The organism is Micromonospora sp. NPDC048842 (assembly GCF_040649935.1).
GTDB lineage: Bacteria > Actinomycetota > Actinomycetes > Mycobacteriales > Micromonosporaceae > Micromonospora > Micromonospora hortensis.
Genome location: NZ_JBEZGK010000003.1, coordinates 344604 through 400776 on the forward strand (window position 1 = coordinate 344604; position 56173 = coordinate 400776).

52 protein-coding genes and 1 pseudogene (2 of these 53 only partly in view) are annotated in these 56173 nt (G+C 71.0%); 22 read left to right on the forward strand and 31 right to left on the reverse strand.

Annotation, left to right across the window (positions count from 1 at the left end; translation table 11 throughout):
* A protein-coding gene (locus AB0C19_RS06380) for a BTAD domain-containing putative transcriptional regulator (protein WP_357180335.1) crosses the window boundary here: on the reverse strand, nucleotides 1–1350 show its 5' portion. The gene continues 1692 nt to the left of window position 1, outside the view; the window shows 1350 of its 3042 coding nt (coding positions 1–1350); it begins with the start codon at nucleotides 1348–1350; the stop codon falls past the left edge of the window.
* 306 nt (nucleotides 1351–1656) lie between these two features.
* On the opposite strand from AB0C19_RS06380, the gene AB0C19_RS06385 reads away from it, so the two are divergent.
* From AB0C19_RS06385 to AB0C19_RS06395, 3 genes are all read left to right on the forward strand, one after another.
* Nucleotides 1657–3531 (forward strand): adenylyl cyclase, encoded by a 1875-nt coding sequence (locus tag AB0C19_RS06385; protein WP_357180338.1) that lies wholly within the window; start codon nucleotides 1657–1659, stop codon nucleotides 3529–3531.
* Between the two features lie 370 nt (nucleotides 3532–3901).
* On the forward strand, nucleotides 3902–4048 hold the full coding sequence (locus tag AB0C19_RS06390; RefSeq protein ID WP_181548476.1) for a hypothetical protein: 147 nt from the start codon (nucleotides 3902–3904) through the stop codon (nucleotides 4046–4048).
* A complete protein-coding gene (locus tag AB0C19_RS06395) occupies nucleotides 4048–5304 on the forward strand; it encodes a putative sulfate exporter family transporter (protein ID WP_357180342.1) in 1257 nt (418 codons plus the stop codon). The genes AB0C19_RS06390 and AB0C19_RS06395 overlap by 1 nt, the downstream gene beginning before the upstream one ends.
* A gap of 65 nt (nucleotides 5305–5369) precedes the next feature.
* Here AB0C19_RS06395 and AB0C19_RS06400 read toward each other — a convergent pair whose 3' ends face one another.
* The 6 genes from AB0C19_RS06400 to AB0C19_RS06425 all read right to left on the reverse strand — a co-directional run bounded on the left by AB0C19_RS06400 (nucleotide 5370) and on the right by AB0C19_RS06425 (nucleotide 11239).
* Nucleotides 5370–6839, reverse strand: a complete 1470-nt coding sequence (locus tag AB0C19_RS06400; protein ID WP_357180345.1) for an acyltransferase — start codon at nucleotides 6837–6839, stop codon at nucleotides 5370–5372.
* A gap of 128 nt (nucleotides 6840–6967) precedes the next feature.
* Nucleotides 6968–8128 (reverse strand): UDP-N-acetylglucosamine 2-epimerase (non-hydrolyzing), encoded by a 1161-nt coding sequence (gene wecB / locus AB0C19_RS06405; RefSeq protein WP_357180348.1) that lies wholly within the window; start codon nucleotides 8126–8128, stop codon nucleotides 6968–6970.
* A 6-nt stretch (nucleotides 8129–8134) separates the two neighbouring features.
* Entirely contained in the window at nucleotides 8135–8998 is an 864-nt protein-coding gene (locus AB0C19_RS06410) for a choice-of-anchor P family protein (protein ID WP_357180350.1), read from the reverse strand.
* Nucleotides 8999–9004: 6 nt separating this feature from the next.
* Nucleotides 9005–10561, reverse strand: a complete 1557-nt coding sequence (locus tag AB0C19_RS06415) for a glycosyltransferase (RefSeq protein WP_357180353.1) — start codon at nucleotides 10559–10561, stop codon at nucleotides 9005–9007.
* Nucleotides 10551–11093: a hypothetical protein gene (locus AB0C19_RS06420; protein ID WP_238682446.1), complete on the reverse strand. Its 543-nt coding sequence runs from the start codon at nucleotides 11091–11093 to the stop codon at nucleotides 10551–10553. The genes AB0C19_RS06415 and AB0C19_RS06420 overlap by 11 nt, the downstream gene beginning before the upstream one ends.
* A complete protein-coding gene (locus AB0C19_RS06425; RefSeq protein ID WP_088989215.1) occupies nucleotides 11090–11239 on the reverse strand; it encodes a peptidase in 150 nt (49 codons plus the stop codon). The genes AB0C19_RS06420 and AB0C19_RS06425 overlap by 4 nt, the downstream gene beginning before the upstream one ends.
* Nucleotides 11240–11484: 245 nt before the next feature.
* Here AB0C19_RS06425 and AB0C19_RS06430 point away from each other — a divergent pair, with 245 nt between their 5' ends.
* On the forward strand, nucleotides 11485–12474 hold the full coding sequence (locus AB0C19_RS06430) for an LCP family protein (protein WP_357180357.1): 990 nt from the start codon (nucleotides 11485–11487) through the stop codon (nucleotides 12472–12474).
* Between the two features lie 69 nt (nucleotides 12475–12543).
* On the opposite strand, the gene AB0C19_RS06435 is transcribed toward AB0C19_RS06430, so the two are convergent.
* From AB0C19_RS06435 to AB0C19_RS06485, 11 genes are all read right to left on the reverse strand, one after another.
* On the reverse strand, nucleotides 12544–13407 hold the full coding sequence (locus AB0C19_RS06435) for a TylF/MycF/NovP-related O-methyltransferase (RefSeq protein ID WP_357180360.1): 864 nt from the start codon (nucleotides 13405–13407) through the stop codon (nucleotides 12544–12546).
* A gap of 86 nt (nucleotides 13408–13493) precedes the next feature.
* Nucleotides 13494–15518: a hypothetical protein gene (locus AB0C19_RS06440; RefSeq protein WP_357180363.1), complete on the reverse strand. Its 2025-nt coding sequence runs from the start codon at nucleotides 15516–15518 to the stop codon at nucleotides 13494–13496.
* Nucleotides 15518–16717, reverse strand: a complete 1200-nt coding sequence (locus AB0C19_RS06445) for a glycosyltransferase (RefSeq protein ID WP_357180366.1) — start codon at nucleotides 16715–16717, stop codon at nucleotides 15518–15520. The genes AB0C19_RS06440 and AB0C19_RS06445 overlap by 1 nt, the downstream gene beginning before the upstream one ends.
* Nucleotides 16717–17664 (reverse strand): glycosyltransferase family 2 protein, encoded by a 948-nt coding sequence (locus AB0C19_RS06450; protein ID WP_357180370.1) that lies wholly within the window; start codon nucleotides 17662–17664, stop codon nucleotides 16717–16719. Before AB0C19_RS06450 ends, AB0C19_RS06445 begins: the two co-directional genes overlap by 1 nt.
* Nucleotides 17661–18977, reverse strand: a complete 1317-nt coding sequence (locus tag AB0C19_RS06455; RefSeq protein WP_357180372.1) for an O-antigen ligase family protein — start codon at nucleotides 18975–18977, stop codon at nucleotides 17661–17663. Before AB0C19_RS06455 ends, AB0C19_RS06450 begins: the two co-directional genes overlap by 4 nt.
* On the reverse strand, nucleotides 18974–20137 hold the full coding sequence (locus AB0C19_RS06460) for a glycosyltransferase (RefSeq protein ID WP_357180375.1): 1164 nt from the start codon (nucleotides 20135–20137) through the stop codon (nucleotides 18974–18976). Before AB0C19_RS06460 ends, AB0C19_RS06455 begins: the two co-directional genes overlap by 4 nt.
* Nucleotides 20130–21437, reverse strand: a complete 1308-nt coding sequence (locus AB0C19_RS06465; RefSeq protein WP_357180378.1) for a glycosyltransferase family 2 protein — start codon at nucleotides 21435–21437, stop codon at nucleotides 20130–20132. The genes AB0C19_RS06460 and AB0C19_RS06465 overlap by 8 nt, the downstream gene beginning before the upstream one ends.
* Complete coding sequence (locus AB0C19_RS06470) at nucleotides 21437–22288, reverse strand: class I SAM-dependent methyltransferase (protein ID WP_357180381.1); 852 nt, start codon at nucleotides 22286–22288, stop codon at nucleotides 21437–21439. Before AB0C19_RS06470 ends, AB0C19_RS06465 begins: the two co-directional genes overlap by 1 nt.
* The gene (locus tag AB0C19_RS06475) at nucleotides 22288–23136 is read right to left on the reverse strand and encodes a class I SAM-dependent methyltransferase (protein ID WP_357180384.1); all 849 of its coding nucleotides are present in this window, start codon (nucleotides 23134–23136) and stop codon (nucleotides 22288–22290) included. The genes AB0C19_RS06470 and AB0C19_RS06475 overlap by 1 nt, the downstream gene beginning before the upstream one ends.
* Nucleotides 23133–24698, reverse strand: a complete 1566-nt coding sequence (locus AB0C19_RS06480) for an oligosaccharide flippase family protein (RefSeq protein WP_357180387.1) — start codon at nucleotides 24696–24698, stop codon at nucleotides 23133–23135. Before AB0C19_RS06480 ends, AB0C19_RS06475 begins: the two co-directional genes overlap by 4 nt.
* Nucleotides 24691–25728 carry a sugar transferase gene (locus AB0C19_RS06485; protein ID WP_357180390.1) on the reverse strand — a complete coding sequence of 346 codons (1038 nt, stop codon included), beginning with the start codon at nucleotides 25726–25728 and terminating at the stop codon, nucleotides 24691–24693. Before AB0C19_RS06485 ends, AB0C19_RS06480 begins: the two co-directional genes overlap by 8 nt.
* 292 nt (nucleotides 25729–26020) lie before the next feature.
* Here AB0C19_RS06485 and AB0C19_RS06490 point away from each other — a divergent pair, with 292 nt between their 5' ends.
* Both AB0C19_RS06490 and AB0C19_RS06495 read left to right on the forward strand, forming a co-directional pair.
* Nucleotides 26021–27073 carry a GDP-mannose 4,6-dehydratase gene (locus AB0C19_RS06490; protein ID WP_357180392.1) on the forward strand — a complete coding sequence of 351 codons (1053 nt, stop codon included), beginning with the start codon at nucleotides 26021–26023 and terminating at the stop codon, nucleotides 27071–27073.
* 124 nt (nucleotides 27074–27197) lie between these two features.
* The gene (locus tag AB0C19_RS06495) at nucleotides 27198–29585 is read left to right on the forward strand and encodes a discoidin domain-containing protein (RefSeq protein ID WP_357180395.1); all 2388 of its coding nucleotides are present in this window, start codon (nucleotides 27198–27200) and stop codon (nucleotides 29583–29585) included.
* Nucleotides 29586–29713: 128 nt separating this feature from the next.
* Here the strand turns inward: AB0C19_RS06495 and AB0C19_RS06500 are convergent, their stop codons facing one another.
* Nucleotides 29714–30154: a hypothetical protein gene (locus tag AB0C19_RS06500; RefSeq protein ID WP_357180398.1), complete on the reverse strand. Its 441-nt coding sequence runs from the start codon at nucleotides 30152–30154 to the stop codon at nucleotides 29714–29716.
* A 491-nt stretch (nucleotides 30155–30645) separates the two neighbouring features.
* On the opposite strand from AB0C19_RS06500, the gene AB0C19_RS06505 reads away from it, so the two are divergent.
* On the forward strand, nucleotides 30646–31842 hold the full coding sequence (locus AB0C19_RS06505; RefSeq protein WP_357180402.1) for an epoxide hydrolase family protein: 1197 nt from the start codon (nucleotides 30646–30648) through the stop codon (nucleotides 31840–31842).
* 5 nt (nucleotides 31843–31847) lie between these two features.
* Here the strand turns inward: AB0C19_RS06505 and AB0C19_RS06510 are convergent, their stop codons facing one another.
* Nucleotides 31848–32714 (reverse strand): metallophosphoesterase, encoded by an 867-nt coding sequence (locus tag AB0C19_RS06510; protein ID WP_357180404.1) that lies wholly within the window; start codon nucleotides 32712–32714, stop codon nucleotides 31848–31850.
* 140 nt (nucleotides 32715–32854) lie between these two features.
* Between AB0C19_RS06510 and AB0C19_RS06515 the strand changes: the two genes are divergently transcribed.
* Nucleotides 32855–33706 (forward strand): alpha/beta hydrolase, encoded by an 852-nt coding sequence (locus AB0C19_RS06515; RefSeq protein WP_357180406.1) that lies wholly within the window; start codon nucleotides 32855–32857, stop codon nucleotides 33704–33706.
* Between the two features lie 89 nt (nucleotides 33707–33795).
* Here AB0C19_RS06515 and AB0C19_RS06520 read toward each other — a convergent pair whose 3' ends face one another.
* Genes AB0C19_RS06520 through AB0C19_RS06545 form a run of 6 tightly spaced genes read right to left on the reverse strand, consistent with a single transcriptional unit; the run spans nucleotide 33796 to nucleotide 39413 of the window.
* Nucleotides 33796–34812 carry a methyltransferase gene (locus AB0C19_RS06520; protein ID WP_357180409.1) on the reverse strand — a complete coding sequence of 339 codons (1017 nt, stop codon included), beginning with the start codon at nucleotides 34810–34812 and terminating at the stop codon, nucleotides 33796–33798.
* A gap of 42 nt (nucleotides 34813–34854) precedes the next feature.
* The gene (locus AB0C19_RS06525; protein ID WP_357180413.1) at nucleotides 34855–35484 is read right to left on the reverse strand and encodes a hypothetical protein; all 630 of its coding nucleotides are present in this window, start codon (nucleotides 35482–35484) and stop codon (nucleotides 34855–34857) included.
* Complete coding sequence (locus AB0C19_RS06530; RefSeq protein ID WP_357180416.1) at nucleotides 35481–36887, reverse strand: selenium-binding family protein; 1407 nt, start codon at nucleotides 36885–36887, stop codon at nucleotides 35481–35483. The genes AB0C19_RS06525 and AB0C19_RS06530 overlap by 4 nt, the downstream gene beginning before the upstream one ends.
* Nucleotides 36888–36901: 14 nt before the next feature.
* A complete protein-coding gene (locus AB0C19_RS06535) occupies nucleotides 36902–37633 on the reverse strand; it encodes an ABC transporter ATP-binding protein (RefSeq protein WP_357180419.1) in 732 nt (243 codons plus the stop codon).
* On the reverse strand, nucleotides 37606–38439 hold the full coding sequence (locus tag AB0C19_RS06540) for an ABC transporter permease (protein ID WP_357180422.1): 834 nt from the start codon (nucleotides 38437–38439) through the stop codon (nucleotides 37606–37608). Before AB0C19_RS06540 ends, AB0C19_RS06535 begins: the two co-directional genes overlap by 28 nt.
* Nucleotides 38436–39413 (reverse strand): aliphatic sulfonate ABC transporter substrate-binding protein, encoded by a 978-nt coding sequence (locus AB0C19_RS06545; RefSeq protein ID WP_357180425.1) that lies wholly within the window; start codon nucleotides 39411–39413, stop codon nucleotides 38436–38438. The genes AB0C19_RS06540 and AB0C19_RS06545 overlap by 4 nt, the downstream gene beginning before the upstream one ends.
* A gap of 179 nt (nucleotides 39414–39592) precedes the next feature.
* On the opposite strand from AB0C19_RS06545, the pseudogene AB0C19_RS06550 reads away from it, so the two are divergent.
* A pseudogene (locus tag AB0C19_RS06550) lies at nucleotides 39593–40292 on the forward strand (LLM class flavin-dependent oxidoreductase).
* 14 nt (nucleotides 40293–40306) lie between these two features.
* Here AB0C19_RS06550 and AB0C19_RS06555 read toward each other — a convergent pair.
* The 3 genes from AB0C19_RS06555 to AB0C19_RS06565 all read right to left on the reverse strand — a co-directional run bounded on the left by AB0C19_RS06555 (nucleotide 40307) and on the right by AB0C19_RS06565 (nucleotide 42206).
* Complete coding sequence (locus tag AB0C19_RS06555; protein WP_357180427.1) at nucleotides 40307–40651, reverse strand: hypothetical protein; 345 nt, start codon at nucleotides 40649–40651, stop codon at nucleotides 40307–40309.
* Nucleotides 40652–41053: 402 nt separating this feature from the next.
* Complete coding sequence (locus AB0C19_RS06560; RefSeq protein ID WP_357180429.1) at nucleotides 41054–41716, reverse strand: GAD-like domain-containing protein; 663 nt, start codon at nucleotides 41714–41716, stop codon at nucleotides 41054–41056.
* Nucleotides 41717–41810: 94 nt separating this feature from the next.
* Nucleotides 41811–42206: a hypothetical protein gene (locus tag AB0C19_RS06565; protein ID WP_357180432.1), complete on the reverse strand. Its 396-nt coding sequence runs from the start codon at nucleotides 42204–42206 to the stop codon at nucleotides 41811–41813.
* 322 nt (nucleotides 42207–42528) lie between these two features.
* Between AB0C19_RS06565 and AB0C19_RS06570 the strand changes: the two genes are divergently transcribed.
* From AB0C19_RS06570 to AB0C19_RS06595, 6 genes are read left to right on the forward strand one after another with little or no spacing between them, the layout of a single operon-like run.
* The gene (locus AB0C19_RS06570) at nucleotides 42529–42831 is read left to right on the forward strand and encodes an urease subunit gamma (protein WP_357180434.1); all 303 of its coding nucleotides are present in this window, start codon (nucleotides 42529–42531) and stop codon (nucleotides 42829–42831) included.
* Nucleotides 42828–43175, forward strand: coding sequence for an urease subunit beta (locus AB0C19_RS06575; protein WP_308193602.1), 348 nt, complete (start codon nucleotides 42828–42830; stop codon nucleotides 43173–43175). Before AB0C19_RS06570 ends, AB0C19_RS06575 begins: the two co-directional genes overlap by 4 nt.
* Nucleotides 43172–44875, forward strand: coding sequence for an urease subunit alpha (locus AB0C19_RS06580; RefSeq protein WP_357180438.1), 1704 nt, complete (start codon nucleotides 43172–43174; stop codon nucleotides 44873–44875). Before AB0C19_RS06575 ends, AB0C19_RS06580 begins: the two co-directional genes overlap by 4 nt.
* Nucleotides 44875–45582: an urease accessory UreF family protein gene (locus tag AB0C19_RS06585; protein WP_357180442.1), complete on the forward strand. Its 708-nt coding sequence runs from the start codon at nucleotides 44875–44877 to the stop codon at nucleotides 45580–45582. Before AB0C19_RS06580 ends, AB0C19_RS06585 begins: the two co-directional genes overlap by 1 nt.
* Complete coding sequence (gene ureG / locus AB0C19_RS06590; RefSeq protein ID WP_357180445.1) at nucleotides 45572–46372, forward strand: urease accessory protein UreG; 801 nt, start codon at nucleotides 45572–45574, stop codon at nucleotides 46370–46372. The genes AB0C19_RS06585 and ureG overlap by 11 nt, the downstream gene beginning before the upstream one ends.
* Complete coding sequence (locus AB0C19_RS06595) at nucleotides 46372–47088, forward strand: urease accessory protein UreD (RefSeq protein ID WP_357180448.1); 717 nt, start codon at nucleotides 46372–46374, stop codon at nucleotides 47086–47088. The genes ureG and AB0C19_RS06595 overlap by 1 nt, the downstream gene beginning before the upstream one ends.
* Nucleotides 47089–47502: 414 nt before the next feature.
* On the opposite strand, the gene AB0C19_RS06600 is transcribed toward AB0C19_RS06595, so the two are convergent.
* A complete protein-coding gene (locus AB0C19_RS06600; protein WP_357180451.1) occupies nucleotides 47503–48006 on the reverse strand; it encodes a MarR family winged helix-turn-helix transcriptional regulator in 504 nt (167 codons plus the stop codon).
* 96 nt (nucleotides 48007–48102) lie between these two features.
* Here AB0C19_RS06600 and AB0C19_RS06605 point away from each other — a divergent pair, with 96 nt between their 5' ends.
* The 6 genes from AB0C19_RS06605 to urtE all read left to right on the forward strand — a co-directional run bounded on the left by AB0C19_RS06605 (nucleotide 48103) and on the right by urtE (nucleotide 54461).
* Nucleotides 48103–49185 carry a substrate-binding domain-containing protein gene (locus AB0C19_RS06605; protein WP_357180455.1) on the forward strand — a complete coding sequence of 361 codons (1083 nt, stop codon included), beginning with the start codon at nucleotides 48103–48105 and terminating at the stop codon, nucleotides 49183–49185.
* 419 nt (nucleotides 49186–49604) lie between these two features.
* The gene (gene urtA, locus AB0C19_RS06610) at nucleotides 49605–50849 is read left to right on the forward strand and encodes an urea ABC transporter substrate-binding protein (RefSeq protein WP_357180457.1); all 1245 of its coding nucleotides are present in this window, start codon (nucleotides 49605–49607) and stop codon (nucleotides 50847–50849) included.
* 75 nt (nucleotides 50850–50924) lie between these two features.
* Entirely contained in the window at nucleotides 50925–51812 is an 888-nt protein-coding gene (gene urtB / locus AB0C19_RS06615; protein ID WP_112605839.1) for an urea ABC transporter permease subunit UrtB, read from the forward strand.
* Nucleotides 51809–52996, forward strand: coding sequence for an urea ABC transporter permease subunit UrtC (urtC, locus tag AB0C19_RS06620; protein WP_357180460.1), 1188 nt, complete (start codon nucleotides 51809–51811; stop codon nucleotides 52994–52996). Before urtB ends, urtC begins: the two co-directional genes overlap by 4 nt.
* Nucleotides 52993–53769 (forward strand): urea ABC transporter ATP-binding protein UrtD, encoded by a 777-nt coding sequence (urtD, locus tag AB0C19_RS06625; protein WP_357180463.1) that lies wholly within the window; start codon nucleotides 52993–52995, stop codon nucleotides 53767–53769. Before urtC ends, urtD begins: the two co-directional genes overlap by 4 nt.
* Nucleotides 53769–54461 (forward strand): urea ABC transporter ATP-binding subunit UrtE, encoded by a 693-nt coding sequence (gene urtE / locus AB0C19_RS06630; protein WP_357180466.1) that lies wholly within the window; start codon nucleotides 53769–53771, stop codon nucleotides 54459–54461. Before urtD ends, urtE begins: the two co-directional genes overlap by 1 nt.
* 16 nt (nucleotides 54462–54477) lie before the next feature.
* On the opposite strand, the gene AB0C19_RS06635 is transcribed toward urtE, so the two are convergent.
* Nucleotides 54478–55512: a LacI family DNA-binding transcriptional regulator gene (locus AB0C19_RS06635; RefSeq protein WP_357180470.1), complete on the reverse strand. Its 1035-nt coding sequence runs from the start codon at nucleotides 55510–55512 to the stop codon at nucleotides 54478–54480.
* 133 nt (nucleotides 55513–55645) lie between these two features.
* On the opposite strand from AB0C19_RS06635, the gene AB0C19_RS06640 reads away from it, so the two are divergent.
* Nucleotides 55646–56173: the 5' portion of a LamG-like jellyroll fold domain-containing protein gene (locus AB0C19_RS06640; RefSeq protein WP_357180473.1), read on the forward strand. It continues 420 nt past the right edge of the window; 528 of the gene's 948 nt are visible here — the first part of the coding sequence; the start codon lies at nucleotides 55646–55648; its stop codon lies beyond the right edge, outside the window.

Genomic DNA, 56173 nt, shown 5'->3' on the forward strand with positions numbered 1-56173 from the left:
GGCCACCGCCGTCGCAGTCTGCCCGTCGAGGCGGAAACCGCGCTGCTGCGCGGCGGCGCGGGCGACGAACAACCGGGCCGCCGCCGAGCGCCGGACCGCGTCCAGGTCACCGTCGTCCGGCACCGGCAGTGGGGGTACCTCCCAGAGCAGCTCACCGGTCAACCCGAGTGGCTCTCTGCTGGTGGCCAGCACGCTCACCCCTGACACGTCGCGCAGCAGCCGGGCGACCAGCTCGGCGACCGGTTCGATGACGTGTTCGCAGTTGTCCAGCACGAGCAGCAACTGCCGGTGCCGCAGGGCCGTGACCACCCGGTCGGCGGGGGACTGGCTCGTTCCGGCGGCCTCGTGGGCGCCCAGAGCGCCGAGCACCTGTTCGGCGACGCTGGCGTCGCCGGCCGGGAGCGGGGCCAGCTCGACCAGTCGGACACCGTCCGGGTAGGACGTGGCGCGGGCCGTCTCGGTGGCCAGCCGGGTCTTGCCGACGCCGCCCGGCCCGACCAGCGTGACGAGCCGTTGGCGGGGCAGCAGCGTCAGCAGCTCGGCCAGCGCCTCGTCCCGCCCGATCAACTCGTCGAGCGCGGCCGGCAGGTTGCTCCGGATGATCGCCGCCTTCGGCGGGACGTCAAGGCCGGCGTCCTGTTCGAGGATCCTGCGATGCAGGGCGACCAGCTCCGGGCCTGGGTCCAGGCCCAGCTCCTCGGCGAGCCGGGCCCGCAGCTCGGCGTAGCTCTCCAACGCCTCGGACTGGCGGCCGGCCGCGTACAACGCGCGCAGCTGCACCGCCCGTAGGCCTTCGCGCAGCGGGTGTCTGGCGACCAACTCGGCCAGGTCCGCGGCCACCAGGTCATGCTCACCCCGGGCCAGCCGGGCCTGCGCCAACCGCTCGTGTACGACGAGGCGCTGCTCGGCGAGGCGGGCAGCCTCGGCCCGCACGAACTCCGCGTCGGCCACGTCGGCGTACGCCTCGCCGCGCCACAACGCGAGGGCCTCGGTCAGCCGTTCGACGTCGGCGCAGCGGGCCAGCTCGTCGAAGCGGTCGACGTCGACCGCGTCGACCCGCAGCAGGTAGCCGGGCGGCCGGGACTCGACCAACTCGCGGGCACCGGGCTCGGCATCGTTGAGCGCCTTGCGCAGCTGCGACACCCGCACCTGGAGGGCTCCGGCCGGATTGGCGGGGGCGTCGTCACCCCACAGGTCGTCGATGAGGCGGTCGGCCGAGACCACCTGGTTGCGGTTGGCCAACAGGTCGGCCAGCAACGCCCGCACCTTGGTGCCGGGCACCACTACCGGCTCGCCGGCGTCCGTGGTCACGGCGAGCGGCCCGAGCACCCCGAACTGCACGGCGGTCATCTTAGTGCCGTCAACTCGCGACCCGAGGTGGACCGTAAGCGCGTTGGCCAACTCCACAATCTTGCGCTTTGTGCAGTGCCATAAGGGGTCGAAAGATGCGTAACGGCCGCAGAAAGTGCAAGATCGCGGGCAGGGGGCCCGGCGCGAAGGTTCGCCACACCTGGTCGTGGCGTGTGGGCGCATTAACGGGTAGAAAGATCTCAACCCCTTCCGGCCCGGCCAACCTCCGGCGGCAAGGGTCAGAGAGCGCTCTCACCGCCCCAGCTGCGCCGGAAGTACGCCCGGCCAGCGGAGAGGACGAACCACATGACAACCCCGTCCCGAGACGTGCGCCGGAGATCCGGTCGTACCCTCCTGCTCGCCCTGGTGTTGACCACCGCCACCACGATGACCAGCACGGCGGCCAGCGCCGGCCGCCCGACGCACGGCGCACCCGACTTCGGCCCTAACGTGACGATCTTCGACCCGTCCATGCCGCTCGGCGAGATCCAGCAGACCCTCGACGCGGCGCACGCCCGGCAGGTCGACAACGAGATGGGCACCGAGCGGCACGCCTACCTGTTCAAGCCCGGCACGTACGGCACTGCCGCACAGCCGTTGCAGGCCAAGGTCGGCTACTACACCGAGGTGTCCGGCCTGGGCGCCTCGCCGACCGACGTCACGGTCAACGGCAAGCTGGAGGTCTACAACCGCTGCCTCGCCGACGGCGGCACCGGCAACTGCCTCGCGCTGGTCAACTTCTGGCGCACCCTGTCCAACCTGTCGCTCACCATCAACGCGGCCGGCCAGGACGACTGCCGGTCGTCGGCGAACTTCTGGGCGGTCTCCCAGGCGGTGTCGATGCGCCGACTGAACATCGGCGGCGGCGGTCTGTCGCTGATGGACTACTGCACCGCCGGCCCGCAGTTCGCCAGCGGCGGGTTCATCGCCGACTCACGGCTGCCGGCCACGACGAACGGTTCGCAGCAACAGTGGCTGACCCGCAACAGCGAGGTCGGCGGCTGGTCCAACGCGGTGTGGAACCAGGTGTTCGCGGGGGTCGAGGGAGCGCCAGACGACGCCACGTTCCCCGACCCGCCGTACACCACGCTGGAGACCACCCCGCTCAGCCGGGAGAAGCCCTACCTCTTCGTCGACGGCAAGGGCCGGTACCAGGTGCGGGTGCCCGCCGCGCAGCGCGACAGCCGGGGCGTCTCCTGGGCTGACGGCATCACGCCGGGGCGCACCATCGGGATCGGCGACTTCTTCATCGCCAAGCCGTCCGACTCGGTGCGCGTCATCAACAGCCAGTTGGCGCGCGGCAAGCACCTGCTGCTCACGCCCGGCACGTACGGCATCGCGCGCAGCATCGAGATCCGGCGCCCGAACACAGTGGTGCTGGGGATCGGGCACGCCACGCTGACCGCCGAGAACGGCGCGATCCCGCTGGACGTGGCCGGCGTGCCCGGGGTGATCGTCGCCGGTGTCACGATCGACGCCGGCCCCGTCGAGTCGCCGGTCCTGCTGCGGGTCGGACGTGAGCACGGCCGCAACGCGAGCAGCCCGCACAACCCGACCACGCTCTCCGACGTGTACTTCCGGGTCGGTGGCCCGCACATCGGGCGGACGAACACCGCGCTGGAGGTCAACAGCGACAACGTGCTCATCGACCACACCTGGGTGTGGCGCGGTGATCACGGCGTCGAGGGCTTCACCGAGGGGGTCAACGGTGACACCGACCGCTGGCGTACCAACACCGGTCGCTACGGGGCCATCATCAACGGCGACCACGTGACCGCTACCGGCCTCTTCGTCGAGCACTTCCAGCGCTACAACACGGTCTGGAACGGCGAGCACGGCACCACGATCCTCTATCAGAACGAGCTGCCGTACGACCCGCCGACGCAGGCCGACTGGATGAACGGCGCGGTCGAGGGCTGGGCCGGGTACAAGGTCGGCGACCGCGTACGTCACCACACCCTGTACGGGGGCGGGGTGTACGTGTTCAACCAGAACAACCCGTCGATCCACACCGAGAACGGCTTCGAGGTGCCGAACCGGCCCGGGGTGCGGCTGCACCACATCATGACCGTCAACCTCAGCGCCGGCACGATCGACCATGTGGTCAACGGCGTCGGGGACGCGGCCGACATGACCAAGGTCGGCGTTCCGGTCTACCTGAAGCAGTACCCGACCCCGTAGCGGGGATCGGGCGTACCGACGGGGCCGGAGCCGGCAGTGGCTCCGGCCCCGTCGTCGGTGGCGAGGGCGTCCGCAGAGGAAGAATCCGGGTCGACGGTCTTGAATTCCTATCGAGTCGGTAGGAAAATACGTGAATGCCGGTTGGTCCGCTCCTCACGTCGCGTCGGGTCGTCGACCTGATGCGAACCGCCAGTGAGCTCTGTCCGGGCACACCGGGCACCGACTGAGCACCGCAGCACCGCACCCCTCTTCCGGCCGCACCGCCGGCTCGCGCGTCGACGCGTGACCCGGCGCGGCTCCGCACGCTCGTCACCGCGCTTCTGAACCGATCCGGCACCGCCGGATCGGTTCACCACCATGGAGGTACGCCATGACATCCGACCAGCCACCGCCCACACCGCCGACGGCCGGCGCGTCCCGGCTCGCGTTCAACGAGGACTGGGCGGCGACCATCCTCGGCCTGGCCCTGCTCGCCCTGGTCCTGTTGGGTGCCATTCCCGCCGGGCTGGTGCCCTGATGACCGCCGACGCGACCCGGACGGGCACCGAGCCCGCCACGGCCGAGGCCACCCGCCTCGACGACGCCACCCGCCTCGACGACGCCACCTCCGCCGACGACCCGCCGGCCGAGGACGTGGTCGAGCGCGACACGTCGTCGACCACCGCCGACCCTGCCGAGCCGACCAGCGTGGCCCGTGACGGGGCGTTCTGGGCATGGACGGCGCTCGGCCTGCTGATCGTGGTCGGTCTCGCCGCGCTCACCCGCTACCTGGAGCAGAACGTCCCGGCCTGGGCCGAGGGCACCGCCGTCGAGGACATCGGAGCGGCGATCGAGTACCCGATCTACGCGATCCTGCTCGGCCTGCTCGGCAACGTCGCCGTCACGCTGGTCGGGTGGCGGGACCGGATCGCCGCTGCCTTCCGGACCGAGTTCTTCATCAAGACCGGTCTGGTGCTGCTCGGGGCGTCGATCAACCTGGCCGTCATCGCCAGCGCCGCCGGCCCGGCGATCGCCCAGGCGATCCTGCTGATCAGCGGGGTGTTCCTGTTCACCTGGTGGTTGGCCGGCAGGTTCGGCCTCGACGACAAGCTGCGGGCGCTGCTCGCGTCGGCGGTGTCGATCTGCGGGGTCAGCGCGGCGATCGCCGCCGCCGGCGCCGTACGGGCGCGCCGCGAACAGTTGGCCTACACGGCGAGTCTGGTCATCGTCTTCGCGTTGCCGTCCATCTTCATTCTGCCCTGGTTGGCCGACGTGTTCGGGCTCTCCGACGCGGTGGCCGGCGCATGGATTGGTGGCAACATCGACACCACAGCGGCGGTCACCGCGGCGGGAGCGCTCGCCGGTGAGGAGGCGCTCCAGATCGCCAGCATCGTCAAGGTCGCCCAGAATGCCCTGATGGGTGTGGTGGCGGTCGCGCTCACCGCGTACTTCACACTGCGGGTGGAACGACGGCCCGGCGCGGCCCGACCGGGCCTCGGTGAGCTGTGGACGCGGTTTCCGAAGTTCGTCCTCGGTTTCATAGCGGCCTCGGTCATCGCCACCTGGTACCTCGACGCGGCTGGCGCGGACGGTAAGGCCACCATCGCCATCGTCAACGACCTGCGCGTGTGGTTCCTGATCCTGGCCTTCGTCAGCATCGGCCTGGAGGTCCGGGTCGCGTCGCTGCGGGAGGCGGGCTGGCGACCGGTGGCGGTGTTCGCCAGTGCCACGGTGTTCAACCTGGCGTTGGCGCTCGCCCTGGCGTCCCTGCTGTTCCGCAACTTCTCGGCCTGAGTCGGCCGGCCGCCCCTGCGGACGGTGGTGGGGCCGGAGCCAGTCTGGCTCCGGCCCCATCGCGATCAGCGGGGCGGTGTCGTCGAGGTGGTCGGCGCGCGGTGGGACCGACCCGATCGGGTGTGCGAGGTGGGCGTCTTCACCGGGTCGAACGGAAGGTCCTTCCTGGTCCGCTCGGGCACCGCCAGGAACGACGCCGCCGACTCGGTGGCCCGCTTGGCGCGGCGCGGTGTGGCTGCCGTGGCGGGGGTGTTCTTCGTCGACCGGCTGTGCCGGCCGCCGGCCTTGTGCCGGCCGGTGCGCGTCTCGGCTCCCGCGACTGTCACCGGGCTGGGGATCAGCACGGGGCGGGCGCTGGCGGTGCGGCCCGTGCGCCGGTGCCGTGCGCGTCCGCTGCCGGTCTTGAAGCCGAGGGCGGGCCGTTCCACCAGGTGCCAGGAGAGAACGGCGAACAGGAGCGCGCCGAGCAGGCTCAGCACGATGTAGCCGAGCATCCCGAACCGGGTCCCGCCGAGCAGGGCGATCATCTGCTGCACCGGGAAGCCGTAGATGTAGATGCCGTAGGTGTAGTCGTGCCGGCGGCTGATCCCGGACAGCCGCTTCGGCAGCGCGACGGCGGCGAAGAGCACCAGGTAGGCGAAGGCCGGCAGGCCCACAGCGAAGAACCCGCCCAGCCACAGCGAGCCGACCAACGCGACGCCGGCCAGCACGGCCAGCTCTCTGGTCACCGGGATCCGGTGCGCGTACAGGCGGGCGGCGGCGCCGAGCAGGAACAGGAAGCCGAGCATCAGCGTCCAGTCGGCGGCGAACGCGCCGAGCAGCGGGAACGGTCCGATCGCGCCGTGTTGTGGCGGGCGGGAGCTCCAGGTCGGTGCCGTGAAGAAGTCCCGCAGGACCAGGGCGTAACAGACGGCGGTCAGGACGAGCACCGCGCGAGGTGCCCGGTGCAGCACCGAGGTCACCACGAGGATGCCGACGATCCCGTAGAACGCCAGGTCGTACCTCAGCGTCCACAGTGAACCGTCGAACGCGCTCGGGCCGCCGACGATCAGACCGTAGGGGGTGTCGGCCAGCAACCCCGAGATGGGGAACTGTTCCATCGAGGCGAGGACGTTCGTCGTGACGTAGTCGAAGGGCCCCTCAGGGTGCCCCCAGAACCCGTCGAGGTTGCCGTTCTCGTACAGCGCCGCCAGCGGCGCGAAGACGAACGCGGTGACCAGCAAACAGGCCCACAGCCCGGGGAAGACCCGCAGGACACGGGCGCGGACGTACTGGCGCAACGTGGAGCGCAGCGCGCTGTCGGTGATGAGGAATCCCGAGATCAGGAAGAATCCGTACAGGCAGAGGGTGCCGAGGTCGCTCTGGCGGCCGAAGGTGGCCGCGCCGAGGTTGTGCTGGCCGAAGCCGAGCGGACCGGCGTGCGCGATGATCACGCCACACGCCATCGCCAGGCGCAGGACGCCGAAGGCGTTGTGCTGGGCGGAGTATCTGCCCTGCAGCGTCGCGGAACGCTGCCCGTTCAACTTCGCCTGCACCTGACGACTCCTCTGATCACTGAACTGTTTGGACCGACGGATCGGAGCGCTGCCGATCGATGTGCCAATTATCAGTGGGTAAAGGAGGTTTGTCCGGAAATTGGGATGATTGTCCAGGTTGCCCGCCGTCAGCCGATGGCGGCGGTGGTGCGGCGACGCTGCGCGACCCGACGGGCCGGCACGTTCAGCAGCCCCGCCAGGGCAACGACTGAGCGGTCACTCGCCCGCCCGTCGCCGAACGGCGAGCCGACGACGGCGGCCCGCCCGCTGGCAAGGTGGCGCAGCCCGGCCGACAGGAGCCGTTCGGGATCGGTGCCCACCAACTCACCGCGGCCCGGCGTCAGGGCCTCCGGACGTTCCGTGGTGTCCCTCGTGACCAACAACGGCACCCCCAGTGTGGCGGCCTCCTCCTGGAGCCCACCCGAGTCGGTGACGACAAGGTCGGCCGCCCGTAGCAGCCCGACCATCTGTGGATAGGGCAGCGGTGGCGTGACCCGGGCGTTGGTGACGCCCGCGAGGCCCGTGGTGACCTCCGCGCTGAGCTGCGGGTTCGGGTGGGTGACCATCACGATCTGGGCGTCGGGGCACGCTCGCGCCAGGCGGCGGAGCCCGTCGACAGTTGCCGCCACCCCGTGGCCCCAGTTCTCCCGTCGGTGCACAGTGGCCACCACCAGCTTGCGGGCCCTGTCGACCCACTCCGGTGCCTGGGCCATGCCGCGCTCGATCAGGTCGTGTAGGGCGTCCACGACGGTGTTGCCGGTCACCACTATCGCGCCGGGGCGAATGCCCTCACCGATGAGGTTCGCCCGGGCCGCCTCAGTTGGCGCCAGGTGCAGCGCGGCGATACGGGCGAGCATGGCCCGGTTGGCCTCCTCCGGGAAGGGCCGGTCCAGGTCGTTGGTCCGCAGTCCGGCCTCCAGATGGACGACCGGAACGTGCCGCCAGAACGCGGCAGTCCCGCCGGCCAGGGCGGTCGTGGTGTCCCCTTGCACCACGACCGCCGCTGGACGGTGGTGTGTGAGCAGCTCGTCGATTCCCGTGATCAGTGCCGCCGCCAGTTCGGCAAGCGAGCCGGTACGCCGTTGCGGACGCAGGCTCACCTCCGGGCGGAGACCGAACGGGGCGAGTGCCTCGGCGACGCGTCCCGGCTGTTGACCGGTATCCGCCACCCGTACCGTGAACCTCGGATCATCGAGGAGACGGCGGATCAGAGGCGCGGTCTTCACTCCTTCCGGCCTGGTGCCGGCGAGGATCAGGACCTCTCGCGGTGTAGAACTGCTCGCACACATGTCGGGTCAGCTCCTGGCAGCCGCGCGGCGACGCCGGAGGAGCGAGATCCCGCCGGTGGTGCCGGCCACGAGCGCGCCGAGACCGAGCGCGAGCGGTGCCCCGGCGAGCGGGATCACCGGAATGGGGGGCGCGACCGCGTTGGCCCCGCAGCTCGACGTGCCGATGGTGACTCCGGCCAACGCACCGCCGAGCGCCGTCAGGTTCAGCGCATTGACGGTGAGCTGGCCGACGCCCGAGCTGGACTGGCCGTTGAGGGTCAGGTCGATCAGCCCCGGGATGCTCAGCCCGGTGTTCGGCGCCGGGTTGACCGGCAGGCTGAGCAGGGTCGTCTCGATGCCCAGGATCGTCGAGACGATCCGGGCGTTGACCAGGCTCGCGGTGCCCGTCGCCGACGGGCTGCTGGTAGCGGTGCACGACGAGTAGATGGCGTCGGCGACGAGTGAGATCGTGGCGAGGCCGCTGGTCCCGAGGGTCAGCGTCACCCCGGCGCCCGGCGTGACGAGGCACGACCCGCCGGGACCGATGGTGATCGAGCCGCCGGTGCCGAGCACACCGGCGCAGGCCGCCGACGTGCCGTCGTTGAACGCCCGGACACTCTGGCTCAGCACACCGGCCGTGATGACGGTCTGCGCGCCGAGCACGGCCAGCGGGGGATTCTGGTTACCGGAGATCGACTCGGTGGTGCCGTCGTTGGTGGCAGACGCCGTGCCGGAGCTGGCGAGGCCACCACCGAGCAGGCTGATCTGAAGTGCCGAGGCGGACGACTGGGAGGTGTCGGCCATCGCCGGAGAGGCCGCCAGGACGACCATGGCGAGACCACCGGCCAGCACCGCTGCGGTGCGGGCGAGACCGGATCTAACTCGTGGCATAGATGTCTACTTTCTGGTGTGGGCGATTGCGGGGCGGTCTGTGGTGGGGGTGGTGAGGTGCGAGAGGTGACTGAGGTGCCGGGGCGGTCGGATCGACCGTGGCCCGTCGTTGCGGCCCGACCGGCGTGCCGGTTGGGCCCGTCGTGGCTGGGCCGGCACTGCGGCGCGACCCACTGCCGCCTGGCCGACGGCCACTCGACCCACGGCCCGAGCCGGGGCCGGTTGGGGCTGTGGATCGGCGGCACGGGCGGTCTTCTGCCAGTCCGTGCGGGCCGTCACCATGCGGGCGAAGGCCAGCCAGACCGCCAGTGACTGGGCGTAGCTGTAGAGCCAGTGGCAGACGCCGAGCAGCAGGGCCTTGGGTATCGACAGCTGCGGCTCACAGCGGATCCGGTAGACGATGCCCCACAGGGCGAACGGTCCGATGCCGAAGACGAGCACGAGCGGGGGTACGCCCCAGCCGCCACTGTTCCACCAGCCGCGCAGCCCACCCATCGTGTTGTCGATGTAGTAGGACATCACCACCAGGCAGGCGACGTAGATCGGTGTGCCGAGCAGCTGGGTCCACGGCGCGGCCAGGAAGTGGGCGATCTCCAGGGTGGCCGAGTTGCGGATGCGCGGCGAGCGCAGCACCTTGCCGAGGTAGCGGCCACACTGCATCGACCCCTGGGCCCAGCGGGTGCGCTGCCGCACCAGCGGGCGGATCCGGGTCAGCGCCTCCTGGGCCACCCAGCTCTCCGGGCAGTACTCGGTGCGACCGCCGGCCAGCAGGATGTGCAGGCCCAGCTCGAAGTCCTCCAGGAGGGCGCCGTGCCACGGTGTGCCGTGCTGATCGGCGATCTCGTTGAGCAGGGACAGCCGGGTGAACTGCCCGTTGCCGCCCATCGCCACGCTGCCGGTGCGTCGCCGTAGCGACTGCATGGCGGCGATCGGGGCGCGGAACTCCATGTCCTGTAGCCGGATCAGCAGCCGTCCCCAGCGACCGACATCGGTCGGCTGCGCGTACCGGCGCGGCGCGCACTGGAGCATCCGCACCTCCAGCTGTACCGCGCCGACCTGCGCCGAGCCGAAGTACTGACGGCCGGAGAGGGCGACCGGGCCCTGGGGGTCGAGTCGGCTGTCCGCGTCCAGGACCCCGACGATCACCCGGGTACGGTCCGCGTTGGCGGGCAACCACTGCTCGATGCGTTGCCAGGCGGCGTTGAGCGCGGCGCCCTTGCCCTGTCGCGCGTCCGGCAGTTGACGCTGGACCACGTGCACCCGCGGTTGGTCGGTGAACGCGGCCAGTTCGGCCAGTGTGCCGTCGTCGGACGCGTCGTCGACGCACCAGATGGTCGCCTGCGGGAAGTCGCAGAGCAGGCGCCGCACGGTGTCGCCGATGACCGACGCCTCGTTGCGGCACGGCACGATGATGTGCCAGTCGAAGCCGTCCGGGCTGCCGCCCCGACTACGTCCGCTCTTCAGGTGGAACACCAGGATGCTCAGCACGTACGCGCAGAAGCTGACGCACAGCAGGAACGCCGCGGTGTTGAGCAGGGCGAGCGACTGCGTCTCAGTGGACACCGGCGACCGTCCCGGAGATCCGCTTGGTCCGGCTGACCAGGACCACGAAGAGGATCGTGACGGCGATCAGACCGGCGGTCGTGATCACCGAGCCGATCAGCACGTGGCTGCGTTCGTAGCCCAGTTTGAAGCCCCAGGTCTGCATCGAGACCACCACCGCGCCAAGTCGGAGCTGGTTCACAGTGACCAGCAGCACGACGGCCATCGCCAGGGCGTTGAGTCCACGCGTCAGCGAGATGCGGCGGAAGCCGACCAACGTCGACGCGAGCACGATCGGCGGGATCAGCAACATGGCGACCGAGCAGCCGCTGGAGACCATGAAGCCGACCCAGCGCTCGTCCAGTGGGAAGATCACGGCCGCGCCGATGGACTTGGTGTCCGCCAACCCGACAGCGTTGACGAGATGAGCGTTCAGCCACGCCTCAGCGCTGGCGATGTCGTGCCACCGCCAGAGCATGGCGACGGCGGCGGCGACTCCGATCAGGCCACCTGCGCTGGCGCGCAGCCACGACCCGCGTCGGGCACCTGTCATCGCTCGCGGCCCAGCATGGCGACGAGCCACAGTGCCAGACCCAGCACTACCAGCCCGACGCCGACCAGCAACCAGGACTGAACGGCAACCCCGGTGGCGGCAAGGCCACCTCCGATGTGTGGCCCCTTGGTGGGTACTCCGTACATGCCAACTCCCTCGCTAACTCGAAGGCCAGAATGGCACCGCAGAATCGGGCAAAGAGGATAAAGCGGCATAGAGACCCTAAAGAGTGATTAAATGCTTCATGAGTGTGGCAGGCGGGTGATCCGAACGGCTGCATCCCTTGCCCCGCAACAGGTTCAGCGTCCCGAGAGTTCGTGCAGAGGTGGTCAAGATGGTGACCGGTATCCCCGGCCGCACGGTCACGCCGGCGCCGTCGAGGTGGCGGGCGATGGCAGGCTGGAAGAAGGCGGGCCTCGCCCTGCTCCTGATGTTCGGCGTGCTCTGCGCGGGCCTCGTCACCGTCGGCTTCGGCCTGAAGCACCGGTACGAGAGCCGCGTGCAGCGCGAGGACATCCTCGGTCAGGGCACCCACGACGACCGCCGGTGGGAGTCGGGCCCGCTCAATCTCCTGCTGCTCGGGTCGGACTCCCGCGACGGCGAGCCGGACCAGGCCCTCTACCCCGGGCAGCGGTCGGACACCATCATGCTGGTGCACGTCAACGCCGCACGGGAGGCGGCCACCGTCGTCTCCATCCCCCGGGACAGCTACGTCGACGTGCCCGCGGCGGGGCAGACCTGGGCCGGCGGTCCCAACAAGATCAATGCCGCGTTCGCGTTCGGCGGGGCCGCGCTGGCCGCCGAGACTGTCGCCAAACTCACCGGGCTACCACTCGACGGCGTGCTGGTGGCCAACTTCGCTGCCGTCCGCAAGCTGGTGGACGCTGTGGAAGGGATCAACGTGTGCCTGCCGTACACCGTCAAGTCCTCGGACACCGGCGCCACCTGGCCCGCCGGCTGCCACGACCTCGACGGTAAGGCGGCCGACGACCTGATGCGCCAGCGGCACGGCGTGCCCGGCGGAGATTTCGGCCGCATCTACGACCAGCAGCTCGTGGTACGCGCCCTGGCCGAGCGGGTCACCGCGACCAACCTGCTCACCAGCCCGACCCGACTCGACCGGGTGCTCACCACCGCTGCCGAATCGCTTGTCGTCGACCGCGACCTGAACCTCACCGACCTCGCCCTCGTGCTGCGCAAGGTGAAGCCGGAGACGGTCCAGTTCGTCACCGTCCCGTTCAGCGACGCGAACCTGCAGACGCCGGCCGGGTCCGCGGTGCGGCTGGACGAGGTCCAGGCTCCGGCGCTCTTCGCCGCCCTACGCGAGGACCGGGTGGCGCAGTGGGTCGCGGCCAACCCGCAGACACCACCGGCCAACTGAGCACGGGCACGAAGACGGCGGGTGGGAGGTCCCTGGGACCTTCCACCCGCCGAGTCTGTCGGCCCAGGTCTAGCGCGACCGCCGCCAGTAGCGGCAGGTCCAGTCCACCTGGTGCAGTTCGTCCTCGATGCCGTGCTCGGCGCGGAAGTCGTCGACGGCCTGCTTGCAGCCGCGTACCGCGTGGTAGTCGTCGATGATCACGTAGCCTCCGACGGAGAGCTTCGGGTAGAGCGAGCGCAGCGCCACCATCGTCGAGTCGTAGAGGTCCCCGTCGAGACGCATTACCGAGATCTGCTCCACCGGCGCGGTCGGCAGGGTGTCGGAGAACCAGCCCTTGAGGAACCGGACCTGGTCGTCGAGCAGCCCGTACCGCTCGAAGTTCGCCTTCACCTGCTCCAACGACACCGCCAGGAAGGGCACCTGCCAGAGCGCGTCCTCGACGTCCTCGACCCGGTGGGCAGCCGGCTTCGGCAGACCGCGGAACGAGTCCGCGACCCACACCGTCCGGTCCCGGTCGCCGTAGGCGCGCAGCATCCCGCGCATGAAGATGACCGCACCGCCCCGCCACACACCGGTCTCGATCAGGTCGCCGGGCACGCGCCGCTCCAACACGTCCTTGACGCATCGCTCCAGGTTGTCCAACCGCCGCAGCCCGATCATGGTCTCGGCCTCCGGCGGCCAGTCCCGGCCGGTGGCCCGCGCCTCCGCGTCGAAGGGGAACTGGAGCACCAGCTCCAGGCCCTTACGTTGCAGCAGGTGCCGGCCGCGCTGGAGGATCCGGCCGTGCAGGGACCCCTGACGTGGGTGGTAGGGCATCCACGTCTCGCGGAAGACGTAGCGGGTCAGCGCCTTCTTGAGCAGATCGCAGTAGAGGGCGCGGGGATCGTCCAGCGACGGCTCGGACGCCTGTGTGGGTATCAACATCTCACTCATCGGCCTATCTCCTTGTCAGTGTCGTTTGAAGCCAGCTGGGCGGGCCGCCTGTCGTTGGCGGGCCGCCGACCGTCGCTCGTCCGTCGTCAGCCCCGCCGATCGGCGTCGCCGACGGCTACCGCCCGCCGCAGCACGATGGGCCCGGTGGAGGGTTGTTCCGCACTTGGCAGCCCGGCGGCCAGCAACTCCTGCCCGAAGACCGGCCAGCGTTCCGTCAGGTTGGCCACCGGGGTGTCCGGGGAAGGCTCCGGCGGCGCGGCCTCCGCCACCGGCGACCGCCAGACCGTCTCGGGCCGGGCCAACGGTCGGCCCAGAACACCCGCTACGGCGGGACCGCCGCCCCAGGCCGGAGCCGCGGGCTCCGGTTGGGCGGGGGGCGTCGGCACCTGCTCGGGCCGTTCCGGGACATCCGTCACCACCGGATTCGGCTGGGTGACGGCATCCTCGATCCGGGTCGGCTCTGCCGGCGCCTCCGAGGGCGCCCCCGTGCCGTACGTGGTGCGCCCGGCCGTCGTGCTCTCGACCGGCTGACGCTCGGCCGTCGCGCTCTCGGCCGTCGCACTGCCGACCGTCCGGCGGTCGACGGGCTTGCGGTCGACAGTCGTGCCCTCGACAGTCCGACCCTCTACGGTCCTGCCGGTCGGGGCCGACTCACCCGAGCTCTGCCGGCGGTGCCGTCCGGGCGGTCCGGACTTGTCCTCGACGAGGGCGCTGACCAGCTCACGAATGACAGCACCCTGGGCGCCCGCCTTCGTCGCCGGCAGTGCCAGGGCATCCTGGGCCGCGCCCGGCACCAGGGCCGGTTGCTCGCTGCTCGGCCGGTGATCGGTGCGGGACACCGCCCCGATCACCACGACACCGGCCAGCGGAAGCCCGAGCTGTTGCACGAGCCGAGCCGCCCGGGTGCTGTCGTCAAGGTTCGTCCGGCCGGCGCGGACGACCAGCAGGACGCCGTCGGCGTGCTGGGCGAACGCCGAGATCTCCCGTCCGGCCAGGATCGGCGGCGCGTGGACGATCACACAGTCCTCGTCCTCGCCCAGCGCGTTGAGCAGCCCGCCCAGCTCGTGCAGGGCCTCCGTGTCGGCGCCCTCGCGAGGCTCGGCCGGCAGCACGGTAAGGGTGGGGAAATCGACCAGGCGCACCGGCGGGCACTTCTGGGCCAGCACCTGCTGCCAGGTGTGCGGCGCCTCCGGGAAGTGGCCCGACAGCACCGGGTCCCGTACCGCCCCGTCCACCAGCGTGGCCCGACAGTGTTCGTCGGCCATGCCGAGACCGAGCAGGGCGGTCACCAACGCCTTGCCGTCGTCGTCGTGTGCGCTGGTGACCAGGATTCGCCGACGGGGCAGGGGAGCGGTGAGCACGCTGAGCGTCGAGATCGTGGCACGTACCGCGTCGGCGACGTTGGTGCGGGCGTACAGCGCGGCGGCGTGATGGCGGGCGAAGCGGCGCGGCAGCTTCGGCAGCACCCCGATCACCGGCAGACCCAGGCGCGCCTCGATCTGGCCGATGTCGCGCAGCCGGCTGTCGAACCGGTCGCGCAGGATGGTCGCGCCCCAACCGGCCAGCAGCCCGGCCAGGGCCCCGAGTACGCCGTTGAGCAGCGGCTTCGGGAAGGCCGGCCGGGCCGGCGGGCTGGCGGTGTCGAGAACCCGCGCGTTGATGCTCGTGGAACCGCCCATGTCCAGCCGGCCCAGCTGCTGACTGACGGCGCGGGAGGCGGCGTTCGCGATAGCGGCGGCCTGCGTACCGGTGCCGGCGCTCGCGTGCACTGTGATGATCTGGAGACCGAGTTCGTACTCGCCGCTGACGTGGCCGAGCACCGCCCGCTCGGGCAGTTGCAGCGAACGCGCCGCTTCCAGCGCGACCTCCCGGGACCCGACCAGTCGGGCGATGGTGGGCGTGAGGTTCTGCGCGAGGGCCAGATCCACCGGCCGGTCCTCGTCGGTCTGCTCCGCGCTGACCAGCACGGAGGCCTCCGCCTCGTAGCGCGCCGGAAGGAGCTGGGTCACTCCCTGCGCGGCGGCCAGGCCGGCGCACAGACCGAGCAGCGGTACGCCCACCCGGCGCCAGGAGGCACCGAGCAGACCTTTGACATCTATCGACGCGCTCATCAGGCGATCGCCTCTCTGGTTGAATGCCCGGCCTCGGCGGGCGATGTGCGGAGGGACCGGGCCGGGGACCGCAGTCCGCGCCAGGTCGTGCAGAGGGTCTCGGCGATCCGGTCCCAGCCGAACTCGGCGCCGGCGCGGGCCAACCCTCTGTTGGCCAACTGCCCGGCGAGCGCCGGGTCGTCGCGCAGCCGCGCGAGGCGGGCGGCGAGCGCTGTGACGTCGCCGGCTGGAAAGACGAGACCGGCGTCGCCCACCACGTAGGGGATCTCGCCGACGTCGCTGCCCACGACGGGTACGCCACACGCCATCGCCTCGACCAGCACCCGGCCGAACTGCTCGCGCAGCGGGATGCCGATCCACGGCAGGGTGTTGCGCTGCACCACCTCGACCGACGGCATCGCCAACACGTCCATGTCGTTCAGCAGCGTGGGCAGCTCGGCGTGCCCGGCCCAGCCGTGCCAATGCACCCGGCCCGGTCGGCGCGCGGCGGCCCGCTCGATCTCGGCGCCGAGGCTGCCGTCCCCGACCAGCGACACGTCGCAGTCGATCAGCTCGGCGGCGCGCAGCAGGTCGAGCACGCCCTTGTGCGGCTCGAACCGCCCGACGAACCCGACAGTGAACGGGCGCGCGGCCGGATCGGTGGGAAGTGGCCGGAACATCCGGGTGTCCACGCCGAGCGGCACGATAGTCGCCGGGCCCCGGTAACCCTTGATCCGCAGCACGTTCAGCGCCGCTGGTGTGATCGGGAAGGCGTGGTCGACGGACAGGTAGGACTGCCGCTCGATCCGGGGGAACGGCACCGGAAAGCGGGTGACCACGTTCTGCGCGGCGTACAACGTGGTGGGCACCCCGGCCCAGCAGCGTTGACGCAGCCGCAGCGCCTGCCAAGTGGTGAGGTACGCGGCCTCGCCGATGACGTGCAGGATGTCCGGGCGGGCGGTGGTCACGTCGTGCTGGCCGGGCAGTCGAAACAGCACCGAGGCCATGTGACCGGTCAACGACTCGCCGAGCAGGTGCGGCACGACGTGGTACCGCAGCCGGTGGTGTCGACGGGCCAGCCGGGCCAGTTCGACTCGGGTCGCCGGGGACACGTCCGCGGCGAGCACGGTGAGGGTGATGTCCGGCTGTTCGCACAAAGCGTCGAACAGGTCCGTCCAGTGTTCGGTGCGCTTGCCGACGACAGTTGTCAGGACGTGCATCACGCTCCTCCTCTCGTTTCAGGTCGGGTGACCGCGATTCGGCCGACGCGGGTCCAGGCCCGCAGTCGGGCCGTCCCGGCCCGGGGTTGCACTGGCATCCGCGCCCCGGCCAGTCCGATACCGATCAGTGCGCGCAGGAGCACCACGCCGCGTACCGCGCGCAGGGTGCCGGCGCGGTGACGGGCGAAGAACCGCAGCATGCTGCGGTACAGGTGGGGCCAGATCCAGGCCGGGTCGGAGCTGCTCGCCCCGCCGGTGTGCACGGCGGTCACCGAGGGCACGTACAGCACCTCGGCGCCGCGCCGGGCCGCCTGGAGGCACAGCTCCTCGTCCTCGTAGTACAGGAAGTAGCCCTCGTCGAGGCCGCCGATCGCCACGAACAGCTCGCGCCGCACCGCCAGGCAGGCGCCGGAGAGCCAGTCCACTGCCACCGGCTGCGCCCCGCGCACACAGGCGTCGTACGCCGCCCGGCGCTGCCGACCGCTGAGCAGCCGCCGTAGCGACACCGGCACCAGCGACCCACCGAACCGGCTGGCCAGCACCGTGCCGAGGGATTCGAACCGGTGGGCGCTGATCGCGACCCGGCCGTGCGCGTCGGTGAGCCGTGGCCCCGCGATGCCCACCGACGGTCGATCGCGCAGCACCTGGACCAGTTCCGCCACCGCGCCGGGGGTGACCACGCAGTCCGGGTTGACCAGGAGCACGACGTCGGTGTCGACCCCGGTCGCGGCCCGGTTCACGGCGGTGGCGAATCCGGTGTTGGTGGGGCTGGCGAGGACCGTCACCTCCGGGAAGTGGCTTCGGACGAGGTCGACGGTGCCGTCGGTGGAGGCGTTGTCCACCAACCGCACCGGCACGCGTGCCTGCCGCAGCGCGGTCAGGGCGGCGACGATCTGTCCCGCCGAGTTGTGGGTGACCACCACGGCGGTGGCGTCGGCCGCGCTCATGCCGCAACACCCGTTCGGGTCAGGGCGCCGCGCAGCAGCGGCGGCCGGGCGGGTCGCCGCAGCCGCGCCCCCTCGTGGTGTGCCGTGAGGAGGGTCAGCGCCGGGAGCAAGCCCAGCTCCCAGTGCCCGTCGGTCGGCGCCGCGAAAAGGGCGGCGGCCAGGAAACCGCAGGACAGCGCCGCGAACGGCAGCGTGATCCCGTCCCGGCTGTTCAGGCCGACGCGGATGCTGCGCAGGATCGGCCAGAGGACCAGCAGGAGGCCGACCAGCCCGAGGTTGGCAAGCACTGTGACGTAGAAGGCGTGGTACACCGGCCCGACGTCGGTGAAGGTGAAGCCGGACAGGTAGATGTCCGGCGTGGTCTGTCCGAGGCCGGCCCCGACCAGCGGCTGGTCGGCGAAGACGCCCAGGCCCACCTCGGACTCCACCCCCCGGTAACCGGCGGACTGCTGGAACCCCTTGGTGATCTCCGTGGCCCGCTCCCGTACCCCTGGTTGCAGGGCGAGGATCGCGGCCACAGCGACCGCCGCCGCGGCGGTGGCGGCCAGGCCGGTACGGACCGTGCGGCCGCCGCGGACCAGCATGATCAGCCCGGTCAGCGCCGCGGCGAGCCAGATCCCCCGGTACGACGCGAGGAGCACGTCGACGGCGAAGAACCCGCCGAGCAGGAGGGCGCCGGCCCGACGCCAACCCCGCACCCGACCGGCGATCCAGATCAGCGCGGGGATGGCCATGAGGGTGATGAGCCCGCCGTGCCGCCCCGGTGCCGCCACCGAGATGGCGGTGAAGACCCCCGCCAGCACCACGTACAGCATGCCGGCGGCCAGGATCCGACGGGGCGTGGTGAGGGTGTGGGTGGCGACGAAGAAGTACACCGGGATCGTGGCCACCTGGTACGCGGCGACGAGCACCTCCGCCGGGAGGTTGCCGACGGCCAGGCCGTAGGTGGCCGCCACGACTGTCAGCCCGACCAGAACCAGCATTCCCACGTCGGCGGCGGTGCGCCGGATGCCCCGCTCCGCCCCGAGCCAGTGACGGGCGGTCAGCGCGGCGCCGCCGGCGGCCAACAGCAGCACCTTCACCGCGATGTAGCCGCGAACGTCGCCGCCGCTGAGCAGGGCACCGACAACGGCGCCGCCGATGATGCCGACCGGCAGCACGGCCCAGGGCCAGAGCAGGAACGCGCCGAAACACAGCACTCCGATGGCGGCGGCCAGGCCGACCGGTCCGGGCAACAGGGTTACCACTGTCACCACGCCGCCCAGCGCGGCTCCGGCGAGCACCACACCGGGCGCGACGATCGGTACTCTCATCGCGGCAACCCCGCCAACAGGGAACGCAGCTGGACGCCCCGTGCCGACCAGCTGTTGCGGGTGGCGACCTCCCTGCGTCGGGCGGCGTCGTCGGGCGCGCCGGCTCGGTCCAGCGCGTCGGCCAGCGCTGCGGCGAAGCTCGCCGGGTCGGCCGCGAGGGCGATGGTGTCGCCCAGTGCCCGCAGCGCCGGCAGCGGCGTCGCGACGACGGGCTTGCCGAGCGCCAGGTATTCGTAGCACTTCTTCGGGTGCACGTAGTCGATCAGCCCGCCCACCCGGTAGGGGATGATCGTGACGTCGCAGGCCCGCAGGATGCCCGGCACGTCCGCGAAGCGGACGGCGTCGACGAGCACCACGTTGGACAGGCCGGCGAGCGGGGCACGGCCGGCCCGGGTGGACGGACCGATCAACACGAACGTCCACTCCGGGTGGGCACGCGCCACGGTGGCGACCAGGTCCGCGTCGAAGGCCCGGGTGTCGACGGCCCCGCTGTAGCCGATCAGTGGTCGGCGCAGGCTGAGCAGCCAGGGCGCGACCGGGCCGTCCGGCGAGAAGCGGTCCGGGTCGCATCCGTTGGCCAGCACCACGGGTGCCGGGTCGGAGGCGGGCATCCGGTCGGGTAGCGCGCTGGAGGAGGCGAGGACGAGGTCGGCGGCGCCGACGGCGGAGCGCAGCGCGCGGCGCAGGTGCCGACGGTTCCAGGGGCGGGTGAACGTCCAGTCCAGATCCGTGGCGTCGTAGACGACGGCGGACGCGCCCAGCCCGCCGGCGACCGGCGCGGCCAGGTCCTCGTCCAGCCACAGCAGTCGTACGGATGCCGCCCGCCGCTGGAACCAGCGGCGCAGCACCCGCGCGGCGAGCCAGCGGTTGACCCGGTTGACCGGGGGCAGGTGCCGGCCGAACGGCAGCAGCGTCGGCGCGGCGCACTGCCACAGACCGTCGGTCACCTGCCGAACCTGGACCCGCCAGCGCGGGAGGTGCCCGGCCGGGTCGACGAAGAGCACCCGGTGGTCGACGGTCAGCTCGCGGGCCAGCGCGTGTTGCCGGTGGGCGCCGTTCGCCCACGGTGTGCCGCTGAAGATGACCACCCAGTCGCGGTCGTCGGCGGGCGGCACGACCGCTGCGGTCGCCGGTTGCAGGGTGGTGGTGTGCTCAGCCACGGCCCGACCGTTCCATCGGACGTGGCGCTCCGGCGGGCAGCAACTCGTCCTCGCCGAGGCGGCCGAGCACCGGGCGGGCGCGCTCGTCGTCGAGTCGCAGCAGGCGGGCGCCGGCGTGCCGGTCCAGCCAGCCACGCAGCGCACCGGCCGCGATCCGCCGGTTGATCCAGTTGACCAGCGGCACCGCATTACCCAGCGGCAGCGCTGTCGGTGCGACGGCGTGCCAGGCCGCCGAGCCGATCGGGGTCACCTCGCAGCGCCAGCGTGGCCGGTGCCCCGGCGGGTCGACGAAGAGCAACCGTTGCCCGGGCACCAACTGCCCCAGCACCGTCGAATGCCCGTCGACGGACCATCGGGTCCGGCTGAACAGCACCACCCAGTCGCGGGTGTCACCGTCGGGCAGCGGGCCGACGTCGCCGCGCAGCGCGGCGAGCAGGTCGCCGAGGCCCAGCTGTACGGACCGTCCGAAGACCCGCTTGACCAGGTGATCGGCGATGAGCGCGGCCCGGAACACCGGCAACCGGTACCGGGGCTGGGTCAGTCGCAGATACCCGACCAGGCTGCCCAGCAGGTGTCGGAAGCGGATGGTCGGCCCGAGCAGCCGGCAGGACGCGCCCCGGCTGTGCGTCACCACGGCGTCCGGGAGCATCCACAGCTGGTGCCCGGCCTGGTCGAGCTGCCGCGCGAGGACCGCGTCGTTCCAGTAGACGGGGAACGCCTCGTCGAAGATGGTCTGCTGTCCGAGCACCGCGCGGCGCAGCAGCATGCAGCTGCCCGAGGCGAGTTGCCGGGGACGGCTGAAGTCCTCGCCACGCATCTGGAAACGGTGCAGCGCCTGGCGGAACCCGGGCAGTCGACGCAGCGCGGTCACCAGCGCGATGGTGGCGGTGAAGCTGGGCTGTTGGACGTAGTGCTGCTGGAAGGTGCCGTCCGGGTTGAGGTACAGCGGGCTGACCCCGGCCACGTCCGGCCGCTCCCGCAGGTGGTCGAGCATCCGCGACAGCGCGCCCGGGTGGAACCGGATGTCGCTGTTGAGCAGCAGGATCAGCTGCCCGTTCGCCCGGCGGTACGCCTGGTTCACGGCAGCGGCGAACCCGGTGTTGTGGTTGTTGCGGATCAGCCGGACCCGGGGTTGGGCGGCGAGCAGGTCGGCCGAGCCGTCGGACGAACCGTTGTCGACGGCCACCACCTCGTAGTCCAGGTCGGGGTCGACTGTCGACGCCAGCGACTCCAGGCACTGCCGGGTCTGCTCGCGGGTGTTCCAGCTGACAAGCAGCACCGACAGCAACGGGGCGCCCATCAGGACACCGCCCGGTCGTCGCGGCGGGCGAAGATCCGCAGCAGGTCGCCGAGTCGCGGGTGCGTCACCCGGGGCGAGCGGCTGGCGGCGACGTCGGCGACCAGCAGGTCGCGGGCGTTGCGCAGCCGTGCCGCCGGCTGCCAGTAGAACCGGGAGAAGACCGTGTCGTGGGAGATCACCCGGAACCCGGACTCCACAAGCATCCGGCTCAGCGTGTCCGGGGTGAAGTGCCAGCGGTGGTACGCGGGAGCGATGGCGGGCCAGTCGGTGCCGAGTCGGTTGGCGGCGGCGGAGGCGATGTTTGGTACTTCGAGGGCGAGCCATCCGCCGGGGGTGAGGGCGTTGTGCGCGGCGCGGAGGAAGGCGCGGGGGTCTTCGACGTGTTCGAGGACGTGGAAGGCGCAGACGACGTCGGCGGTGAGTGTGGGTGCGATGGTTTCGAAGTAGCCCTGGCGTACGGGCATGTGGAGGTGGTCGCGGGCGAAGGCGGCGGCGGCGTGGCTGACCTCGATGCCGCTGGCGGTGATCCCGGCCTGGTGGGCGGCTTCGAGGAAGTAACCTCCGGCGCAGCCGGCTTCCAGCAGGACTGTCGGGTGGACGCCGGACAGCAGCCAGCGCAACCGTCGGCTCGCCTCGAACCGGCGCTGACCGGCGGAGGCGAAGTAGTCCTGGTACCCGTCCGTCGTGTAGTAGGCCTCGTCGTACAGCTCCTCCGGGGCCGGGGCGGTGCCCGCGGTCCAGACGAAGCCGCAGTCCGGGCAGCTCCACAGCAGCTCGCCGAGGGTCGGCGAGTGCCCACCGGCGCGGCCGCAGAGCTGGCAGCGGACCAGCTCGATCCCATCGAGTTTCATCAGGTGCTCCGTCCGGTTCGTGGCGCCCGGGCGATCACCCGGAGTAGGTCGCCGAGGCGTGGGTGGGTCAGCCGCGGTGAGCGGAGCCCGAGCACGTCGGCGGGGAGTAGATGTCGTGCGTGCCGCAGTCGGTAGGCGAGCGGCATGTAGTAGCGGAAGACGGTGGTGTCCTGCCGGACCACCTCGAAGCCGAGGTCGGTCACCAGCCGGACCAGGGTGTCGGGGGTGAAGTGCCAGCGGTGGTAGCGCGGTTGCAGGCCCGGCCAGTCGGTGCCGAGTCGGTGGGCGGCGGCGGAGGCGATGTTGGGTACTTCGAGGGCGAGCCATCCGCCGGGGGTGAGGGCGTTGTGCGCGGCGTGCAGGAAGGCGCGGGGGTCTTCGACGTGTTCGAGGACGTGGAAGGCGCAGACGACGTCGGCGGTGAGTGTGGGTGCGATGGTTTCGAAGTAGCCCTGGCGTACGGGCATGTGGAGGTGGTCGCGGGCGAAGGCGGCGGCGGCGTGGCTGACCTCGATGCCGCTGGCGGTGATCCCGGCGCGGTGGGCGGCTTCGAGGAAGTAGCCCCCGGCGGGACCGGCTTCGAGCAGCACTGTGGGGCGGACTGTGGAGAGCAGCCAGCGCAGCCGCCGTCGCGCCTCGAACCGGCGGGGCGCGGCCCGGAAGTAGTCGTCGTAGCCGCCCTCGGCGAAGTAGTCCTCGTCGTAGCGCCCGTCCTCGGTGGCCTGCTCCTGCGCGGTCCAGCTGAAGCCGCAGCCTTCGCAGCGGCGCAGCAGCCCACCGAGTTGGGGCAGGTGGGCCTGCCGTGGCCCACACAGCACGCACCGCGCGGTGCGGTGCTCGACGCTCATCGCGGACCGCCGGTGCTCGGCGACAGCACGGCAGTCGGCGCGCGCAGCAGCCGGTGCAGCCGCATCCGGTCGCTCGCGCCCAGGTGTCCGCCGACGATCAGCAGCGTGCCGGCGACGAGCACGGTCAGACCCGCCCGGGAGGACACCGCGAGGGCGGCGTCGAGGCGTCCCGACCCGTCCGGCAGGAACTGGCTGGCCGTCGCCGTGACCAACCCGGCCGCGACGGCGGCGGCCAGCGGCGGCCAGATCGCCCGCACCAGCGGGGCCAGCGGCCGAGCCGTTGCGGTGTGGAAGTAGACAAGGAAGTACCCGGTGCTGAGCACCACCGCCAGCGCCGTCGACAGCGGTACGCCGAGCGGCCCGCACAGCAGCAGCATCGGCACGGTGAGGATCAGGTTGAGGACGACGGAGAGCAGCACGTACCGCGTCTCCAACCCGGGCCGGCCCTCGGCGCGGGCGGCGATCGTCGCCGCCCCGGTGATCAGGTTGAGGGCGTACGCGGGCGCGAGGATCATGATGTTCGCCGCCGCCCAGGGGACCTGGTGGCCCAACCAGAGCCGGACCAGCGGATCGGCGCTGACCATCAGCGCGGCGGTGGCCGGGGCCAGGAACAGCGCGAGGTACCGGGTGGCGGTCAGGTAGAACCGGTCCAGCCAGCCGGTGCCCCGGGAGGCGGTGCGGGCGACCGCCGCGGGGAACAGCACGATGAGGGCGAAGCCCGGGGGCAGACGGAGCAGGTTGAGCAGGCGACTGCCCAGGTCGAAACCGCCGGCCACGGCGGGTCCGAAGGCGCCACCGAGGACGAGGCGGTCGAGTTCCACGTTGACCATGCCGGCACCACTGGAGACCTGCACCCGTACGCCGTAGCCGCCGATCCGGCGGATGTCGGCCAGGTCGGTTCGACCCCATCGCGGGGACAGGTCCGGGCACTGGCGGTGGGTCGTCGCGGCGAGCAGGACGGTGCGGATCACCCCGGTCGCGGCGGCCGAGGCGGCCAACGCCACCAGGCCGCCGCCGAGGCGTACCACCAGGATGGCGAGGGCGGCCGCGAGGATCGCTGTGCCGGCGCTGATCGCGGCGAGTGACCCGTACCGTTGGCCGCCTTCGAGCACGGCCCGCCACGGCAGCTCCACGGCGCCGGCCACGAGCCCGACGACCAGCCAGAGGGTGGCCTGCCACGCCTCGTCGGCCAGGTCACCGAGGCGCAGCAGCCCGACGAGCCACGGCCAGCCGGCTCCGAGCGCCCCGAGGGTGAGCAGGCCCAGCAGCACTGCCCAGCCCAGCCCCAGCCCGAGCAGCCGACGTACCAGATCCCGGTCGGCAGCGTTCTCGGCTCGGGCGACCTCGCGGACCAGTGCGGAGCCGAGTCCGAGGTCGATCAGGGCGGCCATCGCCAGCAGACCGGCGAGCACTACCCAGATCCCGAACTCTCGCGGCCCGAGCCGCTGGTAGATGACAGGTACCGAGACCAGCCCGGACACCGCCATGATCACCCGCGCGGCCAGCATGCTGGCCGTGTTGCGGGTGACCCGGGTTTCGACCGCGTGGGCCGCACTAGCCACGGGGGAACCCCCGGAACAGCTCGACCACTGTCAGCAGGAGCAGGGTGAGGTCGACACGCATGGAGCGGCAGTTGAGGTAGAGCAGGTCACACCGGAGCTTGTCCTCGACGGTGGCCGCGTATCCGCCGGTGAGCTGTGCGATGCCGGTCAGTCCGGGCCGGATCAGGTGCCGCAGGTCGTAGTCGGGCAGCCGGTCGAAGCCGGCGATGAACTCCGGTCGTTCCGGGCGGGGCCCGACGAGGCTCATCTCGCCGCGCAGCACGTTCCAGAGCTGGGGCAACTCGTCCAGCCGGGACCGTCGCAGCCAGCGCCCCAGTCGGGTGATCCGGACGTCGTCCGGCAGGGCCAGGACCGGGCCGGTGGTCTGCTCGGCGCCGACCCGCATGGTCCGGAACTTGACCACCCGGAACAGTCGGCCACCAGTGCCGACGCGTTGCTGGAGGTAGAACGGTGGGCCGGTGAACGACACCACTGCGGCGATCACCGCGATCAGCGGGATCACCACGACGGCACTGAGCAGGATCACGCTGAGGTCGAAGAACCGCTTGAGCCGCTCGCCACGGGGTCGGCGGGTGCCGCCCGATCCCAGCCGAATCCACGGCAGCCCACCGAAGCGCGCCATGGCCGGTGCCCGCAGCAGACCGTAGACGGGGCGGGCCAGCACCATGATCTCGACGCCGGCACTCATGCAACTGGTGATGATGCGATCGTCGATGCTCTCCAGAGAGTGCTTGAGCAACAGGAGTCGAGGGCGGACGGTGGCCAGCACCCTGGCGAGCTCCTCGGCGCAGGCCGGCACCGGGAGTCGGACGGCCACGTCGAACTCCTCGTCGAGGCGGTCGGGCGTGGTGGTCGCGTCGTTCGCCTCGAGCACCACCACGCGGGCCCGCCGTCGGTGCTGGTCGGATCGGACCTGCTCCTGATGGGCGAACAACTCCTGAAGCTGGAGCGGGATCTCCGGACGTTCTCGCGGTTCGGACCACGGTGCCTCGGCGAGGTCGTGCGGGGCCGCGCTGTCGGTGCCTGGCATCGGAGCTGAGTCCGCGGTCACGGGTCCCGGGGTCTTTCTCAACGCGCCGACCTCCTCCTCCGTCAGGTGCTTCGAGGGCATGCGGACGAGCACCCCGGGAGTAAGTTACTAGTCACAAATGCCCCAATAGTCCCGGATAGGTAAAAACAGGACGTCTCGCTTTGAACGTCGCATATCAGCCCAGACCGTTGTGCGAAAAGCCCCTTTGGTGGGTATTTGGTGGGTTACGGTCGTGCCCGGTCGTCCGGTTGCCGCTGAGGGCCGACAACCCCGTCGTTCCAAGGAGTTCCACATGGACCAGCCAGTTGTTGCCGCCGGTGTCGACCCGCCGACGGACCTGATTCCCGGGCGCGTGCTGGTGACCGGAGGCGCCGGCTTCATCGGCAGCCACGTGGTCGCCCGGCTGATGCTGATGGGCAGCCAGGTCCGGGTGCTCGACAACTTCTCCACCGGCCGGATCGAGAACCTGGCCGACGCCGCGTACGGCGGACTGACCGAGGCCGACGTCGTCTCGGGTGACATCCGTACGCCGGAGGGCGTCGAGGTCATCCACCAGTGGCAGCCGGACGTGGTGGTGCACCTCGCCGCACAGCCGAGCGTTCCCGCGGCCCGCCGGTCACCCCTGTACGACGCCGACGTGAACGTGTTCGGCACCGTCAACGTGCTGGACGCCTGCGCTCGCGGAGGCGTACGGCTGGTGATCAACGCGGCCAGCAGCGCCATCTTCGGCAGCGTCCCCGCCCACGACCTGCCGGTCCGCGAGGACTACCCGATCGCCCCGGTGAGCCCGTACGGAGTCAGCAAGGCCGCCGGCGTGCACTACCTCGACTGGTACGGGCGTCAGCACGGCCTGCCGTACACCTCGATGGTGTTCGGCAACGTCTACGGGCCCCGGCAGGAGGGCAGCGACTGCGGCGTGGTGTCCCTGATGGCCGACGCGCTGCTCGGAGGCCGGCAGGTGGTGATCTACGACGACGGCACGCAGACCCGGGACTTCATCCACGTCAGCGACGTCGCCGAGGCGATCGCCGTCGCCTGTCACCACCCAGGGGTGGGTATGGTCAACATCGCCTCGGGCCGCCAGACGAGCGTCAACGAGGTGTACGACACCGTCCGGGAGGCGTCCGGTGTCGGCAACGCGGCCCGTTACGAGCCGCTGCCCTGGCCGGGGGAGGTGCGCAACATGGCGCTGGACACCAGGAAGGCGCGCGAGCTGCTCGGGTGGTACCCGAAGATCGGCTTCACCGAGGGCGTACGGATGACGGTGCGCGACGCCCGCCGCCGCCAGGCCGGCAGCCAGATCCTGTCCCCGGTGCGGGCGCTGGAGCGCGCCGTCAGCGGCTGAGGGCTCAGCGCGTAATTCCCGTCATCTGATCGGGATTTTCATTGATCAGTCTAACTCTTGCGGGTCGGCATCCACTGCTGCCACGATGGCCGTCAATGCCTTCCGTCCCGAAGGAGTGGTCGTCATGGCGGTCTCCCGCCGCAGGTTCGTCACATCGGTGCTGGCCGGGTCCGCCCTCGCCACCGCCTCCACCACCGAGCTGCTCACCAGCATGTCCAGCCCCGCGCAGGCCGCCAGTCCTCCCGGGGACGTGGTCGGCAAGGTGACGGTCGGCTACCAGGGCTGGTTCAGCGCACCCGGCGACGGGGCGCCGATCGGCGGATGGTGGCACTGGGGCCGCGACCGGTTCCAGCCGCCCTCGCCCGCCAACACCACGATCGTGTCCTGGCCGGACATGCGCGAGTACACCCGCACCTATCCCACCGCCTACCCCAACCTGGGCAACGGCCAGCCGGCCACCCTCTTCTCCTCCTACGACCAGCAGACGGTGGACACCCACTTCCGCTGGATGCAGGAGAACGGCTGCGACACCGCCGCGCTGCAACGGTTCAACCCGATGGGCGACGAGGGCCCCACCCGCGACGCGATGACCCAGAAGGTCCGCTCCGCCGCCGAGCGGCACAACCGCAAGTTCTACATCATGTACGACGTCACCGACTGGCTGACCTTCCAATCGGAGATCAAGACCGACTGGACGACGAAGATGGCCGCGTACACCGCGTCCTCCGCGTACGCCCGACAGAACGGCAAGCCGGTCGTCTGCATCTGGGGCTTCGGCTTCAGCGAGCCCAGCCGACCCTTCACCCCGGGCCCCTGCCTGGAGGTCATCAACTGGTTCAAGGCCCAGGGCTGCTACGTCATCGGTGGCGTACCGACCTGGTGGCGGCAGGGCATCGAGGACTCCCGCCCCGGCTTCCTCGACGTCTACCACGCGTTCCACGCGATCTCGCCCTGGATGGTCTACCGGGCCAGGACCGTGGAGGAGCTGGACTCGTACTACAACAACGTCAACGTCGGCGACATGGCCGACTGCGCGGCGCGCGGCATCGACTACCTGCCCTGCGTGATGCCCGGCGACCTGGCCGGGGGCCACCGCAAGCACGGCGACTTCTACTGGCGGCACATCTACAACATGGTCCGGCTCGGCTCCCAGGGCCTCTATGTGTCCATGTTCGACGAGTACAACGAGGGCAACCAGATCGCCAAGACGTCCGAGACCCAGGCCACCACCCCGGCCGGCGCGAACATCCGGGCCCTCGACGAGGACGGCGTCGCCTGCTCCTCCGACTACTACCTGCGGATCACCGCCGACGGCGGCCGGATGCTCAAGGGGCAACTCGCGCTCACCGCCGTACGCCCCACCCCGCCGATGGTCGGCACCCCACCACCGGCCACCGGGAACCTGGCCGCCGGCCGATCCACCTCGGCGAGCAGCCAGGGCGGCGGGTTCCCGGCGTCGAACGCCGTGGACTCGAACGCCGGCAGCTACTGGGAGAGCGGCGGCGGCTCCTTCCCGCACTGGTGGCAGGTCGACCTCGGCGCCAGCCACCAGGTCAACAAGCTCGTGGTGCGGCTGCCCGCCGGCTGGGGCGCGCGCACCCAGACCATCACCGTGCAGGGCAGCGTCGACGGCAACTCCTTCGCCACCATCGCCGGGGCCTCCGCGTTCACCTTCGACCCGGCCACCGGCAACACCGTCACCCGCACGCTGACCACCACCACGGCCCGCTACGTCCGCCTCAGCATCAGCGGCAACACCGGCTGGCAGGCCGCCCAACTCGCCCAGGTCGAGGTGTACGCCGGCACCACCGTCCCGGACAACCCGCCGAGCACCCCGAGCGGCCTCACCGTCACCGGCAAGACGTCGACGAGCGTGTCCCTGGCGTGGACGGCCTCCACCGACGACACCGGCGTGACGGGCTACCAGGTACGCCAGGGCGGCACCGTCGTCGCCACCGTCACGGGCACCACGGCGACGGTGAGCGGGCTCAGCCCGTCCACCGCGTACACCTTCACGGTCGTTGCCCGCGACGCCGCCGGCAACACCTCCAGCGCGTCCTCGGCGGTCACCGTCACCACGGACGCCGCGGCCAACGCGGACCTGGCCCGGGGTCGACCCACGTCGGAGAGTAGCCACGTCCAGAGTTACGGGTCGGGCAACGTGGTGGACGGTGACGCGAACAGCTACTGGGAGAGCGCCAACAGCGCGTTCCCGCAGTGGGTGCAGGTGGATCTGGGTTCCTCGCGCACTGTCGGGCGGGTGGTGCTGAAGCTGCCGCCGTCGTCGGCGTGGGCCAGCCGGACGCAGACCCTCGCCGTGCAGGGCAGCGCTGATGGGGCGAGCTTCGGGACGCTTCTTGGATCGGCGGGGCGGACCTTCAACCCGGCTACCGGTAACCAGGTGACGCTGACCTTCAGCGCTGCGCAGGCGCGCTACGTGCGGATCACCGTCACCGGCAACACCGGCTGGCCGGCGGGGCAACTGTCGACGCTGGAGGTCTACACCAGCTGACCGAGGCGTGGGCGGCCGCCGGGGGAGCGGCGGCCGCCCCACGCGTCGAGCGGACGCAAGCCGCGCCTTGCCAGATCCACGTCATCCCGCGCCTGCTGCTTACGGGCCCCGGCGTGCCTCGTTGATGGCTACGGAGCCGGACGGTTCACCGTAGGCAGCTCGGGCATCCGCAGGCCGCTGTCCGTCCGGTGTAGATAACCGTTCGCCGGAATCCCGATCGTCGAGCTTGGTTCGATGTAACGCTCGGTCCGAGGGAGAGGCACCTCGACAAGCTTGCCGTCGTACAGCATCCAGAGGCCGAAGCAGTCGTCCTCTTCGTCGTGGATCAGCACCTGCAGAGACTCTGGACGCGGCCAGGGAAGAGCTTGCAGGTGCTCCAGCAGTTCAGCCCAGTGGTGTCGCTGAATGAACTCGGCCGCCCAGCCACGGCCAAACGTACCTGGCCACTGGCCCTCGATCGGCACGAAGATGTTGTTCCACGGACGCGTGCCGTCGTTCTCGCGAGTTAGTGGGGCCATCACCTCATGGGCGTCGGCAGCGAGGACGACGACTTCGGCAAATCTGCTCACCGCAACATTCGATCTTCTAGGACGGGGTTGCCACAACTGTGTTGCCTCCAGCCGGTGTGGCCCATGCCTGCTGAGCCGAGCGAACCGGCGATCCACCGCACTGCCTGGTCGATCATGGAGTTGTGGTGGGAGTCAAATGCCCTGTGGGAGGCCAAAACCGGCACCACAACTCCATGATCGACAGGGCCTCTCCGCGATCTTGCACTTTCTGTCCCGACGTAGCCGGCATTCCACGCATCTCGACGACCGAAACTGCAAGATCGGCGCCGGCATCCTTCGGCTGTGCAGGGGGAGCGCCGATGTTGCCCGCGCGCAGCCGGTGCCGGCCAGTGTGGCGCTACTGGCCACGGTGGTCGGCCTCACCCGCTGACGGACGAGCGGCGGCGATTCGCGTTTCGGCCCGGGTGGCGCCGGCCCGCTGTGAGACTGGGCGAGTGCCGGCACTGTCGGTGCATCTGTACTGGCCGACTCGACCTGGCGAGGTGGGGAACATGTCCAACGACACCGAGATTCGTCCCTTCCGGCTCGACACACCGGAGGACGTGATCGCCGACCTGCGTCGCCGGATCGCGGCTACCCGCTGGCCCACCCGCGAGTTGGTCACCGACCGCTCCCAGGGGGTGCAGCTGGCGACGATCCAGGAGTTGGCCCGCTACTGGATGACCGATTACGACTGGCGTGCGTGCGAGACGACGCTGAACTCGCTGCCGCAGTACACGACGAACATCGACGGCGTCGAGATCCACTTCATCCACGTGCGGTCACAGCATGAGAACGCCCTGCCGCTGATCATGACGCATGGCTGGCCGGGCTCGGTCGCCGAGCTACTCGGGGCCGTCGGCCCGCTGACCGACCCGACAGCGCACGGCGGTACGCCCGAGGACGCGTTCCACCTGGTGCTGCCGTCGTTGCCGGGCTACGGCTTCTCCGGCGAGCCGACCGAGCCTGGCTGGAATTCGGCGCGGATGGCGCAGGCGTGGGCGAAACTCATGGATCGCCTCGGGTATTCGCGCTACGTCGCACAGGGCGGCGACGTCGGCGCGGCCGTCACGGACGCCATGGGGCGTCAAGCACCCGAGGGGCTGCTCGGCATCCACGTCAACCTGCTCGCCGGGGCGGTCGGCATCAAGGACACGTTGCCGGCGAATTCCGAGCAGGAGCGCGCCGCGCTCGACGCGCTCAAGCTGTTCTCGATGGACGGTTTCGGCTATTTCCTGGAGCAGTCCACCCGGCCGCAGACGATCGGCTATTCGCTGCTGGACTCGCCCGTCGGGATGGCGGCGTGGATGCTCGACCACGACACGGACAGCTACTTCAAGATCTCCCGCGCTTTCCTCGACGGTGATCCGGCCGGCGGTCTCACCCGGGACAGCATCCTCGACAACATCACGCTGTACTGGTTGACGGGCACCGGTGCTTCGTCCGCCCGGTGGTACTGGGAGCAGGGGCGGTTTCAGGCAGCGGCCCAGGCGGCCGGTCAGGCTCCGCCGCCGGTCACGGTTCCGGTCGGCTTCACCACGTTCCCCGGCGAGATCTGGCCCGCTCCGCGTAGCTGGGCCGAGGCGGTCTACCCCGGCATCGCGTACTTCAACGAGGCTGACCGCGGCGGGCACTTCGCGGCGTGGGAGGAGCCGGAACTCTTCTCCGCCGAGGTGCGGGCCGCGTTCCGGCCGCTGCGCAGCACCTGACGGCCTCACCCGCTGACGGACGAGCGCCTACGCCTGTCGTCGGCCGGGTGGATGGTGCGCACCGGGTCGGGCACCGACCCTCGGGGCTGCCACTCGCGGGGATAGCCGAGGGAGACCTCCTCGAAACGCACCCCGTCGTGGAACGTGGTGCGGGGGATGTGCAGATGCCCGTAGACCACTGTGGCCGCGTCGAAGCGCAGGTGCCAGTCGCTGGTGCGGACGGTGCCGCACCACTGGGCGAACAGCGGGTACCGCAGGACGTCGGTGGGTTCGCGCACCAGCGGGTAGTGGTTGACCAGCACCGTCGGCAGCGCCCTGTCGCGTTCGGCCAGCCGGCGTTCGGTCTCGGTGATCCGGGCCGCGCACCACGCCTCCCGACTCGGGTACGGGTCGGGGTGCAGCAGCGCCTCGTCCGTGCACACCACACCGGCCGCGTACGCCAGCGCCAGCGACTCCTCCTGGGTGTGTGCCTCGGGCACCCGGAACGTGTAGTCGTAGAGCACGAACAGCGGCGCGATGGTGGCCGGGCCGCCGTCGCCGTCCCATACCGGGTACGGGTCCTCCGGGGTGAGCACCCCCAGCCGCCGGCACATCCGGACCAGCTCGCGGTAGCGCTCCTCACCGCGCAACGTGACCGGGTCCCGTGGTGGTGTCCACAGTTCGTGGTTGCCCGGCGCCCAGACGACCCGCGCGAACCGACTGCTCAGCAGCCCGAGTGCCCACTCGATGTCGGCGAACCGGTCGGCGACGTCGCCGGCGACGAGCAGCCAGTCGCCGTCGTTGTCCGGGTGCAGATCCTGCACGAACGCGCGGTTCTGCGGGTGCCCGACGTGCAGGTCGCTGACGGCCCGCAGCCGGGGCGGAAGTTTCACCCCCCGAGGTTAGGACGGCACGGGCGCGTCACGGAACCTCTGCGGCCTGCCGTTCGGGCCGATCTGACGGTCGCATATCCGGCGACCCGACGGGAAAGCGCGGGGGGTCCGACAGCCCGAAACCGGAGCAGGAGACAAACATGCCTTTCATTACCGTGGGTACGGAAAACTCCGCGCCCATCGACCTGTACTACGAGGATCACGGTTCCGGTAAGCCGGTGGTGCTGATCCACGGCTTCCCGTTCAATGGCGCGACCTGGGAGAAGGAGACTCGGGCGCTGCAGAACGCCGGATACCGGACGATCACCTACGATCGCCGCGGTTACGGTAACTCCGCCCAACCGGCGTTCGGGTACGACTACAACACGTTCGCGGCGGACCTGGACGTGTTGATGACCGAGCTGGACCTCAACGAGGTGACCCTGATCGGTCACTCGATGGGCACCGGCGAGGTCATTCGCTACCTGGGCAACTACGGCTCCCAGCGAGTGAGCCGGGCCGTCGTGCTCAGCCCGCTGCAACCGATGCTGGCCAAGGCGAGCGACAATCCGGAGGGCGTCGAGCGGAGCCTGTTCAAGGGCTTCCAGGACGCCATCATCAAGGACCGGTTCGCCTACCTGACGTCCTTCTGCGACGCGTTCTTCAACCCGGACCAGAACATGGGCAAGCGGGTCAGCGAAGAGGCGTACCGGGCGCACTGGCAGATCGGCGCGATGGCCTCCGGCAAGGCCACCCACGACAGTGTGGACGCCTGGCAGGAAGACTTCCGCCAGGACCTGCCGAAGATCAACATTCCGGTGTTGATCGTGCAGGGTGACCAGGACCGGGTGCTGCCGTATCCGGTGACCGGTCAGCGGCTCGGGCCGATGATGCCGACCGGCACGCTCATCACGCTCAAGGGCGCGCCGCACGGTATCCCGTGGACCCACGCCGACGAGGTCAACAAGGCGGTCCTGGACTTCATGAAGCAGCCCGCCAAGGCTCGCGCCTGACCCGTACCGGTAGCCGATCGGACGCCCGCGCCGTGAGGCGCCGCGACACCCGGCCCACGGTTCGCACCGGGGCCGGGTGTCGTCGTCGGTCAGGCCCGGCGGGCCACCACCGCGCCGTTGGCGCCCGGCGCGTCGAACGGCACGATACGCACGTCGACGAAGCCGGCGTCGGTGAGCCAGGCCGCGTACTCGGCACCCGAGTAGTTCCGGCCGCCCTCGGTCTCGACAAGCATGTTCATCCCCATCAGGGCCGCCTCCGGCGGCCCGGTGCGGTCGTCGTTGAGCAGCAGTTCGCAGACGACGATCGCCCCGCCGGGCGGCAACGCCTCATGGCACCGGGCCAGCAACGCCCGGTTGGTCGGCTCGTCCCAGTCGTGCAGGATCATGCTGAGCAGGATGACGTCGTGCCCGTCCGGCAGCGCCGGGTCGGCGAGGAAATCACCGGCCACCGCGTCGATCCGCCCGGTCAGGCCGGCCTCCGCGATCCGCTCCCGGGCCCGCACGCAGACGTGCGGCAGGTCCAGGACGGTCGCCCGCAGCTCGGGCAGGCGTCGGCAGAACTCGATCGGGAACGCGCCTGCCCCGCCGCCCACGTCGAGCAACCGCCGGTGCGCGGAGAAGTCGTACGCGTCGGCCAGCGCGCTGGCGGTGAAGCTGGACGTGGAGAACATCGCGTCCCAGAACTGCGCCAGCATCTGCGGGTCCTCGGTGTCGAACATCGACTGTTGGGACTCCGGGTCCCAGGTCAGCGGTCGATCCGTGCGCAGGGCCTCGCCGATGCGATGCCAGGGCAGGTAGGTGCGCAGGTCCGAGTAGCGGACCTGCGCCCCGAAGTAGTACGGGCGACCCTCGACCAGGAACTGCTCGGCCAACTCGGAGTTGCGGTAACCGTCGCCGGCCTTCTCCAACAGGCCGAGTGACGCACTGGCGGCCAGCAGCAGGTCCGCGGGCCGGTCGGGTAGCCCGAACTCGGCGGCGGCCTGCTCGACGGTCATCGTCCGCCCGCCGGCGAGCCGAGTGAACAGACCGAGTTCAACGCCGGCCGCGAGGGTCTTGAACCCCCACACACCGGCCACCAGACGCATGAGGGGAGTCGGGGTGATCACCCCGACATGAGATCACACATCACACGTTTCCACGATGGATGGTCACGCCCGGATCAGCGTCACCAACCCCGCGGCAACCAGCACCCCGGCCCAGAGTCGGTCCACGTTGAACCAGGCCCGACGCAGCACACCGACCCCGAACACCTGGTAGACCAGCAGCGCCACCGCCAGGGCGACGCCGAGCATGGCCACCGTGTGCACCCCGGCCGCCGCGAGGCCGGACAGCGCACCCACCGGCGCGGCGGCCAGGTGCCCGGAGTGACCCCCGGGCACCGGCTCGACCACCAGCACCGGCAACAGCATCAACCCCGCGCCGTGCGCCGACGACATCAGGAACGACCAGGCGGCGAGCTGCGCCGCCGACAGCCGCATTCCCGCCCAGCGGAAGTGCCGCTCGGAGAGCAGCCGCCACAGCCCGAAGGCCACCAGCACCACACCACCGACCACCGCGAGGGCGCTGCTCGCCGTCACCGAGCGGGTCGCGGCGACCAGCGCGGCGACGATGGCCACCGAGGCGAGATGCCCCGCGGCGATCGGCGGCAGGGCGCGCAGCAACGCCCACCGACTGCGCTCCTGTAGGCCCCGGGCCACAGCGAACAACCAACCCATCGCCGGGTTCAGACCATGGAACGCGCCGAGCGCGGCGAGCGTCGCCACTGTCGTGACGGTCACGGATAGCAGTACGAGTCGGAGGAGGCGTCCCCGCCCTGCAACCGGGTCTGGTGCACCCGCAGGCCCCGGAACTCGTCCCCGTGCGGAAAGAACCGCTCATCCGGGGTGAGCCCGCCGGCGTCCACGTCGACGTCGAGCTTGGCCAGCCAGGCGCCGACACCGTCGGGGTAGAACTGGTCGTCCCACGCGCCGTAGAGCGAATTGCTGACGTAGACCCGCCGGCCGTCCCGGCTGACCTCCACCATCTGCGGGCCACCGGCCAACGCCTCGTCCGGCGCAGACGGGTGCGCGGTCCGGCGGACGATCCCGCCGAGGTGCACCGAGCCCGTCTGCACCGGGTGCAGCGGATCGCTGACGTCGTACTGGCGCAGCTCACCGGTGCCCCAGCAGGAGACGTAGAGGAACCTGTCGTCGACCGACAGGTCGATGTCGGTCACCAGCGGCGGCACCGCCCCGAACGGCTTGAGCAGGTCGGGCAGGTCCGCCGCATCGGCCGGCTCGGCCGGGATGTCGATGACCTTGGTGACCGCCCAGGCGTCCCCGTCGCGGTGCCACAGCCAGATCGAGGCGGACAGGTCCTCGACGCTGATCACCACCCCGACGAACCCGTACGACTTCGTCGGATCGTGCGCCGGGCGCAGCTCCAGCGGCATCTGGTACTGATCGCCCAGATCGACCCGTTGGACGTGCCGGCGTTTCGCCAGGTCCCAGAAGTGGATGGCGTGCCCGTAGCGTCGGCCCAGCAGCAACTCACCGATGATGCCGTCCTCGATCATCGACGGGGTGCCCCACTCGCTGGTGACCAGCACGTCCTGGGTCAGGTGCCACCACACGTCGTACGCCAGGAACTGCGGCCCCCGGTCGGCCTCCCACGCCCCGCGGACCTCGAACGTGGTGTGGTCGAGGATGGCGATGCCACCCGGGCCCTCCGCGCCGTCCGCGCCGCCGAGAGCGGAGAGGTAGATGCCGTCCGGGCCGCAGTGCACTGTGTGCGGCCGCGAGTAGCCGGCCCGCTTCGCCAACTCCTCCGCCCCGATCACCTTGACGATCTGCGGCTGGCGCGGATCGGGCTGGGTGTCGAGCACGTGGATGCGCGACGACCGCAGGCCGGGCACGATCAGGTAGCGCCGCTCGACGTGCGGGTGCGGGGCGGTCGGGCAGAGCGCGCTGCTGCACGCGTTCCAGCCGAAGTGGTGCAGCTCGTCACCGACGTACGGCAGGTCGGTCCAGCCGACGACCCGGCCGTAGTCGGGGGAGTCGGGGTCGGTGTCCAGCACCACTATGGCGTCCGGACGGGTGGCCGTCCGGTCGAAGGCCGCCACGTAGGCGAGCTTCTCCACCGGTGCGGTCACTGCCTCGCGGGGCGAGGGGTAGAACGTCGGGTCGGGGGTCCAGCGGGTCATCACAGCTCCGCTCGTCAGGTGGTGGGAACGCCGAGTCGGTCGAGCAGGTGGCGGCGCAGCGCGCCGAAGGCCGGGTCATCCGGCGTACGGGTCGGGCCGAGGTCGACGGGCAACTCCGCGGCGATGCGCCCCTCGTCGAGGAGCAGGATCCGGTCGGCGAGCAGCAGCGCCTCCTCCACGTCGTGGGTGACCAGCAGGGCGGCGAAGCCGTGCTCGGCGCGCAGCCGGCGCAGCAGGATCTGCATCCGCAGTCGGGTCAGCGCGTCCAGGGCGCCGAACGGCTCGTCGAGCAGCAGCAGGTCCGGTTCGCGGACCAGGGCCCGCGCCACTGCCACCCGCTGTGCCTGCCCACCGGACAACTCGGCCGGCCAGGCGCGATCCCGCTCGGCCAGACCGACCTCGGCCAGCGCCCGCCGGATCCGCCCCGGGCCGTCCGCGCCGGACAGGCCCAGCCCCACGTTCTCCGCCACGCGTTTCCACGGCAGCAACCGGTGCTCCTGGAAGACCACGGCTGCGGTGCCGTGCACGACGCTCGTCCCGCTGGCCTCGCCGTCCAACCCGGCGAGAATCCGCAGCAGCGTGCTCTTGCCGGAACCGCTGCCGCCCAGCAGGGCCACCACCTCACCGCGGGCGATGGTCAGGTCGACCCCGGCCAGCACTACCGTCGGCCCGAACGCTCGGCGCACCGCGTGGGCGGTGAGCACCGGCTCGGTGCCGTTCAGGTGGCCCGCAGTCCGCGACGCCATGTCAACATCCTCCTCTCCAGGACGCGTAGCGCACTATCGGATATCAGCCCGAGTAGGGCGTAGACGAGCAGGCCGAGCACCACCACGTCGGTCTGGCTGAACTCCCGCGCCTCCATCATCAGAAAGCCGATCCCGGTCTGGGCGTTCACCTGTTCGCCGACGACCAGGCTGAGCCAGGCCGCCCCGATCGCCAGCCGTAGGCCGAGGAACAGGGACGGCAGCGCGCCGGGCAGCACCACGTGCCGCAGTCGGGCGGCCTGCCCCAGACCACAGGTACGCGCCGCCTCCACCAGCCGTTCGTCGATGTCCCGGATGCCGGCGTAGGTGTTGAAGTAGATGGGGAAGAACGCGCCCAGAGCCACCAGGCTGATCTTGAGTGATTCGCCGATGCCGACCCAGATGATCAGCAACGGGACCAGCCCGAGGTGCGGCAACATCCGGGCCATCTGCACCGGCGGGTCGACCAGGTCGTCACCGAGCCGCAGCAGCCCGGCCACGGTGCCCAGGACCAAGGCCAGGAGACCGCCGATCAGCAGACCCGCCCCGGCCCGGGTGAGGGAGTCCAGCAGGTGGATGCCGAGCGTCCCGTCCCGGCTCAGCCGCCAGCCGGTGGCCAGGACGTCGCTGGGCGCGGGCAGCTTCTCGGCCGCCAGCAGCCCGGTCCGTGCGGCCAATTCCCACCCCAGGACCAACACCAGCGGGCTCACCACCCGCCGCCAGCGTCGGGCCGGCCGCTGACGACGGGGTACGACAGGCACCGCCGCCACGACCTCGTCGGGCACCTCGACGAGGCTGGTACGACTCACTGGAACACCTCGTTGAACCGGCCGTCGACCCGGGATCGGAGGTCGACCGGCCCCGGGATGAGTTCCAGGGCGATGAAGCTGTCGGTGATCGCCTGCAGTTCGTCGCCGATGGCCGGGGTGACCGGGGCGAGGGGCCTGGCGCTGCGGGCCAGGGCGCGGCTGGTGACGTCCTGCGGGATCTTCAGCTCCGGCGCGAGGGTGCTGGCTCGCTCCTCGGGGTTGGCGATACCCCAGTCGGTCACCTCGCGGTAGCGCTGGAGGAACGCGCGGATGTCGTCCGTCCGCTTGTCGAGCGCCCGGGGCGTGGCCAGGACGTACTCGCGGTTGCTGGCCAGGCCGGTCGCGTCGGCGAGCACCTGGACCCCCGGCTGCTCGGCCAGGGCGAAGTACGGGTCCCAGATCACCCAGGCGTCGATTTGGCCGCCGTCGAAGGCGGGCCGCCCCTCGGCGGGCCTGAGGTACTTGACCTGGATGTCCTTCAACGTCATGTTGTGCGCCTCCAGCAGGCGCACCAGCAGCCAGTGCACGTTGGACCCCTTGTTGAGTGCCACCGTCTTGCCCTTGAGGTCGGCGAAGCTGCGGTAGCCCCTGTCGGCCTTGACCAGCACGGCCTCACCCTGCGGAATCGGCGCCGAGGTGCCGATGACGGAGAACGGGATCCTCCCGGCGGCGGCGAAGACGGGCGGCGCCTCGCCGACCTGTCCGATGTCGATGGAGCCGGCCTTGAGCGCCTCGGTGAGCGCGGGGCCGCTCTCGAACAGCGACCACTCCACATCCGGTGCGGCGCCGCGCGCCTTGACCAGGCTCAGTCCGCCGAAACGCTGGTAGCCGATCCGGAGCTTGTTCTTGGTGCCGCCCGCATCGGCGGACCCGCCGCACGCGCTCACCGCGACAGTGGCGAGCAGGGCCACTGTGGTGAGCACGGCCGTCATGAGGCGGCGATGCGGGGGACGGCTCGTCGACGGGGTGGGCATGGCGGCTCCTCGGGTCGGGCGAACGGGGGCGGCGGCGCATCGACAGGTGTCGGCGTCGGCAGTAGCCTACTAACCCGATAGGTTTTATGGGTAGGCTGTCGGCGGGATCGTCCCACCCCTCAGGAGGTGCCCGCCTCGCCTCGCGCGCCGACCACCCCCCGCTGGAGGAAAGAGCCCCGATGACCCTCACCTTCCACTGGTTCCTGCCCACAAACGGCGACAGCCGGGACATCGTCAGCGGCCGAGCAACTCGGCTTCGTCGGTGCGCTCACCCCGACCGGCGCCTGGTGCGAGGATGCTTGGCTCAGCACCGCGATGCTCACCGAGGTGACCGAACGACTCAAGTTCCTGGTCGCCTTCCGGCCAAGCCGCCGACGCCGGGCGGGAGCTGCGCTTCGGCATCCGGTTGCACGTCATCGCGCGCGACACCACCGAGCAGGCCTGGTCGCAGGCCCAGCGTCTACTCGACGGGGTCTCCGAGGCCGACATCCGGGCCGTGCAGGAGGGTCTGCGCCGCAGCGAGTCCGAGGGGCAGCGCCGCATGCTCGACCTGCACGGTGGCTCCCGCGACGGCCTGGAGATCGCCCCCAACCTGTGGGCGGGGTCGGGCTGGTCCGCGGCGGGGCCGGCACCGCGCTGGTGGGCAGCCACGCCGAGGTCGCCGACCGGATCGCGGAATACCACTCGCTCGGCATCGACGAGTTCATCCTCTCCGGCTATCCGCACCTGGAGGAGGCGTACTGGTTCGGTGAGGGAGTGCTGCCGATCCTGCGCGACCGAGGGCTGTGGCGGCACCCCGACGGTCAGCCCGGGGCCGGCGACCACGTCGACGTCCCGTTCGCCGGCGCGCCAGCGCCGCAGCCCGTCGGATCCCGCTGACCGGCTGTCACCGGCTAACCGGCGATTGTCCAAGCCACCAGTGCCGGCAGGGTCAGTAGGTAGGCGCTGCCGCAGACCCGGAACGCGCTGTCCGTGGCTCGGCCGGACAGTCCACGACGGCCGGTGAGCACCTCCAGCGGAGTGGTGCCCTCGTTGTCGCCACCGTCCTCGAAGGTCAACGCAGACACCAGGAGCAGAACGTCGGCCGCGATGAGAAGGGGCCACGCAGACGGTGGCGCGGAGAATCCGGCGTAGATCAGCGGCCCTAGCACGATCGCGGGCACGATGCCGAGCGAGAAAGCGCTCACGACGGTCGCGATGATGGCATACCAGCCGAACGTCGTCAGTCGCAGAAGCACAGCCAGTCCGACGACCGTGACCTGAACTACACCCATTGACACCGCACTGACCCTTCTACGACCGCATCGCGCACCGCGAGCTGGTCAAACCTGACCCGCGTACTCGTCGGCGCGGCGTCCCCGCTGGTCTGCACCGTCAGAGTGGCTGTAGGGCTGGGCGTGTCCTCGACGATGACCACGTCCGTCACACCTGCCGGCAGGTCGGCAGGCCATCCGGCATCGTCGGTCGGGTCGCTGGTCAGGAGGCGCGCGGCACGTCCCTTCAGGCCCGTGTCGGTAGCCCGCACCGGCCGCCACGCCATCAACGCCGGCCTGGTCGGCTGGTTGACGGGCACACGCGAAGGCGCAGCCGTGCTCGGTGGTGCCCAGCTGCCGTCCGGCTGCTGGCGGCGCCTGGGCCGGTCACTGACCGATCCACATGTGCAGGAGGTCTTCCTTGTCCACGACGCGGCGCTCGGAGAGCTCGGCGAGCAGCTCCAGATGAACGGGTCCGTCGAAGATCTCGGCCTGGTCGGGGCGCAGCGCCCCGCCGAGACCCAGGGCCGGGACAAAGCCATAGATGGTGTCGGGGCCTACCGGACCACGCAGTGCGAGTACCCGATCGAACAACGGCTTCCTGTCGGCGCCGTGAAGGTCGACGCTGCGGCGATCCTGGGACATCAACAGCGCGTAGAGCCGGTCGTCGCGGCGATCGTCCGACATCGCGCGGCCCGCCCGATCCGTGTGGACCACCCACCCGTACTGCGCGGTGATCGTCAACCGTGAGCCTGTCTGCTGCCCCCACACCTGTACATCGCCGAACGCGCTGCGGCTCACGGCAATCCATCGTTCTTCTTCCGGTAGGGCAAGGCCGTTGGTCCACGCGTCGACCGCCGGCTGCCACACCTCGGGATCACACAACCAGAACGATCCGTTACCGAAGCCGGCGAATCCGTACGTACGCCAACACGCCAGCAGTAGATCAGGCACGACACCTTCGAACTGAGCCAGGCGATCAGCGTGGACCGGAGCGGAACAGGTTGAAGGTCCCCAAATACCAGCCAATTCCGCTACGTCATCGACCATCGGCCTGCCTGCCCCTCGTGCCGCTAATCTGCCGCCAAGCTAGCCGGGCCGCATCTGGCAACTCGCCAAGGTACACCCACAGGACCGCGGCGGGTCAGCCGGCGAACCGCCGGCCGACCCGCCGCCCCGCGAGGCTCACCACGGTGCTGCCGGCCGCCATCCCGACCAGCACCAGAATCCCGCCGACCACCCACAGCCCGCTGTCGTCGGTCCCGGCGGCCCGCCACGACCAGACCGCCGTGAACGCCACAGTCATCACCGGCGCCACCAGCCACGGGCTGAGCCGCGTCCCGGCGAGCGCGGCCAGCAGCACGAGCGTCAACACACAGCCGATCACCTGCCACGGCTCGTACGGGCCGCTGCTCGCGCCGGTCTGCGCGTCGACCGTGTACCGGGTGTCCCAGCCCAGCCAGAGGATCCACGCCCCGACCGTGGCCGCCGCCAGGAACAGAACACCGAGCAGTGCGCGGGTACTCCTCGTCGCCGTCATCCGGCGATCATCCCTTGCCTGCCGCGCTACGGGAACACGGACCGGCCTTCAGCCGCCGACCGGCGCGATCCCCATTGGACTGTTGCCTCGGCCGGCGGCGATCCTCTACGGTCTGCTCAGCGGTGGGCGGTGCGGTCCGCATCCGACCCGACACCGCCGGATGCCCGTCGTGCGGGCCGGGATGGTGGAGTCCCGGGTCGCCCCGTCGGCGGTGACCCGGCGGTCGTGTGACTCCCAGCTCGTCCCCGGGCGCTGATGCCCGGCGCGGCTCCGCGTGGAGCCGACGGCGAGCCGGGGCACGCCGACCCACCGGGAGAGCCCCGTGTTCCTCAGCCCGCACGAGCAGGACCGCCTGCTCGTCCACGTCGCGGCCGATGTCGCCCGCGCCCGCCGCGAACGCGGCCTCCGCCTCAACTACCCCGAAGCCGTCGCGGTGCTCACCGCGTTCCTCCTCGAGGGGGCCCGCGACGGGCGGTCGGTGGTCGACCTGATGTCGGCCGGCCGGGCGGTGCTCGGCCGCGACGACGTCCAGGACGGCATCCCCGAACTGCTGAGGGAGGTGCAGGTGGAGGCAACGTTCCCGGACGGCACCAAGCTGGTGACGGTGCACCACCCGATCCCGTGATCCCCGGGGAGATCCTGCCGGCGGCAGATCCGGTCGAGATCAACGTGGGTCGTCCGGTGACCACACTGCTCGTGGTCAACACGGCCGACCGCCCGGTGCAGGTCGGCTCGCACTACCACTTCGCCGAAGCCAACCCGGCGCTGTCGTTCGATCGGGGCGCGGCCTGGGGGCAGCGGCTCGCCGTTCCGGCCGGCACCTCCGTCCGGTTCGAGCCGGGCATCAACCGCAGCGTCGACCTCGTGCCACTCGGCGGCGCACGCGTCGTGCCGGGCCTGCGCGCAGAGTGCGCCGGGCCGTTGGACCCGTCACCGCACGCGGTCACGGCCGACGGGTCGCCGCGGTGAGCGCCGTGCGGCGGGACCGTTACATCGACCTGTACGGGCCGACGACCGGCGACCGGATCCGACTGGCCGACACCAACCTGCTCATCGAGGTGGAGACCGACCACTGCGTGGGCGGCGACGAGGCGGTCTTCGGCGGCGGGAAGGTGATCCGCGAGTCGATGGGGCAGTCCCGTGCCACCCGCGCCGAGGGGGCCCTGGACACCGTCATCACCGGCGCGGTGGTGCTCGACCACTGGGGAGTGGTCAAGGCCGACGTGGGGCTGCGCGACGGGCGCATAGTGGCGCTCGGCCGGGCCGGCAACCCGGACACCATGCCCGGTGTCCATCCCGACCTGGTCATCGGCCCGTCGACCGAGGTGATCGCGGGCAACGGGCGGATCCTCACCGCCGGCGCTGTCGACACCCACGTGCACTTCATCTGCCCGCAGATCGTCACCGAGGCGCTGGCCAGTGGCATCACCACGATGGTCGGCGGTGGGACCGGGCCGGCCGAGGGGACCCGCGCGACAACCGTCACCCCGAACGCCTGGCACCTGGCCCGGATGCACGAGGCGCTGGACACGATGCCGGTCAACGTGCTGTTGCTCGGCAAGGGCAACACCGTCTCCAGCGAGGCGCTGTGGGAACAGTTGCGGGCCGGTGCGGGCGGTTTCAAGCTGCACGAGGACTGGGGCACCACACCGGCGGCCATCGACGCCTGCCTGCGGGTGGCGGACGCGTCCGGTGTCCAGGTGTCGATCCACACCGACACGCTCAACGAGGCCGGGTTCGTGGCCGACACCCTGCAGGCCATCGGTGGACGGGCGATCCACTCGTACCACACCGAGGGAGCCGGCGGCGGGCACGCACCAGACATCATCACAGTGGCCAGCGAGCCGAACGTGCTGCCGTCGTCGACCAACCCGACCCGGCCTTACACCGCGAACACCCTGGCCGAGCACCTGGACATGTTGATGGTCTGCCACCACCTCAACCCGTCAGTGCCGGAGGACCTGGCCTTCGCCGAAAGCCGGATCCGACCGTCCACGATGGCCGCTGAAGACCTGCTGCACGACCTCGGCGCCATCTCGATCATCGGCTCCGACGCGCAGGCGATGGGCCGGGTCGGCGAGGTGATCATGCGGACCTGGCAGAGCGCCCACGTGATGAAGGACCGGGTCGGCGCCCTGCCGGGTGACGGGCCTGCCGACAACCACCGGGCCCGACGGTACGTGGCGAAGTACACCATCTGCGCCGCGATGGCCAACGGCCTGGAACGGGAGATCGGGTCGGTCGAACCGGGCAAGCTCGCCGACCTGGTGCTCTGGGATCCGGCGTTCTTCGGCGTCCGGCCGCACCTGGTACTCAAGGGCGGCATGATCGCGTACGCCCAGATGGGCGACGCCAACGCCTCGATCCCGACACCGCAGCCGATGCTGCCGAGGCCGATGTTCGGGGCGTACGGCGCGGCGGCTGCCGCCACCAGCCTGGCCTTCGTGGCCCCGGCGGCCCTGGACGCCGGGCTCCGCCTGGATGTGCGTCGCCGGGTGGTGCCGGTGAGCGACGTACGGTCGCGGGGCAAGGCCGACCTGCCGGAGAACAACGCGATGCCGCGCATCGAGGTGGACCCGGACACCTTCACAGTGCGGATCGATGGGCAGGTGGTGGAGCCGGACCCGGTGACCCGGCTGCCGATGGCCCAGCGGTACTTCCTGTTCTGATGGCGACGCCGAGTCTGCTGTTGTTGTTGGCCGACGGACGCTTCCCGGCCGGTGCGCACGCGCACTCCGGTGGTCTGGAGGCGGCCGTCGCCGCCGGCCGGGTCACCGACCTGGCCTCGTTGGAGGCGTTCCTGGCCGGCCGGCTGGCCACCGCCGGTCTGGTCGGCGCGGCGTTCGCGGCGGCCGCACACCGGGCGGCGGTGGCCGAGACCGCCGACCCGGCTGAGTCTGTGGCCCGGTCGGGGGCGCTGGCTCGGCTCGACGCGGAGCTGGACGCGCGTACCGCCGCCCCGGCGTTACGGGCGGTCTCGCGCCGACAGGGTCGGGCGCTGCTGCGCGCCGGCCGGGCCATCTGGTCGGATGCCCCGTTCGCCGACCTGCCCGCGACGCCCGGTGGCGCACACCAACCGTTGGTGCTCGGGCTGCTCTGCGCCGCGGCCGGGTTGTCCCGCGCCGAGACCGCCACGATCGCCGCGTACGGGACGCTGACCGGGGCGGCCAGCGCCGGCGTACGCCTGCTCGGCCTCGACCCGTACCAGGTCCAGGCCCTGCTGGTCGGCCTGGCCGACGCCTGCGACGGCACGGCCGCCGACGCGGCACGGGCCGCCGATGATCCACCGGAGCGGCTGCCGGCCGCAGCAGCTCCACTCGCCGACATCCATGCCGAAATCCATGCCACCTGGGAGGTGCGTCTCTTTGCGTCCTGACACTGTTGTGCCGAGCGCTGTGCCCGCCGTCGAACCGATCACGCCACCGCCGGCCACGCCACCGCCGGCCACGCCGCCCCACGACGAGACCGTTCCGCACACCCATCCGGAGCCGGGGGTGGACCCTCATCCGCCGTTGGCGCGTGCCGGCCGTGCACTGCGGGTGGGCATCGGCGGCCCGGTCGGCTCCGGCAAGACGGCCCTGGTGGCCGCGCTCTGCCGTGCCTTCGCCGACGAGTTGCGGCTCGGCGTGGTGACAAACGACATCTACACGACCGAGGATGCCGACTTCCTCCGGCGGGCCGGCGTGCTGGACCCGGCCCGGATTCGCGCGGTGGAGACCGGTTGCTGCCCGCACACGGCGATCCGTGACGACATCGGCGCCAACCTGGACGCCGTCGACGAACTGGCCGAGGCGGTCGGCCAGTTGGACCTCGTCCTGGTGGAGAGCGGTGGGGACAACCTGACCGCGACCTTCAGCCGGGGGCTGGTCGACCGGCAGATCTTCGTGGTCGACGTGGCGGGCGGGGACAAAGTGCCCCGCAAGGGTGGGCCGGGGGTAACCGCCGCCGACCTTCTCGTGATCAATAAGACCGACCTGGCGCCGATGGTGGGTGCCGACCTCACCGTCATGGATCGTGACGCGCGGGCCCGGCGCGGCGACCTCCCGACCCTCTTCCTGTCCATCGTGGGAGACCCCACGGCAACGTCCGTAGCGGACTGGATCCGCCACGAGTTGGCCCACCACGCCGCCCTGCATCCACTGGCCGTGCCGGTCGGCCCGGCCTGATGCGAGCGCTCGCTCGACTGGTCGCCCGAGCCGACGGCCGGGGCGGTACGGCCCTTGTCAAGCTGCACGGCGAAACGCCGTTGCTGCTGCGCCAGACTCCGACCGACGGTGGTGTCGCCACTGTGCACCTCGTCGGCGGGGCGGCCGGGCCGCTCGCCGGGGACGATCTGCGCCTGGAGATCGAGGTCGGGCCGGGCGCGGCCGTCCGGGTGCACAGCGTCGCCGCGTCGATCGCCCTACCGGGTCGCGCGGGTGCCGTCTCCCGGATGGCGGTTCGGGCGGTGGTGCACGCCGGCGCCACGCTGCACTGGCTTCCGGAACAGTTGGTCGCGGCGGCCGGCTGCGCGCACCTCGCCGAGTCCCGGATCGAGCTGGCCGCCGGCGCGAGCCTGCGGTGGCGCGACGAGCTGATCTGCGGCCGGCACGGCGAGGCCCCCGGCGGCGCCGTCGTGCACACCCAGGTCGACTACGCGGATCGGCCACTGCTGCGCCAGTCCCTCGCGGTGGGACCGCACGCGCCGGGCTGGGCCGGCCCGGCGGTGCTCGGCGGCGCCCCGGCCACCGGTTCGCTGCTGGTGGTCGACCCCTCGCGACCCGCCGAACCGCCAACGGCCGAGGGCAGCGTCGCCCGGCTGCCATTGGCCGGCGGCCCGGCCACACTGTGGACGGCCACCGCTCCCGACGCGCACACCCTGCGGACCCACCTAACGGTCTAGGAGCCGCTACCGGGCCGAGTGCCGGTCCTGCCGGTCCTGCCGGTCCTGGCGGTCTTGGCGCGATCCGTCTTGGCCCCGCGCGATGCCGTCTTGGCCCTGCGCGACGCCGCCATGGCCCGTGTGCCCGCGGCGGCCGAGCGGGGATCAGCCAAGACCGCCGAGACCGTTCCCGAGGCCAGGTTGGTGCAGAGCACGACGGTGCCGGCCGGCGGACACTCCAGAGAGCGTGATGTCTGTGAGTCATCACGATGACTCACAGACATCACGCTTCCTGCCGTGTGGGGTGGGAGGTCGGGCCGCGCTCACGGCCGTGCCGAACGAACCGCGAGCCCGAACGCCCAGAGCCCGGAAGCGCGAACGCCCGGAGCCCGGAAGCGCGGAGCCCGGAGCGGGGAGCGGGGAGCGGGGAAGGGGTCAGCGGTGTGGGCCGGCCGCGTCGGCGTGCACTCGTTGCCGGGCCGGGTCGAGGCGGTCGATCAGGTCGTCGAGCTGGCGTACGAGGTTGGCGGCCGGGGGCGTGCCCGGCCCGCTGGTCTCCGCGACGCCCATCTCCGTGATGCCCAGTTCGGCGATGCTGGCTCGGACCCGCTCGTCCAGGCGGGCGTGCTCACGGCGGCCCCGAACGGTCAGGTACGCCCGAATCCGGCGGCGGTCGATCGGATCGATCCGGCGGAAGACGAGGTTGCGGTCGACGAGTTGGTCGACCAGCTTGGTGAGGGTGCCCGGCGGCAGCGACGCCTCGGCGGACACCTCGCTCATCGGGTGACCCTGGCCGTCGGCGAGCAGGCAGAGCACTCGCCATGCCTCGATGCTGATCGCGTCGTCGGCCAGAACGGCGCCCAGCCGGCGGGAGAGCAGCCGTTCGGCGCGGGTGAGCGAGCGCAGCAGGTCGGCTGGCGCCCCGGGCACGTTAGACATGAAACTCCCTGGTCCGGTGGCCCTGTCATGGTAGCGAGTCGTCCCGGTCAGTGGTGAGCGCTGGTCTTCCGTGGTGGGCCGGGCAATCATGTGCTCATGTCCGCGCCGGCACCGCCGTGGCTGACCGTCGACCGTGCCGTGGTCAGCATCGCGCTGGTCTATCCGATGCGCGGGCCGGCCGGCATGTTCGGCCCCACCTGTGAGCTCTGCGCGCAGCTCGCGGTCGAAGAGATCAATCGGTGCGGTGGCGTGCTGGGCCGGGAGGTCCGGCTGGTGCCGGTCGACGGTGGCGCGCCGCCGGCCGAGGTGGCCGCCGAGGTCGAGGCGTTGGTGTCGGTGGGAGCCGTGCAGGGGGTGACGGGGTGGCACATCTCCTCGGTGCGCCAGGCGTTGGCGCCCCGCGTCGCGCACCGGGTGCCGTACGTCTACACCGCACTCTACGAGGGCGGCGAACGTACCGAAGGGGTCTTCCTGACCAGCGAGACGCCGGATGCCCAACTGTGGCCCGCGATGCGGCTACTCGCCGGGGAGCAGGGTGTGCGCCGCTGGTTCGTGGTCGGCAACGACTACGTGTGGCCGCGTCGTACGTCGCGGGCGGCCCAGCGGTACGCGCTGCGCGGCGGCGGGCAGGTGGTGGGGCGGCACTTCCTGCCGTTGGACGCGCACGACTTCACCGAGGTGTTGCGCCGCATCGAGCACAGTGACGCGGACGCGGTGCTGATGCTGCTGGTCGGTGCCGACGCGGTCCGCTTCAACCGCGCGTTCGCCCGATCCGGCCTGGATCAGCGCTGCCTGCGGCTGAGCACCCTGATGGACGAGAACATGCTGTTGGCCAGCGGCGCCGGCGCGACCCGGAGGCTGTACAGCACCGCGGGCTTCTTCGCCGGGCTGGTCACACAGGAGAATCTCGACTTCCACGGCGAGTTCGCGCGGCGTTTCGGGGTGGAGGCGCCGCCGCTGGGCAGCCTGGGGGAGTCCTGCTACGAGGGCGTCATGCTGCTCGCCGCGCTGATCGGCCAGGCCCGCACCCTCGACGTACGGGCCATCGAGACGGCCGCCGAAACGGTCGCCTACCACGGGCCGCGTGGGCGGTTGCGGCTGCGTCAGCGGCACGTCCGGCAGCGCATCTACCTGGCCGAGGCCGACGGGCTCGACTTCACGGTGCTCGCCCAGCTCTGAACCGGGCATGGTAGTCGGCACACCCGACCCTTGACAGCGCCACCCGACGCCGTCCTAAGATGCTTCCTGCGTGAAGTATCTGGCCACGGGTCAGATCTCACCATTGCGTGCCCACCGTCGGCGGATTCGTCCGTCGACCATTGTGGTGGCACTTATCATGCGTTTTCCGAACGGCCGACACCGTTTCCTCCCCAACGGTGTCGGCCGCTTTTCGTGCGCGCCTCGACGGTCCCGTCGGAAACAGTCAATTAAGGACTGGGAAACACCCGCGCAATCATGCCGGTCGACGCTTTCGGTGCCCATATCCGATCCGGTGCCCTGCGCGGCGTCCACCCGTCGACCTTGGCATCGCCCACGTCAGCTCCATCGGACCGCACCGACCGTCCTTTCGCCACTTGAGTGCACCGCAGGGAGAGTAGATGTCATTATTCCGGGGCCGCCGCATCCTGGCGGGTGCCATGACCCTGGTCGCCGCGGCCGCGTTGACCGCGTGCGGCAGCAAGACCACCGACGAGGGCGGCGCGACCGGCGTCACCGCCGACGTCTCCGGCGACACCGTCAAGGTGGGCCTGCTCAACTCGCTCTCCGGGACCATGGCGATCAGCGAGGTCACCGTCCGCGACTCCATCATGCTCGCCGTCGATGAGATCAACGCGGCCGGCGGTGTCCTCGGCAAGAAGATCCAGCCGGTTGGTGAGGACGGCGCCTCGGACTGGCCCACCTTCGCGGAGAAGGCCGAGAAGCTCATCTCCGAGGACCGGGTGGCCGCCGTCTTCGGCTGTTGGACGTCGGCCAGCCGCAAGGCGGTCAAGCCGGTGTTCGAGAAGAACAAGGCGCTGCTGTTCTACCCGGTGCAGTACGAGGGACTTGAGCAGTCGCCCTACATCTTCTACACCGGAGCGACGACCAACCAGCAGATCGTTCCCGGGCTGGACTACCTGAAGTCGCAGGGCGCGAAGTCGGTCTATCTGGTCGGTAGCGACTACGTCTTTCCGCGGACCGCCAACAAAATCATCAAGGCGTACGCGGCCGCGAACGGGATGACGGTGCTCGGTGAGGATTACGCGCCGCTGGGCTCCACCGAGTTCGGCACCATCGTCAACAAGGTCAAATCGTCCGGCGCGGACGCGGTGTTCAACACGCTCAACGGTGACAGCAACGTGGCCTTCTTCAAGGAGTACAAGTCCGCGGGCCTGAGCGCCGCCGCGATGCCTGTGGTGTCGGTGTCGATCGCCGAGGAAGAGGTGAAGGGCATCGGCACCCAGTACCTGGAGGGTCAGTTGACGGCCTGGAACTACTACCAGACCACCCCAGGCGCGGCGAACTCGAAGTTCGTGGCCGCGTACAAGGCGAAGTACGGCGCGGACAAGCCGACCAGCGATCCGATGGAGGCCGCGTACGTCGGCGTGCACCTGTGGAAGGCGATGGTCGAGAAGGCCGGCGCCTTCGACGTGGAGAAGGTCCGCTCCGCCTCGGACGGAATCACCTTCGACGCGCCGGAGGGCCTGGTCACCGTCGACGGCAAGACCCAGCACATCGCCAAGACCGCCCGGATCGGCAAGATCGGCGCGGACGGCCTGATCACCGAGGTGTGGAACTCCGGCAAGCCGGTCGCGCCGGACCCGTACCTCAAGACCTACCCGTGGGCGAGCGGCCTGAGCTGACGACGCCGGCCCGGGCGGAACGCGTTGCCGCGCGCTCCGCCCGGGCCACCCGACCAGCAGTTCGGAGTACCCACAGTGACAGTCCTCTTCGGTCAACTCTTCACCGGCATCAGCATCGGCGCGGTGCTGCTGCTCATCGCGCTCGGCCTCGCGCTGACCTTCGGCCAGATGAACGTGATCAACATGGCGCACGGTGAGTTCATCATGGCCGGCGCGTACACCACCTACGTTCTGCAACAGAGCATCACCGGCGCCGGCCTGTCGCTGGCGGTCGCGCTACCGGTGGCGTTCGTGGTCGCCGGCACCATGGGTGTCCTGCTGGAGGTGCTGCTCATCCGCCGGCTCTACGCCCGGCCGCTGGACACCCTGCTGGTCACCTGGGGCGTGTCACTGATCTTGCAACAACTGGCCCGGGACATCTTCGGCAGCCCGAACGTGCAGACCCGCGCGCCCGAGCTGCTCACCGGCAACGTGGCGCTGCCCGGCGGGCTGACCATCGCCAACAACCGGCTGTTCATCCTGGCCCTGGCGCTGGCCGCCGTCGCGGCGCTCACCCTGGCGCTGCGACTCACCCCGCTCGGGCGTCGTATCCGCGCTGTGGTGCAGAACCGCGACCTCGCCGCCGTGTCCGGCATCGCCACCTCTCGGGTCGACCGGACGACCTTCTTCCTCGGCTCCGGCCTGGCCGGGCTCGCCGGGGTGGCCCTCACCCTGCTCGGCCCGATCGGCCCGACCATGGGCACCAACCTGATCATCGACGCCTTCCTGGTCGTCGTGGTCGGCGGGATCGGCCAACTCAAGGGCAGTGTGATCGTCGCCTTCGCCCTCGGCGTGCTCCAGGCCACCGGGGAGTACCTGACCACCCTCAGCGTCGCCAAGGTGATCGTGTTCGTGGCGATCGTCGCGTTCCTCCAGTGGCGGCCACAGGGCCTGTTCACCCTGCGGACCAGGAGCCTCGCATGACAGCCGTCACCCCCGCGCCACCCGACACCGCCGTCCGCCCGGCGCCCGCCGGCGCCGTACCACCGGGCCGCCCCGCCGGCCGCTCGCGACTACGGACCCTGGCCGGCTTCGCCTTCGGCGCGGCGCTGCTGTTCGCCGTCGCCCCGCTGGTGTTGTCGGACTTCCGGCTGGCGTTGCTCGCCAAGTATCTCTGCGTCGCCATGGTCGCGGTCGGCATCGGGATCGCCTGGGGCCGGGGCGGGATGCTCACCCTCGGCCAGGGTGTCTTCTTCGGCCTCGGCGGCTACGCGATGGCCATGCACCTCAAGCTCGCCGACGCGGGCCCGGGTGGGATGCCCGACTTCATGCAGCTGTACGGGCAACTCGACGAGCTGCCGCTGTGGTGGCGGCCGTTCGCCAGCCCCTGGTTCGCGTTGCCCGCCACGGTGCTGCTGCCGATGATCGTCGCCTTCGGGCTCGGCTCGCTGGTCTTCCGTCGCCGGGTGCGCGGCGCGTACTTCGCCATCCTCAGTCAGGCGCTCGCCGCCGCGATGGTGATCCTGCTGATCGGCCAGCAGGGCACCACGGGTGGCACCAACGGGCTCACCGACATCAAGGGCTTCTTCGGCTACGACCTGGACGACCCGGTCAACCAGCGGATGGTGTACTTCATCATCGCCGGGACGCTGCTGGCGTTGCTCGCACTGGCCCGCCAGCTCATCCACAGCCGCTACGGCGAGTTGCTGGTGGCGGTTCGCGACGGTGAGGAACGGGTCCGCTTCCTCGGCTACGACCCGGCGTCGGTCAAGCTGGTGGCGTACGTGGTGGCGGCGGGCATGGCCGGGCTGGCCGGTGCGCTGTTCGTGCCGGCGGTGGGCATCATCTCGCCCGCGCTGATCGGCATCGTCCCGTCGATCGAGTTCGTCATCGGCGTCGCGGTGGGCGGCCGGGCGACACTGCTCGGTCCGGTGCTCGGCGCGGTGGCGGTGGCCTGGGCGCGTACCGCGCTCTCCGAGCGTTTCCCGGGCACCTGGACGTACCTGCAGGGGTTGCTTTTCGTGGTCGTTGTGGCGTTCCTTCCCGGCGGCCTGGCGTCGCTGTGGGCGTTGGCCCGCCGCCGCGACACCGCCGCGCCGCCGTTGTGGCGCGGGCGGTTGTCGCTGGGCCGACGACGCGTTGAGCGGACGGAGGTGCCGGCGGCATGAGCGGCGAGCGGTTGGACGGGTTGTCCGTCAGTGACGTGCGGGTCAGCTTCGACGGTTTCACCGCAGTGGACGGCGTCTCGTTGGAGGTGCCAGCCGGCGACATCCGGTTCCTGATCGGGCCGAACGGCGCCGGGAAGACCACTCTGGTCGACGCGATCACCGGTCTGGTCCGGGCCACCGGCTCGGTCCGGTTCGGGGACGAGGAACTGCTCGGCCGGCCGGTGCACCGGATCAGTCGGCTCGGTATCGGGCGGACCTTCCAGACCTCGACGGTCTTCGAGGAGCTGTCGGTGTTGCAGAACCTCGACATCGCGGCGGGCGCCCGGCGTAGCTGGACGACACTGGCCCGCCGCCGTCGGGGTGTGCCCGACGAGATCGCCGCCGCGCTGGAGACCATCGGTCTGGCCGAGCGGGCCGCGGACCTCGCCGGGACGCTCGCGCACGGCCAGAAGCAGTGGCTGGAGATCGGCATGCTGCTGGTGCAGGACGCGCGGCTGCTGCTGCTGGACGAGCCGGTCGCCGGGATGAGCCATGAGGAACGCGACGCCACCGGCGCGCTGCTGGAGTTGGTGAGCCGGGATCGCACCGTCGTCGTGATCGAGCACGACATGGACTTCCTCCGTCGGTTCGCGCGCAGCGTCACAGTGCTGCACGCCGGCCGGGTGCTCAGCGAGGGCACCGTCGCGCAGGTCCAGGCGGATCCGCGCGTGCAGGAGGTCTACCTTGGCCACCCGGTCGACGCCGGGTCGGCCCGCACCGGCCTGGAGGCATGATGCTGACGCTACGCGGGGTGCACGCCGGGTACGGGCGCTCTCGGGTGCTGCACGGGGTCGATCTGGCGGTCCCGCCCGACGGGGTGGCCGCCGTGCTCGGGCACAACGGTGCCGGCAAGAGCACCCTGCTGCGGGTCGCGGCGGGGTTGCTGCGCCCGAGTGCCGGCACCGTCGAGCTGGACGGCGAGGACGTCACCCGCGCCGGGCCGCACGAGCGGGTGGCGCGGGGGATGGCGTACGTCCCGCAGGGTCAGCAGTGCTTTCCGCACCTGACCGCCGCGGAGAATCTGCGGCTGGTCGCCGACGGCCGGCGCGACGGTGCGGTGGCCACGGCGGAGGTGCTGGACCTGTTTCCGGCGTTGCGCGCGCTGCTGCGGCGTCGGGCCGGGCTGCTCTCCGGCGGTCAGCGCCAGCAGTTGGCCATCGCCCGCGCCCTGATCACCCGGCCGCGGCTGCTGATGCTCGACGAGCCGACCGAGGGCATCCAGCCGTCGGTGGTCGCGGAGATCCAGGAGCGGATCGTCGAGTTGACCCGGCAGTCCGGGTTCAGTGTGCTGCTCGTCGAGCAGCACCTGGGCTTCGCGCTGCGGGTGGCGGACCGCTACCACGTGTTGGAGTCCGGGCGGGTCACCTCGCACGGCGACGGGGGCGTCACGGCGGAACGGGAGGTCCGCGCGGCGTTGGCGGTGTGAGCGGGGGTGGCGTCGGTCAGGTCCTCGGTGCGGGCCCTGTCGAGTCGCGGACGACCAGCAGGTGCCCGGTGGGGCGGCGGCGGGGGCGTGTCGTGCGCGGCTTGAGCGCGAGGGTGAGTGCCGTGCGGCCCATCTCGGTCATGGGCAGGCGGATGGTGGTGAGGCTGGGGGCGAGGTCGGCCGCCACGGAGACGTCGTCGAAGCCGACGACCGACATCCGTGCGGGCACCGGCACGCGGCGGGAGCGCAGCGTCGACAGCACGCCCATGGCCATCACGTCGTTGAGGGCGATGATCGCCGTCGTCTCGGGATGTTCGTTGAGGATCTGCTCGGCGGCGGCGCGCCCACCGCCGCGGGTGAAGTCGCTGTGCACGACGGCGAGGTCGGCGGGAGACCGCCCGCGCTCCCGCAGGGCCGACGACACTCCGGCCAGCCGGTCGGCGACCGTGGTGAGGCCGGCGCTGCCCGCGGCGACAGCGATCCGCCGGTGGCCGAGATCCATCAGGTGCTGGGCGAGCGCGTGGCCGCCGGCTTCGTTGTCCGGCAGGACGGCGTCGACGCCGAGCGCGTGCCGTCCAATGGCGGCGGCCCGTCCGCCGTGGTCCTGGAACGCGGCCAGCTCGGCGCGGGCCGCGCTCTCCATCCGTGGGTCGTCGTAGCCGGAACCGCTGATCAGCACGATGCCGACCCGCTGGGCGATCAGGTGGCGCAGTTGTTGCAGCTCGTAGCCGGGGTCGCGGCCGGACTGGCAGATCTGCACCAGCAGCCCCTGCTCGGCGGCGAGCTGGATGACCCCGGCGGCGATCTCGGAGAAGTACGGGTCGTCGACCTGGTGGACGATCAACCCCACAGTGGAGGTGGCCCCGCTGGCCAGGGTGCGGGCGTACGGGTTGGCCACGTAGCCCAGCTCACTGGCGATCTGCCGGATCCGGTCGGCCACCTCGGTGCTGACCCCCTCACGGCCGGCGAGGGCTCGGGAGGCGGTCGCCAGCGAGACGGCGGCGTGTTCGGCGACGTCCACGAGGCGCGGCCGTTGGCTGGCCCTGGGCATCGGCAACCCTCCGAAAACATTCATGTCACCCGATCTGTTGCGAGCGACATCGATCGAAGCCTAGGGTACGTAAGCGCTTTCGTAAGCGCTTACGTGACCGGCATCCGGCATGCCGCGAAACGAGGTGACAGCCATGTCCAGGGCCCGACGAGCGGCCGTCTCCCTCCTGGCGATCGGCGCACTGACCGGCGCCAGCGCGCCACCGGCGCAGGCGGATCGCGGCCTCTCGCACGACGTCCACCCGGCGCTGCGCGTGCACCTGGTCGCCGCGTACGACTTCGACCACCCGGTGCCCGGCGACAGCGCCCTCGAACGCGACCAGGCGCGTTCCGGCACCGAGATCGAGCTGATCAACGGCGGCGCCGCCATGCGGGTGCCGGACCGCGCCTACCGGGGCAGCCGCAACGCGGTACAGACCCGGCAGGTCGCGCCCGCCGTCGCCGGCAACGACGACTGGAAGGCCGGCACCTGGTCGGCCAGCGGGGTGCGGACGCTGCGTGCCTTCAGCGCCACCGCCGGCACCACGGTCATGGGTTGGTTCAAGCTGAACATGGACAGCCCGCTACCCAACTCCACCACCGCCGACCCGGACGACAGGTACAACGCGATCGGGCTGGCCGGAGTGCTGACCGGCGACTCCGACGGCCACGGCGTCCGCGCA

Excerpts from the sequence above, each read along its gene's own strand:
- AB0C19_RS06450 (WP_357180370.1), bottom strand. The coding sequence starts at position 17,664 with ATGAGCGCGGCCGACGCCACCGCCGTGGTGGTCACCCACAACTCGGCG.
- urtA (WP_357180457.1), top strand. The coding sequence starts at position 49,605 with ATGTCATTATTCCGGGGCCGCCGCATCCTGGCGGGTGCCATGACCCTG.
- AB0C19_RS06445 (WP_357180366.1), bottom strand. The coding sequence starts at position 16,717 with ATGCACGTCCTGACAACTGTCGTCGGCAAGCGCACCGAACACTGGACG.
- AB0C19_RS06585 (WP_357180442.1), top strand. The coding sequence starts at position 44,875 with ATGGCGACGCCGAGTCTGCTGTTGTTGTTGGCCGACGGACGCTTCCCG.
- AB0C19_RS06595 (WP_357180448.1), top strand. The coding sequence starts at position 46,372 with ATGCGAGCGCTCGCTCGACTGGTCGCCCGAGCCGACGGCCGGGGCGGT.
- AB0C19_RS06605 (WP_357180455.1), top strand. The coding sequence starts at position 48,103 with ATGTCCGCGCCGGCACCGCCGTGGCTGACCGTCGACCGTGCCGTGGTC.
- AB0C19_RS06565 (WP_357180432.1), bottom strand. The coding sequence starts at position 42,206 with ATGACGGCGACGAGGAGTACCCGCGCACTGCTCGGTGTTCTGTTCCTG.
- AB0C19_RS06425 (WP_088989215.1), bottom strand. The coding sequence starts at position 11,239 with ATGTACGGAGTACCCACCAAGGGGCCACACATCGGAGGTGGCCTTGCC.
- AB0C19_RS06455 (WP_357180372.1), bottom strand. The coding sequence starts at position 18,977 with ATGAGAGTACCGATCGTCGCGCCCGGTGTGGTGCTCGCCGGAGCCGCG.
- AB0C19_RS06385 (WP_357180338.1), top strand. The coding sequence starts at position 1,657 with ATGACAACCCCGTCCCGAGACGTGCGCCGGAGATCCGGTCGTACCCTC.
- AB0C19_RS06515 (WP_357180406.1), top strand. The coding sequence starts at position 32,855 with ATGCCTTTCATTACCGTGGGTACGGAAAACTCCGCGCCCATCGACCTG.
- AB0C19_RS06560 (WP_357180429.1), bottom strand. The coding sequence starts at position 41,716 with ATGGTCGATGACGTAGCGGAATTGGCTGGTATTTGGGGACCTTCAACC.
- AB0C19_RS06440 (WP_357180363.1), bottom strand. The coding sequence starts at position 15,518 with ATGAGCGCGTCGATAGATGTCAAAGGTCTGCTCGGTGCCTCCTGGCGC.
- AB0C19_RS06535 (WP_357180419.1), bottom strand. The coding sequence starts at position 37,633 with ATGGCGTCGCGGACTGCGGGCCACCTGAACGGCACCGAGCCGGTGCTC.
- AB0C19_RS06495 (WP_357180395.1), top strand. The coding sequence starts at position 27,198 with ATGGCGGTCTCCCGCCGCAGGTTCGTCACATCGGTGCTGGCCGGGTCC.
- AB0C19_RS06435 (WP_357180360.1), bottom strand. The coding sequence starts at position 13,407 with ATGAGTGAGATGTTGATACCCACACAGGCGTCCGAGCCGTCGCTGGAC.
- AB0C19_RS06465 (WP_357180378.1), bottom strand. The coding sequence starts at position 21,437 with ATGGGCGCCCCGTTGCTGTCGGTGCTGCTTGTCAGCTGGAACACCCGC.
- AB0C19_RS06505 (WP_357180402.1), top strand. The coding sequence starts at position 30,646 with ATGTCCAACGACACCGAGATTCGTCCCTTCCGGCTCGACACACCGGAG.
- AB0C19_RS06470 (WP_357180381.1), bottom strand. The coding sequence starts at position 22,288 with ATGAAACTCGATGGGATCGAGCTGGTCCGCTGCCAGCTCTGCGGCCGC.
- AB0C19_RS06390 (WP_181548476.1), top strand. The coding sequence starts at position 3,902 with ATGACATCCGACCAGCCACCGCCCACACCGCCGACGGCCGGCGCGTCC.
- AB0C19_RS06410 (WP_357180350.1), bottom strand. The coding sequence starts at position 8,998 with ATGCCACGAGTTAGATCCGGTCTCGCCCGCACCGCAGCGGTGCTGGCC.
- wecB (WP_357180348.1), bottom strand. The coding sequence starts at position 8,128 with ATGTGTGCGAGCAGTTCTACACCGCGAGAGGTCCTGATCCTCGCCGGC.
- AB0C19_RS06635 (WP_357180470.1), bottom strand. The coding sequence starts at position 55,512 with ATGCCCAGGGCCAGCCAACGGCCGCGCCTCGTGGACGTCGCCGAACAC.
- AB0C19_RS06490 (WP_357180392.1), top strand. The coding sequence starts at position 26,021 with ATGGACCAGCCAGTTGTTGCCGCCGGTGTCGACCCGCCGACGGACCTG.
- urtD (WP_357180463.1), top strand. The coding sequence starts at position 52,993 with ATGAGCGGCGAGCGGTTGGACGGGTTGTCCGTCAGTGACGTGCGGGTC.
- AB0C19_RS06485 (WP_357180390.1), bottom strand. The coding sequence starts at position 25,728 with ATGCCAGGCACCGACAGCGCGGCCCCGCACGACCTCGCCGAGGCACCG.
- urtE (WP_357180466.1), top strand. The coding sequence starts at position 53,769 with ATGCTGACGCTACGCGGGGTGCACGCCGGGTACGGGCGCTCTCGGGTG.
- AB0C19_RS06420 (WP_238682446.1), bottom strand. The coding sequence starts at position 11,093 with ATGACAGGTGCCCGACGCGGGTCGTGGCTGCGCGCCAGCGCAGGTGGC.
- AB0C19_RS06530 (WP_357180416.1), bottom strand. The coding sequence starts at position 36,887 with ATGACCCGCTGGACCCCCGACCCGACGTTCTACCCCTCGCCCCGCGAG.
- urtC (WP_357180460.1), top strand. The coding sequence starts at position 51,809 with ATGACAGCCGTCACCCCCGCGCCACCCGACACCGCCGTCCGCCCGGCG.
- AB0C19_RS06475 (WP_357180384.1), bottom strand. The coding sequence starts at position 23,136 with ATGAGCGTCGAGCACCGCACCGCGCGGTGCGTGCTGTGTGGGCCACGG.
- AB0C19_RS06395 (WP_357180342.1), top strand. The coding sequence starts at position 4,048 with ATGACCGCCGACGCGACCCGGACGGGCACCGAGCCCGCCACGGCCGAG.
- AB0C19_RS06600 (WP_357180451.1), bottom strand. The coding sequence starts at position 48,006 with ATGTCTAACGTGCCCGGGGCGCCAGCCGACCTGCTGCGCTCGCTCACC.
- AB0C19_RS06430 (WP_357180357.1), top strand. The coding sequence starts at position 11,485 with ATGGCAGGCTGGAAGAAGGCGGGCCTCGCCCTGCTCCTGATGTTCGGC.
- AB0C19_RS06545 (WP_357180425.1), bottom strand. The coding sequence starts at position 39,413 with ATGCCCACCCCGTCGACGAGCCGTCCCCCGCATCGCCGCCTCATGACG.